The sequence below is a fragment of the Streptomyces shenzhenensis genome, assembly GCF_003688995.1.
Taxonomy (GTDB): domain Bacteria; phylum Actinomycetota; class Actinomycetes; order Streptomycetales; family Streptomycetaceae; genus Streptomyces; species Streptomyces shenzhenensis_A.
In genome coordinates, this window is record NZ_PENI01000001.1 from 571,850 (window position 1) to 628,636 (window position 56,787).

At 72.9% G+C, this 56,787-nt stretch carries 47 protein-coding genes, 1 pseudogene and 2 riboswitches (2 of these 50 only partly in view); of the genes and pseudogenes, 22 read left to right on the top strand and 26 right to left on the bottom strand.

The window, feature by feature from the left end; translation table 11 throughout:
* Both CTZ28_RS02460 and CTZ28_RS02465 read left to right on the top strand, forming a co-directional pair.
* Positions 1 to 1,274, top strand: the 3' portion of a protein-coding gene (locus CTZ28_RS02460) for a decaprenylphosphoryl-beta-D-ribose oxidase (protein ID WP_121887499.1). 82 nt of this gene lie to the left of the window's left edge; 1,274 of the gene's 1,356 nt are visible here — the last part of the coding sequence; its start codon lies beyond the left edge, outside the window; its stop codon occupies positions 1,272 to 1,274.
* A 27-nt stretch (positions 1,275 to 1,301) separates the two neighbouring features.
* Complete coding sequence (locus CTZ28_RS02465; protein ID WP_121887500.1) at positions 1,302 to 2,057, top strand: decaprenylphospho-beta-D-erythro-pentofuranosid-2-ulose 2-reductase; 756 nt, start codon at positions 1,302 to 1,304, stop codon at positions 2,055 to 2,057.
* A gap of 288 nt (positions 2,058 to 2,345) precedes the next feature.
* On the opposite strand, the gene CTZ28_RS02470 is transcribed toward CTZ28_RS02465, so the two are convergent.
* The 3 genes from CTZ28_RS02470 to CTZ28_RS02480 all read right to left on the bottom strand — a co-directional run bounded on the left by CTZ28_RS02470 (position 2,346) and on the right by CTZ28_RS02480 (position 5,756).
* On the bottom strand, positions 2,346 to 2,918 hold the full coding sequence (locus CTZ28_RS02470; RefSeq protein WP_121887501.1) for a 2'-5' RNA ligase family protein: 573 nt from the start codon (positions 2,916 to 2,918) through the stop codon (positions 2,346 to 2,348).
* Positions 2,919 to 3,066: 148 nt separating this feature from the next.
* Positions 3,067 to 4,080, bottom strand: a complete 1,014-nt coding sequence (gene trpS, locus CTZ28_RS02475; RefSeq protein WP_121887632.1) for a tryptophan--tRNA ligase — start codon at positions 4,078 to 4,080, stop codon at positions 3,067 to 3,069.
* A gap of 215 nt (positions 4,081 to 4,295) precedes the next feature.
* A complete protein-coding gene (locus CTZ28_RS02480) occupies positions 4,296 to 5,756 on the bottom strand; it encodes a glycine hydroxymethyltransferase (protein WP_121887502.1) in 1,461 nt (486 codons plus the stop codon).
* Positions 5,757 to 5,789: 33 nt separating this feature from the next.
* A riboswitch (ZMP/ZTP riboswitch) is annotated at positions 5,790 to 5,879 on the bottom strand.
* A gap of 130 nt (positions 5,880 to 6,009) precedes the next feature.
* On the opposite strand from CTZ28_RS02480, the gene rocD reads away from it, so the two are divergent.
* On the top strand, positions 6,010 to 7,239 hold the full coding sequence (rocD, locus tag CTZ28_RS02485; protein WP_121887503.1) for an ornithine--oxo-acid transaminase: 1,230 nt from the start codon (positions 6,010 to 6,012) through the stop codon (positions 7,237 to 7,239).
* A 64-nt stretch (positions 7,240 to 7,303) separates the two neighbouring features.
* Positions 7,304 to 8,131, top strand: a complete 828-nt coding sequence (locus CTZ28_RS02490) for a hypothetical protein (protein ID WP_121887504.1) — start codon at positions 7,304 to 7,306, stop codon at positions 8,129 to 8,131.
* Positions 8,132 to 8,449: 318 nt separating this feature from the next.
* Here CTZ28_RS02490 and pdxR read toward each other — a convergent pair whose 3' ends face one another.
* A complete protein-coding gene (gene pdxR / locus CTZ28_RS02500) occupies positions 8,450 to 9,856 on the bottom strand; it encodes a MocR-like pyridoxine biosynthesis transcription factor PdxR (protein ID WP_121887505.1) in 1,407 nt (468 codons plus the stop codon).
* A gap of 47 nt (positions 9,857 to 9,903) precedes the next feature.
* On the opposite strand from pdxR, the gene CTZ28_RS02505 reads away from it, so the two are divergent.
* Positions 9,904 to 10,401 carry a carboxymuconolactone decarboxylase family protein gene (locus CTZ28_RS02505; RefSeq protein ID WP_121887506.1) on the top strand — a complete coding sequence of 166 codons (498 nt, stop codon included), beginning with the start codon at positions 9,904 to 9,906 and terminating at the stop codon, positions 10,399 to 10,401.
* A gap of 93 nt (positions 10,402 to 10,494) precedes the next feature.
* The gene (locus tag CTZ28_RS02510) at positions 10,495 to 11,421 is read left to right on the top strand and encodes a MarR family winged helix-turn-helix transcriptional regulator (RefSeq protein WP_121887507.1); all 927 of its coding nucleotides are present in this window, start codon (positions 10,495 to 10,497) and stop codon (positions 11,419 to 11,421) included.
* Positions 11,422 to 11,543: 122 nt separating this feature from the next.
* On the opposite strand, the gene CTZ28_RS02515 is transcribed toward CTZ28_RS02510, so the two are convergent.
* From CTZ28_RS02515 to CTZ28_RS02530, 4 genes are all read right to left on the bottom strand, one after another.
* Positions 11,544 to 12,533: a malate dehydrogenase gene (locus CTZ28_RS02515; RefSeq protein ID WP_121887508.1), complete on the bottom strand. Its 990-nt coding sequence runs from the start codon at positions 12,531 to 12,533 to the stop codon at positions 11,544 to 11,546.
* Positions 12,534 to 12,890: 357 nt separating this feature from the next.
* Positions 12,891 to 14,156: a helix-turn-helix domain-containing protein gene (locus CTZ28_RS02520; protein WP_121887509.1), complete on the bottom strand. Its 1,266-nt coding sequence runs from the start codon at positions 14,154 to 14,156 to the stop codon at positions 12,891 to 12,893.
* Positions 14,157 to 14,702: 546 nt separating this feature from the next.
* Complete coding sequence (locus CTZ28_RS02525; RefSeq protein ID WP_121887510.1) at positions 14,703 to 15,176, bottom strand: DUF3017 domain-containing protein; 474 nt, start codon at positions 15,174 to 15,176, stop codon at positions 14,703 to 14,705.
* The gene (locus tag CTZ28_RS02530) at positions 15,166 to 16,020 is read right to left on the bottom strand and encodes a bifunctional methylenetetrahydrofolate dehydrogenase/methenyltetrahydrofolate cyclohydrolase (RefSeq protein ID WP_121887511.1); all 855 of its coding nucleotides are present in this window, start codon (positions 16,018 to 16,020) and stop codon (positions 15,166 to 15,168) included. Before CTZ28_RS02530 ends, CTZ28_RS02525 begins: the two co-directional genes overlap by 11 nt.
* 254 nt (positions 16,021 to 16,274) lie before the next feature.
* On the opposite strand from CTZ28_RS02530, the gene CTZ28_RS02535 reads away from it, so the two are divergent.
* Complete coding sequence (locus CTZ28_RS02535; RefSeq protein ID WP_121887512.1) at positions 16,275 to 16,943, top strand: RDD family protein; 669 nt, start codon at positions 16,275 to 16,277, stop codon at positions 16,941 to 16,943.
* A 194-nt stretch (positions 16,944 to 17,137) separates the two neighbouring features.
* Entirely contained in the window at positions 17,138 to 17,842 is a 705-nt protein-coding gene (locus CTZ28_RS02540) for an FHA domain-containing protein (RefSeq protein ID WP_183154219.1), read from the top strand.
* 445 nt (positions 17,843 to 18,287) lie between these two features.
* On the opposite strand, the gene purH is transcribed toward CTZ28_RS02540, so the two are convergent.
* Both purH and purN read right to left on the bottom strand, forming a co-directional pair.
* Entirely contained in the window at positions 18,288 to 19,862 is a 1,575-nt protein-coding gene (gene purH, locus CTZ28_RS02545; protein ID WP_121887513.1) for a bifunctional phosphoribosylaminoimidazolecarboxamide formyltransferase/IMP cyclohydrolase, read from the bottom strand.
* The gene (gene purN / locus CTZ28_RS02550) at positions 19,859 to 20,488 is read right to left on the bottom strand and encodes a phosphoribosylglycinamide formyltransferase (protein WP_121887634.1); all 630 of its coding nucleotides are present in this window, start codon (positions 20,486 to 20,488) and stop codon (positions 19,859 to 19,861) included. The genes purH and purN overlap by 4 nt, the downstream gene beginning before the upstream one ends.
* Before the next feature lie 283 nt (positions 20,489 to 20,771).
* Between purN and CTZ28_RS02555 the strand changes: the two genes are divergently transcribed.
* A complete protein-coding gene (locus tag CTZ28_RS02555) occupies positions 20,772 to 21,608 on the top strand; it encodes a hypothetical protein (RefSeq protein ID WP_121887514.1) in 837 nt (278 codons plus the stop codon).
* A gap of 28 nt (positions 21,609 to 21,636) precedes the next feature.
* Here CTZ28_RS02555 and CTZ28_RS02560 read toward each other — a convergent pair whose 3' ends face one another.
* Positions 21,637 to 23,250 carry a cell division protein PerM gene (locus tag CTZ28_RS02560; protein ID WP_121887515.1) on the bottom strand — a complete coding sequence of 538 codons (1,614 nt, stop codon included), beginning with the start codon at positions 23,248 to 23,250 and terminating at the stop codon, positions 21,637 to 21,639.
* A 180-nt stretch (positions 23,251 to 23,430) separates the two neighbouring features.
* Between CTZ28_RS02560 and CTZ28_RS02565 the strand changes: the two genes are divergently transcribed.
* Positions 23,431 to 24,288 carry a SigE family RNA polymerase sigma factor gene (locus CTZ28_RS02565; RefSeq protein WP_398655164.1) on the top strand — a complete coding sequence of 286 codons (858 nt, stop codon included), beginning with the start codon at positions 23,431 to 23,433 and terminating at the stop codon, positions 24,286 to 24,288.
* Positions 24,289 to 24,389: 101 nt separating this feature from the next.
* Here CTZ28_RS02565 and sucD read toward each other — a convergent pair whose 3' ends face one another.
* The 6 genes from sucD to CTZ28_RS02600 form a co-directional block, all read right to left on the bottom strand.
* Positions 24,390 to 25,274: a succinate--CoA ligase subunit alpha gene (sucD, locus tag CTZ28_RS02570; protein WP_121887517.1), complete on the bottom strand. Its 885-nt coding sequence runs from the start codon at positions 25,272 to 25,274 to the stop codon at positions 24,390 to 24,392.
* A 28-nt stretch (positions 25,275 to 25,302) separates the two neighbouring features.
* Positions 25,303 to 26,481 carry an ADP-forming succinate--CoA ligase subunit beta gene (gene sucC / locus CTZ28_RS02575; RefSeq protein ID WP_121887518.1) on the bottom strand — a complete coding sequence of 393 codons (1,179 nt, stop codon included), beginning with the start codon at positions 26,479 to 26,481 and terminating at the stop codon, positions 25,303 to 25,305.
* Positions 26,482 to 27,178: 697 nt separating this feature from the next.
* On the bottom strand, positions 27,179 to 28,081 hold the full coding sequence (locus tag CTZ28_RS02585; RefSeq protein WP_121887519.1) for a hypothetical protein: 903 nt from the start codon (positions 28,079 to 28,081) through the stop codon (positions 27,179 to 27,181).
* Between the two features lie 203 nt (positions 28,082 to 28,284).
* On the bottom strand, positions 28,285 to 29,484 hold the full coding sequence (locus CTZ28_RS02590; RefSeq protein ID WP_121887520.1) for a VWA domain-containing protein: 1,200 nt from the start codon (positions 29,482 to 29,484) through the stop codon (positions 28,285 to 28,287).
* A complete protein-coding gene (locus tag CTZ28_RS02595; RefSeq protein ID WP_121887521.1) occupies positions 29,481 to 31,835 on the bottom strand; it encodes a DUF5682 family protein in 2,355 nt (784 codons plus the stop codon). Before CTZ28_RS02595 ends, CTZ28_RS02590 begins: the two co-directional genes overlap by 4 nt.
* Positions 31,832 to 32,977 (bottom strand): ATP-binding protein, encoded by a 1,146-nt coding sequence (locus CTZ28_RS02600; RefSeq protein ID WP_121887522.1) that lies wholly within the window; start codon positions 32,975 to 32,977, stop codon positions 31,832 to 31,834. Before CTZ28_RS02600 ends, CTZ28_RS02595 begins: the two co-directional genes overlap by 4 nt.
* A gap of 131 nt (positions 32,978 to 33,108) precedes the next feature.
* Here CTZ28_RS02600 and CTZ28_RS02605 point away from each other — a divergent pair, with 131 nt between their 5' ends.
* The 3 genes and pseudogenes from CTZ28_RS02605 to CTZ28_RS02615 form a co-directional block, all read left to right on the top strand.
* Positions 33,109 to 34,464, top strand: a complete 1,356-nt coding sequence (locus CTZ28_RS02605; protein WP_121887523.1) for an SWIM zinc finger family protein — start codon at positions 33,109 to 33,111, stop codon at positions 34,462 to 34,464.
* A 41-nt stretch (positions 34,465 to 34,505) separates the two neighbouring features.
* Entirely contained in the window at positions 34,506 to 36,200 is a 1,695-nt protein-coding gene (locus tag CTZ28_RS02610) for a DUF5691 domain-containing protein (protein WP_220795302.1), read from the top strand.
* Positions 36,201 to 36,203: 3 nt separating this feature from the next.
* Positions 36,204 to 36,341: pseudogene (locus CTZ28_RS02615) on the top strand (DciA family protein); the annotation flags it as partial.
* 464 nt (positions 36,342 to 36,805) lie between these two features.
* On the opposite strand, the gene CTZ28_RS02620 reads toward CTZ28_RS02615, so the two are convergent.
* A complete protein-coding gene (locus CTZ28_RS02620; RefSeq protein ID WP_121887524.1) occupies positions 36,806 to 37,228 on the bottom strand; it encodes a coenzyme B12-dependent isobutyryl CoA mutase small subunit in 423 nt (140 codons plus the stop codon).
* Positions 37,229 to 37,531: 303 nt separating this feature from the next.
* Between CTZ28_RS02620 and CTZ28_RS02625 the strand changes: the two genes are divergently transcribed.
* Positions 37,532 to 38,392 (top strand): esterase/lipase family protein, encoded by an 861-nt coding sequence (locus CTZ28_RS02625; RefSeq protein WP_121887525.1) that lies wholly within the window; start codon positions 37,532 to 37,534, stop codon positions 38,390 to 38,392.
* A gap of 310 nt (positions 38,393 to 38,702) precedes the next feature.
* Positions 38,703 to 40,154, top strand: coding sequence for a M23 family metallopeptidase (locus CTZ28_RS02630; protein WP_121887526.1), 1,452 nt, complete (start codon positions 38,703 to 38,705; stop codon positions 40,152 to 40,154).
* A 72-nt stretch (positions 40,155 to 40,226) separates the two neighbouring features.
* On the opposite strand, the gene pcrA is transcribed toward CTZ28_RS02630, so the two are convergent.
* Positions 40,227 to 42,716, bottom strand: a complete 2,490-nt coding sequence (pcrA, locus tag CTZ28_RS02635) for a DNA helicase PcrA (protein ID WP_121887527.1) — start codon at positions 42,714 to 42,716, stop codon at positions 40,227 to 40,229.
* Between the two features lie 263 nt (positions 42,717 to 42,979).
* A riboswitch (cyclic di-AMP (ydaO/yuaA leader) is annotated at positions 42,980 to 43,152 on the top strand.
* Positions 43,153 to 43,160: 8 nt separating this feature from the next.
* On the opposite strand from pcrA, the gene CTZ28_RS02640 reads away from it, so the two are divergent.
* Complete coding sequence (locus tag CTZ28_RS02640; protein ID WP_121887528.1) at positions 43,161 to 44,345, top strand: C40 family peptidase; 1,185 nt, start codon at positions 43,161 to 43,163, stop codon at positions 44,343 to 44,345.
* Between the two features lie 170 nt (positions 44,346 to 44,515).
* The gene (locus CTZ28_RS02645; RefSeq protein ID WP_121887529.1) at positions 44,516 to 45,490 is read left to right on the top strand and encodes a tellurite resistance/C4-dicarboxylate transporter family protein; all 975 of its coding nucleotides are present in this window, start codon (positions 44,516 to 44,518) and stop codon (positions 45,488 to 45,490) included.
* Between the two features lie 12 nt (positions 45,491 to 45,502).
* On the opposite strand, the gene CTZ28_RS02650 is transcribed toward CTZ28_RS02645, so the two are convergent.
* A complete protein-coding gene (locus CTZ28_RS02650; RefSeq protein ID WP_121887530.1) occupies positions 45,503 to 45,856 on the bottom strand; it encodes a hypothetical protein in 354 nt (117 codons plus the stop codon).
* Between the two features lie 115 nt (positions 45,857 to 45,971).
* Entirely contained in the window at positions 45,972 to 46,967 is a 996-nt protein-coding gene (locus CTZ28_RS02655; protein ID WP_121887531.1) for an aldo/keto reductase, read from the bottom strand.
* 390 nt (positions 46,968 to 47,357) lie between these two features.
* Here CTZ28_RS02655 and CTZ28_RS02660 point away from each other — a divergent pair, with 390 nt between their 5' ends.
* Positions 47,358 to 48,425, top strand: coding sequence for a C40 family peptidase (locus CTZ28_RS02660; protein WP_121887636.1), 1,068 nt, complete (start codon positions 47,358 to 47,360; stop codon positions 48,423 to 48,425).
* 28 nt (positions 48,426 to 48,453) lie between these two features.
* On the opposite strand, the gene CTZ28_RS02665 is transcribed toward CTZ28_RS02660, so the two are convergent.
* Together CTZ28_RS02665 and CTZ28_RS02670 are read right to left on the bottom strand one after the other, a co-directional pair.
* On the bottom strand, positions 48,454 to 49,188 hold the full coding sequence (locus CTZ28_RS02665; RefSeq protein ID WP_121887532.1) for a LuxR C-terminal-related transcriptional regulator: 735 nt from the start codon (positions 49,186 to 49,188) through the stop codon (positions 48,454 to 48,456).
* Positions 49,185 to 50,480 (bottom strand): ATP-binding protein, encoded by a 1,296-nt coding sequence (locus CTZ28_RS02670; RefSeq protein ID WP_121887637.1) that lies wholly within the window; start codon positions 50,478 to 50,480, stop codon positions 49,185 to 49,187. Before CTZ28_RS02670 ends, CTZ28_RS02665 begins: the two co-directional genes overlap by 4 nt.
* Positions 50,481 to 50,661: 181 nt before the next feature.
* Here CTZ28_RS02670 and CTZ28_RS02675 point away from each other — a divergent pair, with 181 nt between their 5' ends.
* On the top strand, positions 50,662 to 52,017 hold the full coding sequence (locus tag CTZ28_RS02675; protein ID WP_121887533.1) for a PspC domain-containing protein: 1,356 nt from the start codon (positions 50,662 to 50,664) through the stop codon (positions 52,015 to 52,017).
* Positions 52,004 to 52,216, top strand: a complete 213-nt coding sequence (locus tag CTZ28_RS47965) for a hypothetical protein (RefSeq protein ID WP_121887534.1) — start codon at positions 52,004 to 52,006, stop codon at positions 52,214 to 52,216. Before CTZ28_RS02675 ends, CTZ28_RS47965 begins: the two co-directional genes overlap by 14 nt.
* Before the next feature lie 326 nt (positions 52,217 to 52,542).
* Here CTZ28_RS47965 and CTZ28_RS02685 read toward each other — a convergent pair whose 3' ends face one another.
* Together CTZ28_RS02685 and CTZ28_RS02690 are read right to left on the bottom strand one after the other, a co-directional pair.
* Positions 52,543 to 53,052, bottom strand: a complete 510-nt coding sequence (locus CTZ28_RS02685; protein ID WP_121887535.1) for a DoxX family protein — start codon at positions 53,050 to 53,052, stop codon at positions 52,543 to 52,545.
* A gap of 140 nt (positions 53,053 to 53,192) precedes the next feature.
* Positions 53,193 to 54,470 (bottom strand): hypothetical protein, encoded by a 1,278-nt coding sequence (locus CTZ28_RS02690; protein WP_121887536.1) that lies wholly within the window; start codon positions 54,468 to 54,470, stop codon positions 53,193 to 53,195.
* A gap of 189 nt (positions 54,471 to 54,659) precedes the next feature.
* Here CTZ28_RS02690 and CTZ28_RS02695 point away from each other — a divergent pair, with 189 nt between their 5' ends.
* Positions 54,660 to 55,544 carry a DUF4429 domain-containing protein gene (locus CTZ28_RS02695; protein ID WP_121887537.1) on the top strand — a complete coding sequence of 295 codons (885 nt, stop codon included), beginning with the start codon at positions 54,660 to 54,662 and terminating at the stop codon, positions 55,542 to 55,544.
* 37 nt (positions 55,545 to 55,581) lie between these two features.
* Here CTZ28_RS02695 and CTZ28_RS02700 read toward each other — a convergent pair whose 3' ends face one another.
* Positions 55,582 to 56,382, bottom strand: coding sequence for a class II aldolase/adducin family protein (locus CTZ28_RS02700; RefSeq protein ID WP_121887538.1), 801 nt, complete (start codon positions 56,380 to 56,382; stop codon positions 55,582 to 55,584).
* 138 nt (positions 56,383 to 56,520) lie between these two features.
* Between CTZ28_RS02700 and CTZ28_RS02705 the strand changes: the two genes are divergently transcribed.
* Positions 56,521 to 56,787: the 5' portion of a pyridoxamine 5'-phosphate oxidase family protein gene (locus CTZ28_RS02705; protein WP_121887539.1), read on the top strand. Its footprint extends 198 nt past the window's final position; 267 of the gene's 465 nt are visible here — the first part of the coding sequence; the start codon lies at positions 56,521 to 56,523; its stop codon lies off the right edge, out of view.

Sequence of the window (56,787 nt, forward strand, 5' to 3'; positions counted from 1 at the left end):
AGGAGGCCGTGACCGCCGTGCGGAACTGCGGGGCCCGCGGTGGCATCGCGCGGGGCCTGGGGCGGGCGTACGGGGACGCGGCGCAGAACGCCGGCGGGGCCGTGCTCGACATGACGGGCCTCGACCGCATCCACGCCATCGACGCCGGCAGCGGCACCGTGCTGTGCGACGCGGGGGTGTCCCTGCACCGGCTGATGGAGGTGCTGCTGCCGCTCGGCTGGTTCGTGCCGGTGACGCCCGGCACCCGCCAGGTGACGGTCGGCGGCGCGATCGGCGCCGACATCCACGGCAAGAACCACCACGTCTCCGGCTCCTTCTCGCGCCATGTGCTCGCGCTGGAACTCCTCACCGCCGACGGCGAGATCCACGCGGTCGGCCGTGGCACCCCCCTGTTCGACGCGACCACCGGCGGAATGGGCCTGACCGGGGTGATCCTGACCGCCACCGTGCGGCTGCTGCCGGTGGAGACCTCGTACATGTCGGTCGACACCGAGCGCGCCACCGACCTGGACGACCTGATGGCCCGCCTGACGGCCACCGACCACCGCTACCGCTACTCGGTCGCCTGGATCGACCTGCTGGCCCGGGGCGCGGCCACCGGCCGCGCCGTCCTCACCCGCGGCGACCACGCGCCTCTGGAGGCGCTGCGCGAGGGCACGCGCGCGCGACGGCGCCCGCTGGCCTTCCGCCCCCGGCAGTTCCCGCCCGCTCCCCCCTTCGTCCCGGAGGGCCTGCTCGGCCGCGTCGGCGTGGGGCTGTTCAACGAGATCTGGTACCGCAAGGCGCCACGCGCGCGTACCGGCGAACTCCAGCAGATCCCCGCCTTCTTCCACCCCCTGGACGGCGTGCCCCACTGGAACCGGATCTACGGCCGCGGCGGCTTCGTCCAGTACCAGTTCGTCGTCGGACACGGCCAGGAGGACGCCCTGCACCGGATCGTGCACCGCATCTCCGTGCGCCGGTGCCCGTCCTTCCTGGCCGTCCTCAAGCGCTTCGGGGAGGCGGACCCCGGCTGGCTCTCCTTCCCGATGCCCGGCTGGACGCTCGCCCTGGACATCCCGGCGAACCTGCCCCGGCTCGGCAGCTTCCTCGACGAACTGGACGAGGAGGTCGCCGCCGCCGGCGGACGCGTCTATCTCGCCAAGGACTCCCGGCTGCGCCCCGACCTGCTCGCCGCGATGTACCCCCGGCTCGCCGACTTCCGTGCCCTGCGCGCGGAACTGGACCCGCGCGGGGTGTTCGTCTCGGACCTCGCCCGCCGTCTGGACCTCTGAGAAGCCCCCGACCCCCAAGGAGCTGTCGTGAAGGACGCCTTCGGCCTCCCCCAGTCCCTGCTCGTCCTCGGCGGTACGTCGGACATCGCGCTGGCCACCGCGCGCCGGCTGATCGCCCGCCGCACCCGTACCGTGTGGCTCGCGGGGCGCCCCTCGCCCGCCCTGGAGAAGGCCGCCGAGGAGCTGCGCGGCCTGGGCGCGGACGTCCGTACCGTCGCCTTCGACGCGCTCGAACCCGAGTCGCACGAGTCGGTGCTCGGCAAGGTCTTCGCCGAGTGCGACGTCGACATGGTGCTGCTCGCCTTCGGGATCCTCGGCGACCAGGCGCACGACGAGCGGGAACCGGTGAGCGCGGTCCGGGTCGCGCAGACCAACTACACGGGCGCGGTCTCGGCGGGCCTGGTCGCGGCGGCCGCGCTCCAGACGCAGGGGCACGGCTCCCTGGTGGTCCTCTCCTCGGTCGCCGGCGAGCGGGCCCGCCGCTCCAACTTCATCTACGGCTCAAGCAAGGCCGGCCTCGACGCCTTCGCCCAGGGCCTCGGCGACGCGCTCTACGGCACCGGCGTGCACGTCATGGTCGTACGCCCCGGATTCGTCCGCTCCCGCATGACGGCCGGACTCGACGAGGCTCCCCTGGCGACCACACCGGACGCCGTGGCCACGGCCATCGAACTGGGCCTGCGACGCCGCTCGGAAACAGTCTGGGTCCCCGGCAAACTCCGCCTGATCATGACAGCCCTACGCCACACCCCCCGCCCCCTGTTCCGCCGCCTCCCCCTCTGACAACCCAGCAGCCCCCGCCCCGAAAGGGGCGCGAGGAACTGCGCGACAAGCCCCCACCGGACCCGCAGCCAAACAACACCCGCACTAACGCCCCGAAAGGGGCGCGGGGAACTGCGCGAGAACCCCCCACCGACCCGCAGCCGAAGAACACCCTCGACGAACCCTCAACATCCAACACCCACGCTGACGCCCCGGAGGGGGCGCGGGGAACTGCGCGACAAGCCCCCACCGAGCCCGCAGCCGAACAACAACCCACCCCACCCCCAGCCAGCGCAGCGCAGCGCACCGTCACCGGCTAGCGATACTCTCCGCATGCCCCACCTGCGGCGGCACCACAGCGCCGCCGAAGGTGAACTCCCGCAGCTTGCGCCACACACCGTCCACCCCCTGCTCGTAGAGCGCGAACCCGGTGCACGGCCACTCGGCCTCGAACCCGGCCAGCTCCCGGAAGGCACGGTCCATCGCCGCCTCCTCGATGCCGTGCGCCACGGTGACGTGCGGGTGGTACGGGAACTGCAGCTCGCGGGCCAGCGGACCGGACCGCTCGCGGACCCGCTTCTGCAGCCAGGAGCAGGTCTCCGCGCCCTGAACGACCTGGACGTAGACCACCGGCGACAGCGGCCGGAAGGTGCCCGTGCCGGACAGCCGCATCGGGAACGGCCGGCCGGCCGCGGCGACCTCGGTCAGATGCGCCTCGACGGCCGGCAGCGCGAAGCCGTCCACCTCCGTCGGCGGCAGCAGCGTGACGTGCGTGGGGATGCCGTGAGCCGCGGCGTCGCCGAAGCCCGCGCGCCGCTCCTGGAGCAGGCTGCCGTGAGGCTCCGGGACCGCGATCGACACGCCGATCGTTACGGTCCCCACGTCGTCTCCTGTCGTCGTCTCGGCTGGGTTGCCGGATTCGTGCTCAGCCGTCCGGCTATCGACTGTACGGCCACTGCTGTGCCGTGGGCAGGCGCAGCCGACGTGATGTGCGGCGCTCTGCCCGAAGGCCGGTGTGCGGTGGTGCGCCTCAGTGTTTCGCGGGCAGGAAGCCCACCCGGTCGTAGGCGCGGGCCAGGGTCTCCGCGGCGACGGCACGCGCCTTCTCCGCGCCCTTGGCGAGGATCGAGTCGAGCGTCTCGGGATCGTCCAGGTACTGCTGGGTGCGCTCCCTGAACGGCGTCACGAACTCCACCATGACCTCGGCGAGGTCGGTCTTGAGCGCCCCGTAGCCCTTGCCCTCGTACGTCGCCTCCAGCTCGGCCACGCCCGTGCCGGTGAGGGTCGAGTAGATCGTGAGCAGATTGCTGACACCCGGCTTGTTCTCCGGGTCGTAGCGGATGACCGTGTCGGTGTCGGTGACCGCGCTCCTGACCTTCTTGGCGGTGGCCTTCGGCTCGTCGAGGAGGTTGATGAGGCCCTTCGGCGTGGAGGCCGACTTGCTCATCTTGACGGACGGCTCCTGAAGGTCGTAGATCTTCGCCGTCTCCTTCAGGATGTACGGCTTCGGCACGGTGAAGGTCTCGCCGTACCGGCCGTTGAAACGCGTGGCGAGGTCCCGGGTCAGCTCGACGTGCTGGCGCTGGTCCTCGCCGACCGGGACCTCGTTGGCCTGGTAGAGCAGGATGTCGGCGACCTGGAGGATCGGGTAGGTGAACAGGCCGACGGAGGCGCGGTCGGCACCCTGCCTGGCGGACTTGTCCTTGAACTGGGTCATGCGGGAGGCCTCGCCGAAGCCGGTGAGGCAGTTCATGACCCAGGCGAGCTGGGCGTGCTCGGGGACATGGCTCTGGACGAAGAGCGTGCAGCGCTCCGGGTCGAGGCCGGCCGCGAGGAGCTGGGCGGCGGCGAGCCGGGTGTTCGCGCGCAGCTCCTTCGGGTCCTGCGGGACCGTGATCGCGTGCAGGTCGACAACCATGTAGAACGCGTCGTGGGACTCCTGCAGGGCCACCCACTGACGTACGGCGCCGAGGTAGTTGCCCAGGTGGAACGAGCCTGCGGTGGGCTGGATCCCGGAGAGCACGCGGGGACTGTCTGAAGCCATGTTCACCATTCTCTCAGGTGTCACCCCCCGATCCCGAACCGACCGGAAACAGCTGGGAGGGACAGCGCGGCGTTCAGGCCGTGGCCGCTGTCGATCGTCGCCGATGAGACGAGGAACACAGACACGCCGTCCGGACCGCCGCGGGAGGTGTCCCGACAGGAACTGACCGGTTCTCCGACCGCCGGGGCTCCCCGCCACCGGGCCGGGGGCGGCGGTCAGCCGAGGTCGACCTCCGGGTACAGCGGGAATCCGGTCACGAGGTCGGAGGCGCGGTGGGAGATCTCGTCCGCGATCTTCGGGTCGAGGATGTGCTGCGCCTTGGACGGGGTGCCCTTGCCGGTGGTGCCGGGTTCGGTGGTGGTCAGAACGCGGTCGATGAGGCCGGCGACCTCGTCCATCTCCGCGGTGCCCAGGCCACGCGTGGTCAGGGCCGGGGTGCCGATGCGGATGCCGGAGGTGTACCAGGCACCGTTGGGGTCGGCCGGGATCGCGTTGCGGTTGGTGACGATGCCGGACTCCAGCAGTGCGGCCTCGGCCTGGCGGCCGGTCAGGCCGTAGGAGGCGGCGACGTCGATCAGGTTGATGTGGTTGTCGCTGCCGCCGGTGACCAGAGTGGCGCCCCGGCTCATCAGGCCCTCCGCCAGCGCCCGGGAGTTGTCGACGATGCGCCGGGCGTAGTCCTGGAAGGAGGGCCGGCGGGCCTCGGCGAGCGCCACGGCCTTGGCCGCCATGACATGCGGAAGGGGGCCGCCGAGGACCATCGGGCAGCCGCGGTCGACCTGGTCCTTGAGGGAGTCGTCGCACAGGACCATGCCGCCTCGCGGGCCGCGCAGCGACTTGTGGGTCGTGGTGGTGACGATCTGGGCGTGCGGGACCGGATCGAAGTCTCCGGTGAGGACCTTGCCGGCGACGAGACCGGCGAAGTGGGCCATGTCGACCATGAGCGTGGCGCCGACCTCGTCGGCGATCTCACGCATGATCCGGAAGTTCACGAGACGGGGGTAGGCGGAGTAACCGGCGACGATGATCAGTGGCTTGAACTCGCGGGCGGAGGCGCGCAGGGCCTCGTAGTCGATGAGGCCGGTGGCCGGGTCGGTGCCGTAGGAACGCTGGTCGAACATCTTGCCGGAGATGTTCGGGCGGAAGCCGTGGGTGAGGTGGCCACCGGCGTCCAGGGACATGCCGAGCATGCGCTGGTTGCCGAAGGCCTGGCGGAGTTCGGCCCAGTCCGCCTCGGAGAGGTCGTTCACCTGGCGGACGCCTGCCTTCTCCAGGGCGGGCGCCTCGACGCGCTGCGCGAGCACGGCCCAGAAGGCGACGAGGTTGGCGTCGATGCCGGAGTGCGGCTGGACATAGGCGTGACGGGCGCCGAACAGCTCCTTGGCGTGCTCCGCGGCGATCGACTCCACGGTGTCGACATTGCGGCAGCCGGCGTAGAAGCGGCGGCCGATGGTGCCCTCGGCGTACTTGTCGCTGAACCAGTTGCCCATCGCCAGGAGGGTGGCCGGGGAGGCGTAGTTCTCGGAGGCGATCAGCTTGAGCATCTCGCGCTGGTCGGCGACCTCCTGGCCGATGGCGTCGGCCACGCGCGGCTCGACGGCACGGATCACGTCGAGGGCGGCACGGAAGGCGGTGGACTCGGCGGAGAGGGACGAGGAGAGGGACTGCTCTGGCATGAGGACCTCCGGACGGCGTATGTACAGCGTTCACGGCTCGGCCCAGGCGCACGGCACTCGGTCTCACTGGGGCCGCTCCCCGATGGTCCATCCCATCCCAGCGCGCCAGTCACGGCCCGCCGGTCAGCCTACCGGGCGAATCGGACGGGCACGCGCGGCGGTGGTCGCACGGTGCTTACGGCTCCGGGTCCGGCCCGCGAGCGAGGATGGGAGAAGGGGGCGAATCCCGACACTCTGGCCCACTGGAGTTCCCGTGAACGCTACGGAGAGGCTCATCGCCGCTGCCGACGCCCACACCGCGCACACCTACCGCCCGCTGCCGGTGGTCGTGGCCACCGCGGACGGGTCCTGGATGACGGATGTCGAGGGCCGGCGCTACCTCGATCTGCTCGCCGGCTACTCCGCGCTGAACTTCGGGCACCGCAACCCGCGGCTGGTGGCGGCGGCCACGGCGCAGCTGGAACGGGTGACGCTGACCTCGCGGGCGTTCCACCACGACCGGTTCGCCGCGTTCTGCAGCGAACTGGCCGAGCTGTGCGGCATGGAGCTGGTGCTGCCGATGAACACCGGCGTTGAGGCGGTGGAGACCGCGGTGAAGACGGCCCGGAAGTGGGGCTACCGGGTGAAGGGGGTGCCCGGGGAGATGGCGAAGATCGTGGTCGCCGGGGGCAACTTCCACGGCCGTACGACGACGGTCATCAGCTTCTCCACGGATCCGGAGGCGCGGGCGGACTTCGGGCCGTACACGCCGGGCTTCGAGATCGTCCCGTACGGGGACCTGACCGCGATGCGGGCGGCGCTCACCGAGAACACGGTGGCGGTGCTGCTGGAGCCGATCCAGGGCGAGGCGGGCGTGATCGTGCCGCCGGCCGGTTATCTGCCGACGGTGCGGGAGCTGACCCGGGAGCGGAATGTGCTGTTCGTCGCGGACGAGATCCAGTCGGGGCTGGGCCGGACCGGGCGGACCTTCGCGTGCGAGCACGAGGGGGTGGTGCCGGACGTGTATCTGCTGGGCAAGGCGCTGGGCGGCGGGATCGTGCCGGTGTCGGCTGTGGTGTCGGGCGCGGAGGTGCTCGGGGTGTTCCGGCCGGGTGAGCACGGGTCGACGTTCGGTGGCAATCCGCTGGCCTGCGCGGTGGGGCTGGAGGTGATCGCGATGCTGCGGTCGGGCGAGTACCAGGCGCGCGCGGCGGAGCTGGGCGCGCATCTGCACCGTGAGCTGGGCGCGCTGCTCGGTACCGGCGCGGTGACGGCGGTGCGCGGGCGCGGGCTGTGGGCGGGAGTCGATGTCGCGCCGGCGCTCGGGACGGGACGGCAGATCTCGGAGCGGCTCATGGACCGCGGCGTGCTGGTGAAGGACACCCACGGCTCGACGATCCGGATCGCGCCGCCGCTGGTGATCGAGAAGGAGGATCTGGACTGGGGGCTCGATCAGGTGCGGGCGGTGCTGGCCGGCCGGCGTGGCGAGGCGAGAGTCAGGTGAGAGCCGGGCTCGGACCGGGCCGCGGGTTTTCCCGCTCCCCTACAGTCGCTTCGTGCTCTTCGGAATGGTGTGCGCCCTGGGCGCGGCGGTCTGTTTCGGTACGGCGACCGTCCTGCAGGCGATCGCCGCGCGCCACGCGGCGGGCACCGGTGCGGGCGGGGATGCGGCGCTGTTGCTGCGGGCGCTGCGGCAGTGGCGGTATCTGGCGGGTCTGGGCCTAGACGGTCTGGGGTTCCTGCTGCAGATCGCGGCGCTGCGGTCGGTCCCGATCTATACGGTCGGCGCGGCGCTGGCGTCGAGTCTGGCGGTGACCGCGGTGGTCGCGGCGCGGTTGCTGCGGGTGCGGCTGAGCGGGGTGGAGTGGGGCGCGGTGGCGGTGGTGTGCGCAGGGCTGGCGATGCTGGGGCTGGCCTCCGGGGCGGAGGGCCATCGGGACGGCTCGGCGGCGTTGCGGTACGCGATGCTGGCGGCGGCCGTGGCGGTGCTGGGGCTGGGGGCGGTCGGCGGACGGTTGCGGAGGCGGGGCCGGGCGCTGTTGCTCGGGCTGGGCGCGGGGTTCGGGTTCGGGGTGGTGGAGGTGGCGGTGCGGCTGATCGACGAGCCGGCGCCGGCGGCCCTGGTCACCAACCCGGCCGCCTACGCCCTGCTGCTCGCCGGGGCGGCCGCCTTTCTGCTGCTCACCTCGGCTCTCCAGCGCGGCTCGGTGACCACGGCCACCGCCGGGATGGTGATCGGCGAGACGATCGGCCCGGCCGCGGTGGGCGTGGTGTGGCTGGGTGACCGCACCCGCGAGGGCCTGACCTGGCTCGCGGTACTGGGCTTCGCGGTGGCGGTGACAGGCGCCCTGGCCCTGGCCCGCTTCGGCGAGGCCCCGGTGACAGAGGCCCCTTGAGCCCCGGGGATCGCCGCAACACCCCGGCTCAAGGGGTGCGGTGGGTTAGGTCCTGTCGTCACATTCCCGTCGTCCGCCCGGAGGGCGGGCCCTGCGGCGTCGTGGGGGTCCCCCCTGGTCGAGCGGAGCCGAGAGCTTGGGGGAGCGTGCTCTCGGTGTGCCGGGCGCGGGCCCTCGTACTGGACGTACTCGGGCCTGTGTCCGGTGCGGCGAGTGGGGGTCCCCCCTGCTCGAAGAGCTCGGGGGAGCGTGCATGGCGTCGCGGGGCTGGGGGCACCTCCCGGCCGGAGGCCGGGGGAGGGAATGTGACGACAGGGCCTACGGCAGGGCGCGGCACAGGGCCTCAAGGGCTGCCGTCCAGGCGTGGTCCGGTGGGGTTCCGTAGCCGACGACCAGGGCGTCCAGGGGCGCGGTGACGGCGTGCTCGTGGCGGTACGTGGTCAGGCCGTGCAGGGCCAGTCCCTGCCAGGCGGCGGCCTGGAGCACCGACTGTTCGGTGCCGGGCGGAAGCCGCAGGACGGCGTGCAGGCCGGCCGCGATACCGGTGACACGGACCTCGGGGGCGCGGGCGGCCAGGGCCGCGACGAGGGTGTCGCGGCGGCGCCGGTAGCGCAGCCGGGCGGCGCGCACATGACGGTCGTAGGCGCCGGAGGTGAGGAACTCGGCCAGGGTGAGCTGGTCCAGCACCCCGCAGGTGTCGCTGTGCCCCTTGGCGGCGGCACACGCGTCGACGAGGGACGGCGGCAGCACCATCCAGCCGAGCCGCAGGCCGGGGGCGAGGGACTTGCTGGCGGTGCCGAGGTGGACGACCTGGTCGGGGGCCAGGCCCTGGAGCGCGCCGACGGGCTGGCGGTCGTAGCGGAACTCGCCGTCGTAGTCGTCCTCCAGGACCAGGCCGCCGGTGCGCCGCGCCCAGTCCACCGCGGCGGCCCGCCGGTCGGGGTGCAGGGCCGTGCCCATCGGGAACTGGTGGGCGGGCGTGAGCAGCACGGCGCCCGCGTCCGGGATGGCGCGGGTGTCGGTGGCCAGGTCGTCGTACGGCAGCGGGCGGGTGGCCAGGCGGGCGGCGGCCAGCAGGTCCCAGTGGACGAACAGGCCGTAGGACTCGACGGCGACGGTGCGGACGCCGCGGGAGCGCAGCACCGCGGCGAGGATCTTCAGGCCCTGCGCGAACCCGGCGCAGACCAGGATGTTCTCGGGGCCGGCACGGACGCCGCGGGAGCGGGCGAGGTAGCCGGCGAGGGCAGTGCGCAGTTCGGGCCGGCCGCGGGGGTCGCCGTAGCCGAGGGCTTCGGTGGGGGCGGCGGTGAGGGCGCGGCGGGCGGCCTTGAGCCATTCGGTGCGCGGGAAGGCGGAGAGGTCGGGGGTGCCGGGGACGAGGTTGTGGGTGGGCCGGTCGGCGGCGCGGCGGCGGGGTGCCCGGCCGGCCGCCGGGACGGCCGCGCCGGCCGGGGACGGCAGCCCCGTGGCCACCCGGGTGCCCGAGCCCTGCCGGGCGGTGAGCCAGCCCTCGGCGACGAGGTCGGCGTAGGCGTCGGCGACGGTGTTGCGGGCGATGCCGAGGTCGGCGGCGAGGGTGCGGGAGGAGGGCAGCCGGGTGCCGGGGGCGAGGCGGCCGGTGCGGACGGCGTCCCGCAGCGCGTCGGTGAGGCCGCGCCGCAGGCCGAGCGAGCCGGTCGGTTCCAAATGCAGGTCGATGCCCAAAGTGGCCCAGGATTCCGCCATGGAAATGGACCATACTCCTGGGCTGCCTGGCTTCTAGGGTCGAAGACATGACCGCACAGGAAAGCATCGAGTACGCACCCGAGACCGCACCCCGCCTGCGCATGGCCGAGCTCGCGCCGGACGTGTACAAGGCGATGATCCGTCTGGACACCGTGGCCAAGCGGGGTCTGGACCCCACGCTGTACGAGCTGGTGAAGATCCGGGCCTCGCAGCTCAACCACTGCGCGTTCTGCCTCGACATGCACACCAAGGACGCCCTCGCGGCCGGGGAGAGCGTCGAGCGGATCGTGCAGCTGAGCGCGTGGGAGGAGTCGCGGCACTTCTACACGGAGAAGGAGCTGGCGGCGATCGAGCTGACCGAGGCCGTCACGGTCCTCACCGACGGCTTCGTGCCGGACGCGGTGTACGAGAAGGCCGCCAAGCACTTCGAGGAGGCCGAGCTGGCGCAGCTGATCGCCGCGATCACGGTGATCAACGCCTGGAACCGGTTCGGGGTGGCCACCCGGATGACGCCGGGTCATTACCAGCCGGGGCAGTACGCGTGACCCGTACCCAGCCGGTCGGCCCGCCCTCGCCGGACCGGTGACGATCGTCGCTGCCTGGACCGGCCATAGTTCTTTGACTAAAGTCAAAGAACTATGGAGCCTGTGGCTGTGGAAGACGTGGCGGACCTCCGCCGGTTCAATCGCTACTTCACGCGCCGGATCGGCGTCCTGGACGACCACTACCTCGGCCAGGACCGGCCGCTGGGCGAGGCCCGGCTGCTGTTCGAGATCGGCGACGGGGTCTCCCTGCGCGAACTGCGCACCCGGCTGGGCCTGGACGCCGGCTATCTGAGCCGGCTGGCGCGGGCGCTGGAGGCGCAGGGCATGGTGCGGGTCGGCGTCCCGCCGCACGACAACCGGCTGCGGATCGTCGAGCCGACCCCGGCCGGGCGCGTCGAGGTCGAGGAGCAGAACCGGCGCGCCGACGCGCTCGCCGCCGGTCTGCTCCAGGCCCTCACCCCGGACCAGCGCGCCGAGTTGACCGGCGCCCTGGCCACGGCCGAGCGGCTGCTGCGGCTGGCGGGGATCACGGTCGAGGTCGTCGACGGCGCCGCACCCGACGCCCGCGCCTGCCTGGACGCGTACGCCGCCGACATCGACGCGCGCTTCCCCGAGGGCTTCGACGCGTCGGACCTGGTCGGCCCCGAGGAGGTGTCCGGGGAGGCCGGCGCGTTCCTGGTGGCGTACGAGGGCGGGGGCGACGGTGTCGAGGGGCCGGGCGCGCGGCCCGTGGGCTGCGGGGCGCTGCGGCGGCTGGAGCCGGGTGTGGGCGAGATCCGGCATGTGTGGGTGCACCGGGACGCCCGCCGCCTCGGGCTGGCCCGCCGACTGCTGGCCGGCCTGGAGGACGCGGCGCGGGCGCGCGGCCTGGACGTCGTACGGCTGGACACGCACCGCACGCTCACCGAGGCGCAGGCGATGTACCGGGCGTGCGGATACACGGAGATCCCGGCGTACGTCGACCACGTCTACGCCCACCACTGGTTCGAGAAGCGGCTGACGGACGGGCCCGCTTCCTGACCGGGTCCCCGGGCGCGGAACCGGGCGGAGGCAGACGGGGGCGGAAACGGGCGCGGGCCCCGCTCCGGGGTGACCGGAGCGGGGCCCGCGTGGCGCGTGACGGGGCGTCGACGAACGGTGGATCAGATGAGGCCGAGGGCGCGGACCGCCTCGCGCTCCTCCGCCAGCTCCTTGACGGAGGCGTCGATGCGGGCGCGGGAGAAGTCGTTGATCTCCAGGCCCTGGACGATCTCGTAACGGCCGTCCCCGGTGGTGACGGGGAAGGAGGAGATCAGGCCCTCCGGGACACCGTAGGAACCGTCCGACGGGATGCCCATGGAGGTCCAGTCGCCCTCGGCGGTGCCGTTGACCCAGGTGTGGATGTGGTCGACGGCGGCGTTGGCGGCGGAGGCCGCGGAGGAGGCGCCCCGGGCCTCGATGATCGCGGCGCCGCGCTTGGCGACGGTCGGGATGAACTCCTCGGCCAGCCACTTCTCGTCGGCCACGACCTCGGCGGCGTTCTTGCCGGCGACGGTGGCGTGGAAGATGTCCGGGTACTGGGTGGCGGAGTGGTTGCCCCAGATGGTCAGGCGCTTGATGTCGGCGACCGTCGAACCCGTCTTCTTGGCCAGCTGGGTCAGCGCGCGGTTGTGGTCCAGGCGGGTCATCGCGGTGAAGCGCTCGGCCGGTACGTCCGGGGCGGCGGCCTGCGCGATGAGCGCGTTGGTGTTGGCTGGGTTGCCGACGACGAGGACCTTGATGTCATCCGCGGCGTGGTCGTTGATGGCCTTGCCCTGCGGCTTGAAGATGCCGCCGTTGGCCTCCAGGAGGTCACCGCGCTCCATGCCCTTGGTGCGCGGCCGGGCGCCCACGAGGAGGCCGACGTTGGCGCCGTCGAAGGCGACGTTCGGGTCGTCCGTGATGTCGATGCCCTGCAGGAGCGGGAACGCGCAGTCGTCCAGCTCCATGGCCGTGCCCTCGGCCGCCTTCAGCGCCGGGGTGATCTCCAGGAGGCGCAGCTTGACCGGCACGTCCGCGCCGAGCAACTGGCCGGAGGCGATGCGGAAGAGCAGGGCGTAACCGATCTGGCCGGCCGCGCCGGTGACGGTGACGTTCACGGGAGTGCGGGTCATGGCGTTCTCCGTATGACAGCTGGCGGTGGGGCGTCCCTGCCCCGGGGGTACGGGATCCCCGCCCCGGCGTGCGGCCGGTGCCCGCCGCGACGATCGATCACGGGTTCGGATGATCGATCTCTTGGCGTCAAGAGAGATCCAGCGGTCAGGCTATCGCGCATCCGGCATCCCGGACGGCCCGCCCCGTGTGGCCCACCCCACAGGCCCCCGGAAGCGGCGGCCGCCCGTCCGGGAGAGGTGAGACAGGGGCGGCCGCCACTCGGGGACACCGGAATCCGGATCCCGTGGGGGTACGGTTCGCGTGCCCCCGATGACGCGGACCATGCGCACCCCGCGGAGGGAATGTGACGACAGGGCCTACGGCGTGCAGCCCGTCTGGCCCGTGGACAGGGTTGCGCAGGCCTTCGCCTCCGTGGCGGCCCGCACGGCCACCATCGGGGTGTACGCGCCGGTGTCACCGGTCGCGTCGACCGCGCCGGTGTGGCTGGTGGTGCCGGCGGCGATACGGACCTCGTCGCCCGGTCCGGCGCCGCTGATCCGCCCCCATGCCGTGCCGCAGGTCTTGCTGTAGCGGACCTCGACCGTGGTGGTGCCCACGGTGACGGACTTGGCGGTGGTCACCAGGTCGCCGCTGCACCCCATGGTCTCGGCGTCCTTGCCCGTGCAGCCGCTGCCCGCGCACTTGACCCCGGGGGGCAGGTCGGCCGCGGTGCTGGCGGACGGGGAGGGCGACTTGTCGGCGCCCTCGTTCTTCTTCTCGCCGCCGTTGCCGGTCAGGAAGAAGACGGCGCCGATGACAACGGCCGCTCCGGCCAGGCCGGCCAGGAACATCACCGTCCGCCGCCTGCCGCCCGGCCCCCCGGGCACGGGGGCGCCGGGCACGGGGGCGCCGGGGCCCGGCGCCTGCGGCTGCTGCCCGTACGGGCCCGGGGCTCCCGGGGTCCAGCCGGGACCGTCCGGGGACGCGGACGGAGCGGGGCCGGAAGAACCGGAAAACCCGAAAGAACCAGAGGAACCGGAGGAACCAGAAGGAGGAGTCGGCACGGACGGTGACGGCGTGCGGCCGCCCGCCCGCGAAGGGCCCTGATACCCGGCCACTCCCCAGGAGTTGCCGCCCTTCCCCGGATTCCGTCCGGCTCCCTCGCGCGCGTCGGCGTCGGGCGCCGTCGGCTGGGGCGGGATCGTCGGGGAACCGCCCATGGGGCCCGCGACCCCCGGCGTCGCCGTCGCGCTGCCGCCCTTGCGGGCCGTCCCGCCCCCGTTCCTGCCCACCGCAGGCCCACCGAACTCTCCCAGCGCGGCGCGCGCCTGGGAGATCCGTATCGCCTCCATGGTCATGTCGTGGCGCATCTCCGAACGACTCCAGGCGCGTTCGGCAAGCTCCCACATGGTCGTGAGGTGGATGGGATTGGTGCCGGTGACCTCGGCGAGCGCGACGATCGCGCCCTTCGGGGCGAGGAGCCGTCCGTTGAGGTAACGCTCCCAGGACGTCTTGCTGTAGCCCGTGCGGTCGGCCAGCGCCGCGATGCTCAGCTCGCTGCGGTCCACGAGTCGCCGCAGCTGGCTCGCGAACTCCTTGACCTGCGGATCGAGTTCATCCGGCAAGGCTTTCCAACGAGGCATGGGTTCCCCCCTCTTCCCCCCGGTCGGTGCTGTTGTGTTCCCGGCGTCCGCCCCGCGTTTCCCCCGCGTGGCATCCCGTCGCCAGTCCCCGTTCTGGCTACCCACAGGGCTGCGTCCCTCCAAAGGATCGCAGCTCTGTGGAGGGGGGCGCACGGGAGCATCGGACCCGTTGGTCATGCACCGTTGCACGCCGCCCGGCACCCGGTCCACCGGGCTGTCGCGTTGGGACACGTTAGCCCGGCTGTGCGCGCACTTCCTGACACATCCCCGAACTTGTCAAGACATCGACACAGTGCGCACGGAGTGGTGACCTCGCCCGTCCCAGGGGCCGCCGTGACACCCGCGGACCTCTCTTTGTCGCAGAGCGCGGACACCGTACCGGAACGGTCACTTCCGTGCCACAGCGCCCGGACAGCCGTTGAACAGGCCACTCGTGGCAGGGGAGGGTGGAGACGCGACGGCGGCCCGTCCCCGCTCGGGGGAGAGGACGGGCCGCCGTCCTCCGGCGAGGCCGCCGGACCGACAAGCAGTACCCGCGCCGCGGAGCTACTGGTCCAGCGTGAAGTGCAGGGTGTCCTTCAGGAACGGGATCTCCAGCCACGGCCTGGGCTGGGCCATCATCGCCAGCAGGACGATCGCGAGCCCCAGCACGCCGTAGGTGGCGATGTCCGTGAAGCGCGAGCGCACGGCGAGCATGCCGACGCCGGGCAGGAACCAGCGCAGCACCGCGCCGGCCAGCAGGGCGGCGCCGATCAGCAGCGTCCCGTACCGGACCACGTCGAGGGCGATCAGCAGCAGGCCCAGGGCGACCGCGGACAGCACGACGAGCATCGGCCACTGGCGGGCCGGCGCCGGCAGGTCACCGGATGTGGCCCGGCCGCCGCCCTCGGGGCGTGCGGTGTCCCTGGTGAACGACGGGAAGCGGCGGGTGGCCCGCTTGGGGCGCCCCGCGGGCTCGGGCGCGCTGGTCGCGTCGCGGACCGTCGGCTCCGCGTCCGGGTGGGTGTGGTCAGCCGACACTGCGCTCCGCCGCCTCGACCACGTTGACGAGCAGTTGCGCACGGGTCATCGGGCCCACGCCGCCCGGGTTCGGGGAGATCCACCCGGCGACCTCGGCGACCCCGGGGTGCACATCGCCGACGATCTTGCCGTCGGCGCTGCGCGAGACGCCCACGTCCAGGACCGCGGCCCCCGGCTTGACGTCCTCGGGCCGGATCAGATGGGCGGAACCCGCCGCCGCGACGATGATGTCCGCGCGCCGGAGGTGCGACGACAGATCACGGGTGCCGGTGTGGCACTGGGTGACTGTGGCGTTCTCACTGCGCCGGGTGAGCAGCAGCGGCATCGGACGGCCGATGGTCACGCCGCGGCCGACGACCACCACCTCGGCGCCCTTGATCTCCACGCCGTGGCGGCGCAGCAGGGTGAGCACGCCGTTGGGGGTGCAGGGCAGCGGGGCGGGCTCGTTCAGGACGAGCCGGCCCAGGTTCATCGGGTGCAGGCCGTCCGCGTCCTTGTCCGGGTCCATCAGCTCCAGGACGCGGTTCTCGTCGATGCCCTTGGGCAGCGGCAGCTGGACGATGTAGCCGGTGCAGGCCGGGTCCTCGTTCAGCTCGCGGACGACCGCCTCGATCTCCTCCTGCGTCGCCGTGCCCGGCAGCTCGCGCTGGATGGAGGCGATACCCACCTGGGCGCAGTCCCGGTGCTTGCCGGCGACGTACTTCTGGCTGCCGGGGTCGTCCCCGACCAGGATCGTGCCGAGGCCGGGCGTGACGCCCTTCTCCTTGAGCGCCGCCACGCGGGCGGTCAGATCGGACTTGATCGCGGCTGCGGTGGCCTTGCCATCGAGAATCTGGGCGGTCATACCCCCATCCTCCCGGATGACCGCCCCCTGGTTCCAATCCGGGGGCCGCCCGCGCCCCCACCTCCCGGTTCGTCCAAGATCGCCGATGTTGCACTTGCACAACACCTGGCCGATACGGCTGGACAAGGGCTGACCCAGCCATGACGATGAACGGCGCAGTATCGCGGTCCGTGTTGGGGGGCAAACCGCTCATGCTCTGACGTTCCTCCGCGCCATCCGCGTCGTCCCCGCAGTACAACGGAGGAAAACCCGCCATGAGTTTCGGCTCGCCCCAGAACCCGTACGGCCCGCCGCACAATCCCCAGCAGGGTCACGGCTACCCGCAGCAGCCGGGGCAGCCCGGCTACGGCTACGGCTATCCGCAGGCTCCGGGCATACCGCCGCAGCAGGGCTACGGCTACCCGCAGCAGCCCGGCTACCCGGGTGGCGGCCCCGGCCCGCGAGTCGCGTCGATGGGCCGCCGGTTCGGCGCCCGCGTGATCGACTTCGTGATCCTGTTCATCATCTACATCGTCTTCGCCGCCGTCGGCGTCGCCGGCTCCCTCGGCTCGGTGCAGGACTGCGACCCGAACGCGGCGGACTACAACACCTGCATCAACAACGCGAGCTCGGACTTCATGTCCGGCTTCGGCGCCGTCATCGGCGTCCTGGCCATCGCCGGTCTGCTCTACGAGTGGCTGATGACCGGCCTGGTGGGCGCGACCCTCGGCAAGCTCGCCGTCGGTCTGCGCGTGGTGAAGGCCGACACCGGCCAGAAGCCCGGCCTGGGTTCGGCGTTCATCCGCTGGATCATCCCGATGGTCGGCGGCTTCGTCTGCGGCATCGGCCAGCTGATCGTGTACCTGTCCCCGTTCTGGGACAAGTCCGGGCGCCAGCAGGGCTGGCACGACAAGGCCGCGAGCACGATGGTCGTCCAGAACTGACCCGCCGGACAGAACTGAGCCGTCGGAACCGGCCGGTCGGAGCCGACGGGGCTGAACCGGCCCGCGGCGGACGCCGATCCGCGTCCTGACGCCGGGCACAGCCAAGGGCCGTGTCTCACCCGTACAGGGGGGACACGGCCCTGGTGTGTCGTCCTAGTCTGGCTGGGTAGCCGTCAGGCACGGGGAGACGCACCTTGTACAGCATCATCGTGGTACCTCCGCCGGCCATGGGGGACGACCGGCGCCCGCAGATCCGCCTCGCCCCCGGCGAACGCCTCGCCTTCGGCCGCTCGGCGCCCGGCAACGACCTGGCCATACCGCACGAGGGAGTCGCGCGCCGAGCCGGTGCGATCACCGCGCAGGGCACGTTCTGGCTGCTCAGCAACCTCTCCGCCCACCAGACGTACGTCGTCGCGGAGCCGGAGGGCGCGGGCGAGCACATCAAGGTCGGGCCGGGACGGCTGGACGCGCCGGTGCCGTTCGAGTTCTCCAGGATCGTCCTGCCCGCCGCCGGCGATCTGCTGGCCCTGGAGGTGTGGGCGCCGCGCCACGACCAGTTGCGCGGCGGCGCCGGCACGACCGGCGACACCATCGCGCCCGTCTACTCCGTCGACCGCACCAAGCGCTACTTCGCGGTCCTGGCCGCCCTGTGCGAGCCGCGGTTACGGGGCGACCCGCACGCGCCGCTGCCCACCGTCGACCAGGTCGTCGAGCGGCTGCGCCCCGGCTGGCCGGCCGTCTCCCGCACCACGGTGCAGTGGAACATCGGCTATCTGGGCGTGAAGCTGCGTCTCGACGGCAAGAAGGAGTCCCTGGTCTCGCTGGCGCTCCGCTTCGACGTCGTACGCGAGGACGACCTGACCGTCCTCACCCGCCCGGCGCCCCGCACCACCCGATGACCGCCCCGCCCACGGTCAGCGTAGCCGCGGGGCCACCGGGTCGGCGCCCGGAAGCTGCGCGAACTCATCGACCACGAGCTGAAGTCGCGCCGCGGCCCGCCCCTCGACGGCGCCGCCGTCCTCGCCCCGGAACGGGCCGGGACCTCGCCGTGTTCCCTCGACGTACCACGACCACGCCGACCGGCCTCAAGGAACGCGCCCAGCCCGGCGAATGGCGGCCCTGCCGCCTCCCGCCGTCACCACCCGGGCCGCGTCCGCCTGTTGGCGCGCCGACTCCGTCCGATGCCGCGACGACGCGACCGGCGCCAGGCTGCACACCGGCGCCAACCCGTCCGGGTTCGTCGGCAGGTTCGAGACCGGCCCGGCGCGAGCCGCTGTCACCGCGCGGACCCAACCGCACGGCCCCGCGCGACGGTGTCACGCGGGGCCGTGCGGGAGGCTGCCGTCAGTGGAAGAAGTGGCGCGTGCCCGTGAAGTACATCGTGACGCCGGCCTTCTCCGCTGCCTCCACGACGAGTTCGTCGCGGACCGATCCGCCGGGCTGGACGACGGCCCGGACGCCGGCCGCGGTGAGGATCTCCAGGCCGTCGGGGAAGGGGAAGAACGCGTCGGAGGCGGCGTACGAGCCCTCGGCCCGCTCGGCGCCGGCCCGCTCGACGGCCAGCTTCGCCGAGTCGACCCGGTTGACCTGGCCCATGCCGACGCCCACCGAGGCACCGTCCTTGGCGAGCAGGATGGCGTTGGACTTCACCGCCCGGCAGGCCTTCCAGGCGAAGGCCAGTTCGCGCAGTTCCCCGGCGGTGAGGGCCTCACCCGTCGCCAGCGTCCAGTGGGCCGGATCGTCGCCCTCGGCCTGGAGCCGGTCGGTGGTCTGGAGCAGGACACCGCCGTCGATCTGCTGGGCCTCCACCCGGTTGCACGGGCCGTTCGGGGCCCTGAGCACCCGGATGTTCTTCTTCTTGGTGAGGGCCTCCAGGGCCCCCTCCTCGTAGTCGGGCGCGACGATGACCTCGGTGAAGATCTCGGCGACCTGCTCCGCCATCTCCTTGCTGACCGGCCGGTTCACGGCGATCACACCGCCGAAGGCGGACAGCGGGTCGCAGGCGTGCGCCTTGCGGTGCGCCTCGGCGACGTCCGCGCCGACCGCGATGCCGCACGGGTTGGCGTGCTTGATGATCGCGACGCACGGCTCGTCGTGGTCGTACGCGGCACGGCGCGCGGCGTCCGTGTCCGTGTAGTTGTTGTACGACATCTCCTTGCCGTGCAGCTGCTCGGCCCGCGCCAGACCGCCGCCGCTGCCGTCGACGTAGAGCGCGGCGGGCTGGTGCGGGTTCTCGCCGTAGCGCAGGGTGTTCGCGCGCTCCCAGGTGGCGCCGAGGAAGTCGGGGAAACGCGACTCGTCGACCGGCGCGTACTCGCTTGCGAACCAGCTCGCGACCGCCACGTCGTAGGCCGCCGTGTGCTGGAAGGCCTCCGCGGCCAGCCGCTTGCGGGTGGCGAGGTCGAAGCCCCCGTCCCGCACGGCGGCGAGGACGTCGGCGTACCGCTCGGGGCTGGTGACGACGGCCACGGACGGGTGGTTCTTGGCGGCGGCCCGCACCATGGACGGCCCGCCGATGTCGATCTGCTCGACGCACTCGTCGGGCGAGGCGCCGGAGGCGACGGTCTCACGGAACGGGTACAGGTTGACGACGACGAGACCGAACGGCTCGACGCCCAGCTCGGCCAGCTGCTGCCGGTGGCTGTCCAGCCGCAGGTCGGCGAGGACGCCCGCGTGGACCTTGGGGTGGAGGGTCTTGACCCGGCCGTCCAGGCACTCGGGGAATCCGGTGAGTTCCTCGACCTTGGTGACGGGCACGCCCGCCGCGGCGATCCGCCCGGCCGTGGAGCCGGTGGAGACGAGTTCGACGCCGGCCTCGTGCAGCCCGCGCGCGAGCTCCTCGAGCCCGGTCTTGTCGTAGACGCTGACGAGCGCGCGACGGATCGGCCGCTTGCCGCTCTCGATGGTCTCGGCGGTCACTGGATAACTACCTTTCGTCCCTCAATGCGGTGGCCGTGGCGGGCGAGCCGGCCGACGACCTCGACGAGCAGCCTTCGCTCGACTTCCTTGATGCGCTCGTGCAGCGCGCTCTCGTCGTCCTCGTCCCGGACCTCCACCACGCCCTGAGCGATGATCGGCCCGGTGTCGACGCCGTCGTCGACGAAGTGGACGGTGCAACCGGTGACCCTGACCCCGTACGCGAGCGCGTCCCGCACGCCGTGCGCCCCCGGAAAGCTGGGCAGCAGCGCGGGATGCGTGTTGACGAAGCGTCCGCCGTACCGCGCGAGGAACTCCTTGCCGACGATCTTCATGAACCCGGCGGAGACGACGAGATCGGGCCGGTGGGCGGCGACGGTCTCGGCGAGCGCGGCGTCCCACTCCTCGCGGGTGCCGTAGTCCTTGACCCGGCACACGAAGGTGGGCACCCCGGCGCGCTCGGCGCGGGCCAGCCCCTCGATGCCGGCGCGGTCGGCACCGACGGCCACGATCCGCGCGCCGTAGGCCTCGGCGCCCTCGGTCGCGATCTCGTCGAGGAGCGCCTGCAGATTGCTGCCGGATCCGGAGACCAGCACGACGAGGCGCTTGACCTCGGGCTTGGCGGCCACGATGGGGCCCTTTCTCGGGGGTGCGTCGGTACGACGGCCGGACCCGTACGGCAGTTTGTACATTCGTACGATGGCTTCGCGCCCCTGGATACGGGGAACTCTACGAAGCGGTCGGCCGTCAGCAACGATACCGGCATACGGGAAGGCCCCCACGGGACGGGGGCGTGGCCGGAAGGTAGCGTCTGGGAGGGAGCGGTTCGGGAACGCTGTCGTCGCGCGGTGCGTTGCCGAAGTGTCAGCTCACGTCGGACAGCCGTAATCACCTAGGGAAGACGCTCATTTGATGCCGGACCGCAGTCTGCGACTCCTCACGTTCCCCCCGCAGTCGGTGCAGGGAGGGGAGCGTGGTGCCGTGCTGGTGCGGGAGCGGCCGGCCTCGCCGCCCAACGCCCCCTCGGGCGGGCAGACCGGGGACGAGCGGGGCGGCGCAGCGCAGGACGACAACCCGTTCGCGCCCCCGCCGGAGGGCACGCCGGACCGTCCGTGGCAGCCGCGGCGGCCCACGGACGGGGACGACTCCTCCTCGGACGAGAACGGCAGCCCGCGGCAGCGGACCCCCTGGGGCAGCCAGTGGAGCGACCGGCAGCCGGGCCGCTCCTCCGGCGGCTTCGGCGAGCGCCCCGGCGCCGGTCCGGAGGGCCCGGGCGGCGGCCCCGGCCCCGGCATGCGCTGGGACCCGACGGACCCCGCCCAGCGCCGCGCGCGCTACGCCCTGCTGTGCGGGATGTGGGCCTTCTTCTTCGCCCTGTTCAGCTGGCCGTACGTGGCCCTGCTGCTGGGTGCGCTGGCCCTGTACTGGGGCGTCGGCGCGCTGCGCGCCAAGCCGCGCACGCGGACCCTGGAAAACCCCGCCAACCCTGCCGACCCCGCCGGCACCGCCGATCCCGCGCCCGCCCGGACCGGCCGCCCGCAGACCGGCCGCCCGCAGACCGCGGCTGCGGTCAGCGGCCTGGTCACCGCGGGGCTGGCCCTGGCCCTGGTCGCCGCGACCTTTACGGCCCAGCTGGTCTACCGCGACTACTACACCTGTGTGAACGACGCCCTGACCAACGAGGCCAGACAGTCCTGCAACCATCTGCTCCCCCAGGAACTCCGCACTCTCCTGGGCACAAACACCTGACCCGCCCCAGCGGGGCGGGCGGACCGGGTCACGGCTTGTCCGGTGGTGCCGCCTCGCGCAGGGCTGTCCAGCGGGCCTCCCGGGACGCGTCGTCGTGCCACGCCGACGTCCCGGGGTCATCGGCCGGCAGCAGGTCGTAGGCGTCGGACCCCGTCGCACCGCCGCCCCGTTCCGCGGCCGGCGCCACCCGGACGGCCACCGCCTTCGGCTCCGGCTTGCCCGCAGGCGTCCCCTCCCCCCGTGCCGACCGCCCCCGCGACAACCAGGCCCGCAACCGCCGGACCCCCAGCCGCCACGCCCGTACCAGCAGCGCCACCGGCACCCCCACCACCACGATCCACGCGCCCGCCGCCCCGCCGGCCTGCCACCACACAGGACCGAACCGGGCGAGTGCCGAGGTGCCGAGCGGCCCGCCCGCCGCCTCGGCGAGCATCGCGACCACCGCCGCGCACATCCCCGCGGCCAGCACCACCACCCCCGCGGTCCGCGCGGCGGACCACGCGGACCGCCCGGCCTCCCGCGCCACCGCACCCTCGCCCGCGCCCGGGTCCGGGCGCGCGTCCCGCCGTCCCACGGCTCCCGCGACCGTGAACCGGGCCACGGCCAGCCCCGCCGCGACCGGAACCACCCCGGCCGCCCAGTGGAACGGCCCCCCTGCCCCCGCGTCCGGCACCGCCGCCAGCAGCGGAAACGGCGGCAACAGCGGCGCGGGATCGGAGGACAGCGGGGACACCACGTGCCCCGTTCCGAGGACGAACCCGGGTCCGAGGCCGTAGGCCGCCGACCAGACCGCCGCGTTCGGCACCAGCCCCACGCACAGCAGCAGCACCGCGAACCGCCCGGACCAGCCGTCCGTCAAGTGCAGGAAGGACTCGTGGGCCGCCCCGCCGTGCACCGCCAGGGAGGCCACGAACAGCAGCGCCCCGCCCCCGACGAGCACCGCCGTCCCGGCCCCTGCGGCCCGCGCGGCCGTACCGAGGCCCGAACCGGGCCCGGAGTCCGGACCCGCCGCGGGAACCGAACGGCGCAGCCGCTCCGGCCACAGCGCCGGCCGGCCCCGGACCGGCCCCATCGGACGGCCGTACGCCGTCCACACCCCCACGCCCGCCGCCCCCGCGGCGATCAGCGGCACACACACCGCGACCCAGCTCCACTCCGGCCGCAGCTCGCCGCCGCGGGCGTACAGGGTGGCGAGGCCGGCGACGGCGAGGTAGCCGAGGACGACGCCGGACCACGCCGTGCGCGCGGCGACCGGCGGTGGCCCGTCGGAGTCCTCGGGCGCGTCCACCGCGTCCCGCGCCGCCCGGTACAGCAGCCACACCGGCAGCAGGAGGAGCAGCAGCGGGGTGATGCCCATCGGCGCGGGGGCGCCGGACAGTGTGTCGGTGCGGACCAGTTCGACCCCGTGCGCGAGCAGCCACAGCGTCGCGGCGACGTGCAGGCCGCTGCCCGGGCCGCTGTCGGGATACGGCGAACTGATCCACAGCGTCATCACGAGCACGGCGGACGAGCCCAGCCCGAGACCGGCCGCGACCGCGCCGCCCACGAGGCTCGCGCCCCACCCGGGCGAGCGGTCGCGCAGCCGGCTCAGCAGGAACGACAAGGACGGTCGGCGAACGGTCATCTGCGTCACGACCGCCATGCTCCCAACGACACGCGCCTGATGGACGTAACGAGCGAACCACCGAAGTGTCGCTCAATATACGTTTATGTTCTTTTTCGCACGAAAGGACGTACAGTGACGCAGAGCCCCGCGAACCCGCCACCGCGGCCCGAAGGGGACGAGACGACGGTCCGTCACGAAGCCGCGGCGGCGGAGGACGTGACGGCCCCCCAGCCCCATCCGGCCTCCCTCGCGGCCGAGGACAGGGCCACGACAGCCGCCCTGACGCCCGCCCAGGCCTTCGACGCCCTCTACGCGTTCTGCGCCCCCGCCCTCGTACGGCAGGCCTATCTGCTCACCGGGCGCCGCGAACTCGCCCGCGAGTCCGTGGAGCGGGCCTTCCAACTGGCCTGGCAGAACTGGCCCGAGGTGGCCCAGGACCGGGACCCCGCCGGCTGGGTACGGGCGACGGCGTACGAGTGCGCCCTCTCCCCCTGGCACCGTTTCCGCCTGAGCCACCGGCGCCCTGAGCCCGCGCCCACCGACCCCGGCGACCGCGCGCTGCTGAAGGCGCTCCTCGGTCTGCCGCCGTCGTACCGCCGCACGCTCGTGCTGTACGACGGCGTCGGGCTCGGCCTGCCGGAGACCGCGGCGGAGACGGAGGCGAGCACCCCGGCGACGGCGAACCGGGTGACGCACGCACGCGCCGAGCTGGCCGCACGCGTCCCGGAGCTGTCGGACCCCGCGGTGCTCCACCGGCGGCTGGCCGAGCTGGCCTCCACGGAGCGGCTGCGGGCGCGGAAGCCGGAGCCGGTGCGGACCGGCGGCGAGCGCCGTAACCGCTTCTGGACCCGGGCCGCCATCGCCTTCACGGTCGCGATCATCGGGTCGACGGCGCTCGCACTGCGCACCGCGCCGACGCACTACGAGCCCCCGCTCGCCCCGGGCCACAAGGTGCGGGGCATTCCGCAGAATCCCGTGCTGGGCCCGCTGTCGCCCACGGAGCAGCAACTGCGGGCCAAGCTGCACACGGAGACCGCGAACGGGCCGGAACGGCTGCTGCCGCTCAACCGCTGAACGGGCCCACTCGCCGGGCACACGGAAGGGGTCCGCATCCGGTCGGGATGCGGACCCCGTCGTCAGCTGCCGGGTCGGCGAGCGGGGCTGCGCCCGGTCGCTCAGCTGCCGAGGATGCCGCGGGCCAGCTTGGCGGTCTCGGTCGGCGTCTTGCCGACCTTGACGCCGGCGGCCTCCAGGGCCTCCTTCTTCGCCTGGGCGGTGCCGGACGAACCGGAGACGATGGCGCCGGCGTGGCCCATGGTCTTGCCCTCGGGCGCGGTGAAGCCCGCGACGTAGCCGACGACCGGCTTGGTCACGTTCTCCTTGATGAAGGCCGCGGCCCGCTCCTCGGCGTCGCCGCCGATCTCACCGATCATGACGATCAGGTCGGTGTCGGGGTCGTCCTGGAAGGCGGCCAGGGCGTCGATGTGCGTGGTGCCGATGATCGGGTCGCCACCGATGCCGACGGCCGTCGAGAAGCCGATGTCCCGCAGCTCGTACATCATCTGGTAGGTCAGCGTGCCGGACTTGGAGACCAGGCCGATGCGGCCCGGCTTGGTGATGTCACCCGGGATGATGCCGACGTTCGACTGGCCCGGGGTGATGATGCCGGGGCAGTTCGGGCCGATGATGCGGGTCTTGTTGCCCTTCTTGCCGGCGTACGCCCAGAAGGCGGCCGTGTCGTGCACGGCGATGCCCTCGGTGATCACGACGGCCAGCGGGATCTCGGCGTCGATGGCCTCGACGACCGCGTCCTTGGTGAACTTCTCCGGCACGAAGATGACGGAGACGTCGGCGCCGGTCTTGTCGATGGCTTCCTTGACGGTGCCGAAGACCGGTACCTCGGTGCCGTCGAAGTCGACGGTCTGCCCCGCCTTGCGCGGGTTCACGCCGCCCACGACGTTGGTGCCGTCGCCCAGCATGAGCTTGGTGTGCTTCATGCCCGTGGCGCCGGTCATGCCCTGGACGATGACCTTGCTGTCCTTGTTGAGCCAGATAGCCATGGTGTCTTGATGTCCTCGTCCTCGGTGCTTACTTGGCGGCGGCCAGCTCGGCGGCCTTGTCGGCCGCGCCGTCCATGGTGTCGACGCGCTGCACCAGCGGGTGGGCGGCGTCGGAGAGGATCTTGCGGCCCAGCTCGGCGTTGTTGCCGTCGAGACGGACGACGAGCGGCTTGGTGACCTCCTCGCCCTTGTCCTCAAGCAGCTTCAGGGCCTGCACGATGCCGTTGGCGACCTCGTCACAGGCGGTGATGCCGCCGAAGACGTTGACGAACACGGAACGCACGTCCGGGTCGCCGAGGATGATCTCCAGGCCGTTGGCCATGACCTGGGCGGAGGCGCCGCCGCCGATGTCGAGGAAGTTGGCGGGCTTGACGCCACCGTGCTTCTCACCGGCGTACGCGACGACGTCCAGGGTCGACATGACCAGGCCGGCGCCGTTGCCGATGATGCCGACCTCGCCGTCGAGCTTGACGTAGTTGAGGTTCTTCTCCTTGGCGGCGGCCTCCAGCGGGTTGGCCGCGGCCTTGTCGTGGAGCTCCTCGAACTCGGGGTGGCGGAACTCGGCGTTGTCGTCCAGCGACACCTTGCCGTCGAGGGCGATGACCTCGCCGGAGGCGACCTTGGCCAGCGGGTTCACCTCGACCAGGAGGGCGTCCTCCTTGATGAAGGTGTCCCACAGCGTGACGAGCACGTCGGCGATCTTGTCCGCGACCTCGGCCGGGAACTTGGCGGCCGCGACGATCTCGCGGGCCTTCTCCGGCGTCACACCGTCGATGGCGTCGATCGGGGTCTGGGCGACGGCCTCCGGACGGGTGGCCGCCACCTCCTCGATCTCCATGCCGCCCTCGACGGAGGCGATGGAGAGGAAGGTGCGGTTGGCACGGTCGAGGAGGAAGGAGACGTAGTACTCCTCGACGATCTCCGGGGCGGTCTCAGCGATCATGACCTTGTGGACCGTGTGGCCCTTGATGTCCATGCCGAGGATGTCCGTCGCGCGGGCGACGGCCTCGTCCGCGGAGGCGGCCAGCTTGACGCCACCGGCCTTGCCGCGACCACCGACCTTCACCTGCGCCTTGACGACGGACTTGCCGCCCAGCCGCTCGGTGATCTCGCGCGCCGCCTCAGGCGTGTCGATGACTTCACCGGCCAGCACCGGTACATCGTGCTTGGCGAAGAGGTCCCTCGCCTGGTACTCGAACAGGTCCACGCGCTTCCGTCCCTATCAGTGATCTCGCGGTTCGTTGGATGCGTGGGCGTGCCGCGAAGGGCAGCGTGACGTCCGCATGTGTCACAAGGGATGCGCACACGGTGTCCGAGCGCGCGGCATGTCCGTCTCGCAGATTATCGCTGCTTCAGGGGGGCCTCTAAATCGCGGGTCACACCTGAGCGGTGATACCTGTCACATGATGCCGGTTTTTCCGGCACGGCGTGCCGTCGAGGCGAGGCCTCACCGGGCTGGGGTTGACCCGGTGAGGCCTCTGGAAGGGCCCGTGAGGGCCCGGGACGGCTGATCCCCACCCCAATGGGGACCAGTCCGCCCCGCCCGTGGGGTACGGGCCGCACGCGCCGACGGCATTCGGCCGTCCGGCCCGGCTGTCCCACGGAGTCGGTGGGGGCGGGCGGCTCACCGGTCCACGCCGTCACACCGGTCACGCTCGTCATGCCCGTCATTCCCGTCACCTGGGCCGCGCCGGTCACATCGGGGCGCGAGGGGCGGTCGGCGGCCGTACGGGGCCGTCGACCGCGCGTGCGCGGATGCGGGCGGGCGTGAACGGGGGTGGGCGGCGGTCCGCGTGAATCCGGGGAATCCGGGGGAATCCGGGGGAGGCGGAGCCCGGACCTGGCAGGCGGGCGGACAGGGTCAGCCCGCGCGGGTCCGGGCCGGGGAGCCGGCCGGTCCTGTGCTAGCCGGGGAAGACCGGGATGTCCCGGTGCCTGTCCCGGGCCCCGGGCGTCGCCGCGCGCGCGGCGGTACCGGGTACGAGCCCCAGCGGCGCCCGGTGGTGCAGGGTGACGGCATTCATGTCGGCATGGCGCGAACTGCCGCCGTCGAGGGCCGACTTGCCGGCCGTGCCGTCCGGGTCACCGGCGGGGGCGGGGTGGGGCGGGCTGTCCACGGCGGGCCCGGCGCCCCGGCCGCCGCTGGGCGCCGCGGACCCCTGCGCGGGGGCGACGACCGTTCCGAGCGGGCCGTGCACGGAGCCGGCCGGTGTCCGGTGCGCGGCGGTCCGCTTGCCCGTTCGCTCCGTCGGTTCGGGGGACGCCTGCGGCTCGCCCGGCTCCCCCGGCGCCGGTTGTGAGGTGACCGGTGCGGGCAGCAGCCGCCCCGGCAGCTCGGCGAGCCCGGGCAGCGACGGCAACGGCAGCGGGGTCGCCGCGTCACCGGGCAGTGCGGGCAGTGACGGCAGCTCGGGCAGGGCGGGCGAAGCGGGTGCTTCGGGCAGCACCGGCACCGCCGTCCGCGCCTCGTCCAGGGTCCGGGTTACCGCCCCGACCACGTCACCCACGGCCCCCACGACCCCACCGGCGACGGACCGCACCACGTCATGAACCACAGGCACGGCCACGGGGGCCGGTTCGGCTGCGGGAGCGGGCGCGGGCTTGCCGCGGGCGCCGGCCGGCCGGTCCGGGGTGTGCGGAGCGTCGCCGCCCGTGAGGGTCCGCACCGCGTCCTTCACCGGAGCCGCCACGGACGGAGCCGGCACGGCCGAGGTCAGGGACGGAGCGCCGTCGGCCGCGTGCGCCCGCTGGCCGCAGAGGAGTCCGAGCGCGAACAGGGCGCCCACCAGCACCGCCAGTGGCAGCACACGCCGTCCCCCCGCCGTGCGCCATACGCGCACAGCGGCACCGGACAGAGCTGCTGCTGAGGCCAAGAGCGGGTGGGTCCTCCCGTGCGGCGCAACGTGTGACGGGTCGGCACGCTGCGGACACCGATCCTTGCACGGGACGCCCGAGGTCGCGCAAGTCCCCCATCACCGATGGGCAGTCATGTCCCCTTCCGCCCCGGACCTCACGCGCCGTCCGGTATCGGCAGCGGGCGCTTCTCGATCGCCGCCGCCATGACCTCGGGGAACAGATCGGGGGTGCAGGCGAAGGCGGGCGCGCCCAACGCGGCGAGCGCGGCGGCGTGTTCACGGTCGTACGCGGGCGCCCCTTCGTCCGACAGCGCGAGCAGCGCCACGAACTGCACCCCCGACGCCTTCATCGCCGAGACCCGCTTGAGCATCTCGTTGCGTATGCCGCCCTCGTACAGGTCGCTGATGAGCACCACCACCGTCTCGGTCGGCCGGGTGATCTGCGACTGGCAGTAGGCGAGCGCCCGGTTGATGTCGGTGCCGCCGCCGAGCTGGGTGCCGAACAGCACGTCGACGGGGTCGTCCAGCTGGTCGGTGAGGTCGACGACAGCCGTGTCGAAGACGACGAGCCGGGTGTCGATGGACCGCATGGACGCCAGCACCGCCCCGAACACGGAGGCATAGACGACGGACGCCGCCATCGAACCCGACTGGTCGATGCAGAGGACGACCTCCTTCTTCATGGACTGGGCGGCGCGGCCGTAACCGATGAGCCGCTCCGGCACGATCGTGCGGTACTCGGGCAGATAGTGCTTGAGGTTGGCCGCGATCGTGCGGTTCCAGTCGATGTCGTGGTGGCGCGGCCGGTTGACGCGGGCGCTGCGGTCGAGAGCGCCGGTGAGCGTGGCCCGGGTCCGGGTCGCGAGCCGCTTCTCCAGATCCTCGACGACCTTGCGCACGACCGCCCTTGCCGTCTCCTTCGTGGTCTCCGGCATCGCCTTGTTGAGCGAGAGCAGCGTGCCGACGAGGTGCACGTCGGCCTCCACCGCCGCCAGCATCTCCGGCTCCAGCAACAGGGAGTCCAGCCCGAGCCGGTCGATGGCGTCCCGTTGCATGACCTGGACCACGGAAGAGGGGAAGTACGTCCGGATGTCGCCGAGCCAGCGGGCCACGGACGGGGCCGACGCCCCGAGCCCCGCCGCGCGGTCCCGCCCCGACTGCGGTCTGTCCCCCTTCCCGTAGAGCGCGGCGAGCGCGCCGTCCATCGCCGCGTCCTGTCCGTGCAGCGTGCATCCGGTCCCGTCGGCGGACTCGCCGCCGAGCACCAGCCGCCAGCGCCGCAGCCGTTCCCCGGCGGCGTCCGCTGCGGCCGGGCCGCCGGCAGCGGTCTCCGTCGTGGTCTTCGTGGTCGTCATGTGCCCACCCCCGCCAGGTCCTTGTCGTCGGTGTCCAGGCCGAGCAGCAGCCGCACCAGAGGCAGTACGGCCTCCGCGCGCTCGGTGTCGGGCTCGGGTGCGAACCCGGGTATGCCGGCCGTCCGGCCGGCCGACGCGCCGCCGCGCACCCCGGGGCCGCGCCGCACCAGCTCGCCCAGGGTCCGCCGCACGCCCGGTTCGTACGCCGCGAACGTCCGCCGCAGCAGCGGCAGGACATCCGTGAACGCGTCCGCCGGCACCCCGGTCAGCCATGCGTCGACCAGCCCCAGCAGCCGCTCGTCGTGCACGAGCAGCATGCCTCCCCCGCCGCCCACGAAGCCCTCGATCCAGGCGGCGGCGTCCTGCGGCGGTGTGCCCGGCGAGAGCACGAGCCCCATCAGCCGGGCCGCCTCGTCCTGCCCCACCTCACCCTCGTCCAGCAGGAGCCGCACGGCCCGGCCGCGGATGACCCCGGGCACGGTGTCCCGGCCGGACAGCGACCGGAGCACGGAGCGCCAGCGGGCCCGCAGGTCGCCGTGGCTCGCGGCCGAGCTCTCGGCGAGGAGCCCCACCGCGCCGTGCACCGCGTCCACGTGGCCGCGCATCTGCTCGGCCGCGTCCGCGTCGAGGGCGGTGCAGGCCGGTGGCAGCCCGACGAAGACCCGCTCCGCGAGGCCCGCGGCGACCTCGGCGAGCGCCGTGGTGTCCGTGCCCCGCACGTCGCCGTAGCGCAGCGAGCGGACCAGGGCGGGGAGGGCCTGGGCGAGATGGCCGACGTCGGCGTCGAGCGCCGCCCGGTCGGCGAGCACCCGCATCACCACCGGGAGCGCGTCGCGCAGTCCGGCCAGCAGGCAGTGCTCGGCCAGCGCGGTCACGTCGGCGAGCGCCCGCGCGGCCCGGGCGTCCGCCTCGGCCCTGGCGGTCGCGGCGGCGGCCACCGTCGTCCCCCACACCCCGGCCTCGGCGACCCGCACGGACAGCTCCGGCTCCCAGCGCAGCCGCCAGGTCTCCCGGAACGTGCCCGTGCTGCCCCGCGACCGGGCCGGCTCGCCCCAGCCGATGCCCAGCAGCCGCAGCCGGTGCAGCAGCCGGCTGCGCTCGGCGTCGTTCTCCTTGCGCAGGTCCAGCTCCAGCTCGCGCTCCAGCGCCTCGGGCTTGAGCCGCAGCCGCCGTTGCAGCAGGGTCAGGTCCCGCTGCAGGGGCACGGCTGGCGCCGTGTCCGGCACCTCCCCCAGCACGTCGCCGACGACCAGCCGGTCGTGCACCAGCGCCAGCGGCACGTCCGAGCCGTCGCACATCACCGCGCGCACCGCGTCGGTGGTCTCGGTCAGCCCCGGCAGCGGGCGTCCGCGCATCGCGGCGAGCGTCCCGGCCAGCCGGACCGCCTCGATGACGTGCGCGGACGAGACGATCCGGTCCTCCTCGCGCAGCAGCCCCGCCACCTTGGTCAGCCACCGCTCGACCGGCCGGTCCGGTGCCCCGAACAGATGCCCGTACCAGCCCGGCGAGTCGATGCCCGCCCCGTAGCCGCTGGCCCGGGACAGTCTGCGGTGCGTCCACGGCACCCATGTCATGTCCGCCTTGACCTTGGGCAGCCCCTTCAGCAGCGCCCGGTCGGCGGTGACGGCGCTCTTCCGGCGCAGCGCGGGCACATGCCACGCCCCGCACACCACGGCCACGCTGTCGCCGAACTCCCGCTGCGCGGACCGCAGTTGGAGCCGCATATGCGCCTCTCGCACGAGGTCCCGGTCGTGCCCACCGGCGCCGTACGTCTCCCGCAGCGCCCCCATCGCCTCCTCCAGTGCGGCGAACGGCGCGAGAGCGGCCTCCCGGTCGCGCGTCCCGTCCCCCGGAGCCCCGGCGCCCCGGTGCTCCACGACGTCCTCCCACCAGCGCTCGGGATCGTCGTATCCGGCGGTCTCGGCGAGCACGGCCAGCGGGTCGAGACGGAGCGTGTGCTCGGCGGACGGCCCTGACGGGTTCTCTTCCTCTACCTCAGCCTCTGCCTCTTCTTCCGCCTTCCGCCACGCCAGGGTGTGCGTGGCGGGCAGGTCGATGAAGCGGGCCGGTACGTCGTGTTCCAGGGCCCAGCGGATGGCCACCCACTCCGGGGAGAACTCGGCCAGCGGCCAGAACGCCGAGCGGCCCGGCTCGTCCACGGCGTGGGCGAGGAGCGCGACCGGGGGCCGCATGCCCTGGTCGGCGGCGAGCGGAACAAGGGCGTCGGCCTCGGGCGGCCCCTCGATCAGCACCGCTTCCGGCACGGCGGCGTCCAGCGCGGCCCGCACGGCCCGCGCCGACCCCGGCCCGTGGTGCCGCACGCCGAGCAGCAGGGGTTGTGAGCCGCTCATGCGCTCACCTCCCGGCAGGCCCGGTAGAAGTCCTTCCAGCCGTCGCGCTCGCGGACCACCGTCTCCAGATACTCCTGCCAGATGACGCGGTCCGCCGCGGGGTCGCGGACGACGGCGCCCAGGATGCCCGCGGCGATATCGCCCGGCCGCAGCACGCCGTCGCCGAAGTGGGCGGCCAGGGCGAGCCCGTTGGTGACGACGGAGATCGCCTCGGCGGTGGACAGCGTGCCGCTGGGCGACTTCAGCTTCGTGCGGCCGTCCGCGGTGATGCCGTCGCGCAGTTCACGGAAGACGGTCACGACGCGGCGGATCTCGTCGATGCCGTCGGGCGCCGTGGGCAGGTCGAGGGAGCGGCCGATCTGGTCGACGCGCCGGGAGACGATGTCGACCTCGGTGTCGGCGTCGGCCGGCAGGGGCAGCACGACCGTGTTGAAGCGGCGGCGCAGCGCGCTGGACAGGTCGTTGACCCCGCGGTCGCGGTCGTTGGCCGTGGCGATCAGGTTGAAGCCGCGGACCGCCTGTACCTCCTGGCCCAGCTCCGGTATCGGCAGGGTCTTCTCCGACAGGATCGTGATCAGCGTGTCCTGCACGTCCGCCGGGATGCGGGTCAGCTCCTCCACCCGGGCCGTCAGGCCTTCCGCCATGGCGCGCATCACCGGGCTGGGCACGAGGGCGTCCCGGCTCGGGCCGTGGGCGAGCAGCCGCGCGTAGTTCCAGCCGTAGCGGATGGCCTCCTCGGGGGTGCCCGCCGTGCCCTGCACCAGCAGCGTCGAATCACCGCTGACCGCGGCGGCCAGATGCTCGGACACCCAGGTCTTCGCCGTGCCGGGCACGCCGAGCAGGAGCAGGGCGCGGTCAGTGGCGAGCGTGGTGACGGCGACCTCGACGATACGGCGCGGGCCCACGTATTTCGGTGTGATCACCGTGCCGTCCGGGAGGGTGCCGCCGAGCAGGTAGGTGGCGACCGCCCACGGCGACAGCTTCCAGCGGGCCGGGCGCGGACGGTCGTCCTGCGCGGCCAGCGCGGCGAGTTCGGCGGCGAAGGCGTCCTCGGCGTGCGGGCGCAGCGCCTGCGCCGCGTTCGCGGGCGCGGAGTTGTTCTGGCTCGGTTCGACGGACGTAGGTTCCACGGACACAGACATGGCTGAGGCCCCCTCCAGCTCGGCCGGTTCGGATCTGTGTCCACCGTGCACCACCCCACTGACAATCGCTCTGACCTGCACAAATGCCCCGGCTGGACCGATTGTCAGTGGGGGGATCTACCTTCGATGGCATGACTCAGCAGGGGGTGCGCTGGACCGCGGACCAGGTGCTGGCACTGGCGCCTGACGCCGCGTCGCGCAAAGCGGGAAGCAAGCTCGGCGCGGCCGGGCCGTGGTCCGAGGCGGGAAGTTCCGACGAGGGGACGGTGTGGGGACTGTGCAAGGGCAGTGGCAGCAAGCCGTATCAGACGGTGGTGGACATCGCGGACGCGTCCGGCCCCGCGTACAAGTGCAGTTGTCCGAGCCGCAAGTTCCCGTGCAAGCACGCGCTCGGCCTGCTGCTGCTCTGGGCGGGCGGGGACGCCGCGGTGCCGACGGGGCAGGCCCCGGACTGGGCGGAGCAGTGGACAGCGGGACGGAAGAAGCGTGCGCAGGACAAGCGGCCGCCGGCCGAGGGTGGTTCGGCCGCCGGATCCGGTGATCCCGAAGCGGCGCGGCGCCGGGCGGAGCGCCGGGCCGAGCGGATCACCGCGGGCGCGACGGAGCTGGAGCAGCGCCTGGCCGACCTGCTGCGCGGCGGACTGGCCTCGGCGGAACAGGCGGGTTACGGCCTGTGGGACGAGACGGCGGCCCGCATGGTCGACGCGCAGGCGCCCGGACTGGCCGCGCGGGTGCGGGAGTTGGGCGCCATTCCGGCGTCCGGTCCGGGCTGGCCGGTACGGCTGCTGGAGGAGTGCGCGCTGCTGCACCTCCTCGACCAGGGCTGGCTGCGCCGGGACCGGCTGCCGGACGGCATCGCGGCGACGGTCCGTTCCCGTGTCGGCCTGCCCGCGGCGCCGGACGGCCCGTCGACGCGCGACCGCTGGCTGGTCCTCGCCCAGTACGACACGGCGGACGCCAAGCTGACGACGCGCCGCATCTGGCTGTACGGCGAGGAGTCGGGCCGCACCTGCCTGCTCCTCTCCTACGGCGCGGCGGGCCGCGCCCCCGAGCAGGCCCTGCCGGTCGGGCTGGCCCTGGAGGCGAAGGTGTCCGTCCACCCCGGCGCCGGGCAGCTGCGGGCCACGCTCGGGGAGCGGTTCGCTCCGCCCGCGCCGGCGGCGATACGGCCGCCGGGCGGGACGACGGCGCGGGCGGTCGCCCGGTACGGCGAGGCGCTGCGGGACGACCCCTGGCTGGACGCGGTGCCGGTGACGCTGGACCGGGTCGTGCCCACGCCGGACGGCGGGTCCTGGCAGCTGGCGGACGCCGACGGTGACGGGGCGCTGCCGTTGGCCCCGGCCGCCCGCTCCCGACCCGGGCTGTGGCGGCTGGTCGCCCTGTCCGGCGGCGCCCCGGTCACGGTGTTCGGCGAGTGCGGCCACCGGGGCTTCACTCCGCTGACGGCCTGGCCGGAGGGCGCCGGAGAGGCGGTGGCGCTGTGTTGAACCGACCGGAGACCACGGGAGATCCGACCAGAAGGAGTCGTATGAACGGGAGCAGCGCTGCGGTGCGGGATGCGGCCGCTCCGCCGGACACCACGGACGCCGCGGACACCACGCTCGCCGCGGGCACCGTGGACGCCAGGGGCACCGCCGACGTCTGGGAGGACCTCGTCACCACGGCGCTGCTCGGCACCGACCGGCGCCCGCCCGCCGGGGGCGCGCCGGGCCGGGCGGCACCGGTGGCGCTGCTGGACGCGGCGGCCGTGGAGACCGTACGGCGGCGGGCCGGGCTGCGTCCGGCCACGGCGGCCCGGCGCCCGGAGCCGGCCGCCGAGGATCCGCGTCCCGCCCTGCCCGCCGCCGCGGCCCGCCGGCTCACCCTGCTGCTGGCCGACCGTCCCGGCACGGGCGGCGGTCGCCGGGGCGCCTCGCCCGACCTGATGGAGCTGCTGCCCCAGTGGCTGGCGGCGGCGAACGCGCAGGGCTACGCCGCGCCGCCGGAGACACTGCCCGCGCTGCTGGACGCGGCGCGGGGGCGCACGGACCTGCGCCCCGCGGCGCTCGCGTTCGCGGGGCCGCGGGGGCTGTGGCTGGCCCGGCTGAACCCGGACTGGAGATTCGCCCTGCGCGCGGCACCGGGCGGCGGCGCGGCCCTGCCGGACCTCGACGACACCGACGGGGTGCGACGGCTGTGGGAGGAGGGCCTGTTCGCCGAGCGGGTCGCCCTGCTCGCCGCGATCCGCGCGGCCCGGCCCACGGCGGCACGCGAGTTGCTGGCGACCACATGGGCGACGGAGCGCGCCGAGGACCGGCTGATGTTCCTCGACTCGCTGCGTCCGGGACTGTCCGCCGCCGACGAGCCCTTCCTGGAGCGGGCGTTGGCCGACCGGAGCCGCAATGTGCGGGCGCTGGCCGCCGAGTTGCTGTCCGCGCTGCCCGGTTCGGCGCTGGCGGCGCGGATGGCGGTCCGGGCCGGGGCCTGTGTGGCGGTCGACCACACGGACGGCGCGCCGGCCATCGTGGTGGAGGCGCCGCTGGAGTGCGACGCGGCGATGGAGCGGGACGGGATCGTGGCCAAACCTCCCGCGGGGCGCGGGAAACGGGCCTGGTGGCTCGGCCAGTCGGTGGAGGCGGCGCCGCTCGGGACATGGCCGCGGCGGCTCGGCGGGCGTACGCCCCGGGAGATCGTGGCGCTGCCGGTGACGGACGACTGGCAGGGCGAGTTGCACGCGGCCTGGTGCCGGGCGGCGGTGCGGCAGCGGGACCCGGAGTGGTCACGGGCGCTGCTCGGGACGCCCGGCGCGCCGGAGGCGAGCGGGCCGGGAGCGGTGTCCCTCGCCGAGCGGGCGAAGCTGCTGGGCACGCTCGATGCCGCGGAACGGGCGGACTGGGTCGCCGGGTTCATCGCGGCGCACGGTCTGTCCGAGGCGTTCCAGTTGCTCGGGGTGTGCGCCGTGCCCTGGGCGGCGCCGCTCGGGCGGGCGGTGGTGGACGCGCTCGACATCGCCCGGGACGCGGGAAGTTACCCCTGGAGCTTCAGCGGGGTGATGGGGCTCGCCGAGCGCTGTCTGGATCCCGCGGAGGCGTCGCGGCTGGACGGGTTGCTGGCGGTGCCGGACGAGCGGGAGGACGCGTCACCGGGCGCCGGCGGCTACTGGGCGGAGGCGTTCCAGCGGCTCATGACCACCTTGCGGCTGCGCGCCGACATGGCCCGTGAACTGACGCCGGCCGGCACCTGAGCCTCCGGTGCGCGCACCGGAGGCCGTGCCCCGATGACGCTGGGCGCCGCCATCGACCGGCTGATCACCGAGCGCGGCTGGAAGGTGCCCGCCGCGGTGGGCGGGGCGATGGGCCGCCGGCCGCGCATCGTCGACGACGACCCCGTGGGGGCCGCTCCCGCCCGAGGCCGCGGCGGAAGCCCGACGCCACCGCGGTACGGCCGAACACCGGCCGACCCCTGGGGACGCGACGAGGCGGGCCGGACAGCGACCTGACTCGGCACCGCAGCGGTACGGGCCGGACAGCGGCCTGACTCGGGGGGCGCGGCGGTGCGGGCCGAACGGGGCCCGCCTCAGGGGGCGCGGCGCCTCCGAGACGGCCCGGTTCGATGCCGGGCCACCGCGACGGCCCCGGGCCCCTCGGCCTGCGGCACCCGGTGTCGGAAACTCCCGCGACGCGACACCGGGTGCCAGGTCTTCTCGCGTCGCGGCACGGGGTGTTGGGGCCGGACCCCTCCTGCCACGGCACCGGCCCAAGCACCCGTTCGGCCCAAGGAGCCGAGCGCCGGAAGAGCCGAAACGGGTGAACCTGTGAACGTGGCCGAGACGACGGAATCGACCCGGTGTCAGCCGCCGGAGGCGGCCGGCTGCCGTACGTTCTCCCGCACCCACGCCACGATCGACGCCGTGGTGGCACCCGGGGTGAAGATCTCCGCGACACCCTTCTCCTTGAGCGGCGCGATGTCCGCCTCGGGAATGATGCCGCCGCCGAAGACCAGGATGTCCTCGGCGTCGCGCTCCTTGAGAAGGCCGAGGACGGCCGCGAACAGGGTGTTGTGCGCACCGGAGAGGATGGACAGGCCGATCGCGTCGGCGTCCTCCTGGATCGCCGTGTCGACGATCTGCTCGGGCGTCTGATGGAGCCCGGTGTAGATGACCTCCATGCCGGCGTCGCGCAGCGCCCGCGCGATGACCTTGGCCCCACGGTCATGACCGTCGAGCCCCGGCTTGGCCACCACCACGCGGATCGGACCGGCTGTCACACCCATCACTGCCTCCATGAAGCGATTGGATCCATCCGTACCGACAAGTACCGCACAGTCCGCGCGGTCCGCCACCGGCCGCGAAGTGAACGGTCGTTATCCATAGCATCCCTCAACCGGCAGTTTTACGGCGGCGACCGAGGGGGAAATCACATAATGGGACATGTTCGGGAGCCGCAGCGTGGTCCGCAGGGAAAGGAAAGGCACGCGGCGTGTACGGGACACACGCTCGATCACCCTGCGCACGGCTTCCCATAAGGGCACACGGGGGACAGAGACGTCCTCCTGTGTGCCGACAGGAGGTCGGCCATGATGGTCACCAGGGCAGTGCAGCCCCTTCGTCCGCTCTACCAGCTCCTCCTGCCGGCCAGACTGGCGGGACTTTCTGTGACCCTCCTCAAGGCGACCGCCCTTGAGGTCACGATCCTCGCGGGACACCTCCTCCTCTATCCGACCGGCATCATCCAGGAACGCCGCTCCCGGCCCCCGTCCCCGCCGGACGGCGCCGCGCAGCTACCGGTCCGACCCGACCTCCCGGTCGTGCTGCTGCACGGCTTCATCGACAACCGATCGGTCTTCGTCCTGTTGCGCCGCAATCTCGCCCAGCACGGCAGGAACCAGGTGCAGTCCCTCAACTACTCTCCGCTGACCTGTGACATACGCACCGCGGCCGAACTGCTCGGCAAGCACATCGAGGAGATCTGCGAGCGCACGGGCAGCCCGCAGGTGGACATCGTGGGGCACAGCCTCGGCGGGCTGATCGCGCGCTACTACGTGCAGTGTCTGGGCGGTGACAGCCGGATCCGCACCCTGGTGACGCTGGGCACCCCGCACTCCGGCACCCGGGCGGTGCCGCTCGCGAACGCCCACCCGATCGTGCGCCAGATGCGCCCCGGTTCGGACGTGATCGAGGAACTGGCCCTGCCCGCGCCCGGCTGCCGTACGCGGTTCGTCAGCTTCTGGAGCGACCTCGACTCGGTGATGGACCCGCTGGCGGCCGCCTGCCTCGACCATCCCGACCTGCTGGCCGAGAACGTGCCGGTGACCGGGATCGGGCATCTCGCCCTGCCGGTGCATCCGGCGGTCGCGGGCCGCATCCGGCAGGTGCTCGACACCGAACAGGTGGACACGGGCGTCGTCGCGGACCCCTCGGGGCTGACCGTGGCCTGAGCGCCGAGGGCGGGCGGAGGGCGGTCCGGAACACCCGAACGGCCGCCCCCGCGCGACCGGCTCGCGGGACCGCCCCGCACAGCGGGACCGCACGGCCTCTCGCGGGCGCGTTCACGGGACCGGACGCCGCCCACAGTCGAACATTCTTCGAACACAAGGCCAAACCCGCGTCCACGGTCCCCCGAAACACGGCCGAATGCCCGTTTCCTTCGGACGCGAAACCAGCAGAAGATTGTCGCGCCCGCGTACCGCCGGGTACAGTCGCCGCACTGCTCTGCCAGCCCCTGTTGTCGAGGCGAAAGAGAAGTTGGTGAACGACCGTCACCCGTCGGGGACCTTGACCACCCCGGCTCCGGCTTCCGAAGCCACCTCGGCGCACTACGCGTACGGCGGACAGGAAGCCCAGTACGGCGACTTCACCACGTACGGCGGCTACGACGCCGGCGGTTTTCCGCAGGGCGCGCAGGCCACCGCGGCCTTCGAGGCCGACCCCCTCTTCGGCAACCTCCCGGGAGAGGCCGGGAGCACCGGCGCGTACGACTCCACACACTGGTCGACGGGCGCCCATCAGACCCTGAACTACGACCCGTACGCGGCGCAGCACCAGGCCGTCTACGACAGCGGCGCCTACGACGCCACGGCGTGGACGTTGCCGCAGCAGGGCTCGTCGCCCGAGACCAGCGGTCAGTGGGACGCCGGTACCTGGCTCCAGGCCGACCAGCCCGGCGGTGCCGACCCGACCCAGCAGTGGGAGTGGGGCACCCAGACCTTCGACACCGGCGCGTACGACGCCACGCAGTGGAACTCCGACGGCGCCGGTACCGAGCAGCGGGCCGAGCCCTTCGACCAGCAGGCGACCAGCACGTTCGAGCAGCCCTCGTACGAGACGCACTCCTACGAGGAACCCGCCCCGGACGAGGGCGAGTTGTCCGCCACCGGTGAACTGCCCGCGGCGATGCCGCTGCTCGACGACCAGGAAGAGGTCACCCCGGCGCCCGCCCCCCGCGCGGGCTCGCGCGCCGCGGCCCGCTCCCGGCGCCGTCCGCCCGCCAAGCGCTCCGCGCTGCTGACCATCGCGGTGCCCTCGGCCTGTGTGATGGGGGTCGCCGGGATCGCCGCCGCCTCCGTGGGCGGCCTGACGGACGACGGCACGGACACGACCGCCTCCGCCGCGGACGCGACGCCGGTGAAACCATCCACCGCCAACAACAAGCTGGACACCCAGCTCGAAAGCCTCTCCGCCGGCGCCGACGACTTCGCCGACCGGGCCAGCCGTACGCAGGAGCGCATCGACCTCAAGGCCCAGCAGGAGGCCGAGAAGAAGAAGGCGCAGGCCGAGGCGGCGCTCAAGGAGCGGCTGCGCCCCAAGTTCGCGCTCCCGGTCGCCCAGCACGGGCTCAGCGCCTACTTCGGGCAGGCCGGTGTGAACTGGATGTCCGTGCACACCGGTATCGACTTTCCCGTGTCGTACGGCACGACGGTGATGGCCGCGACGGACGGCACCGTCCGCACGGAGTGGAACAGCGCCTACGGCAATATGATGATCGTGACGGCGAAGGACGGCACGGAGACCTGGTACTGCCACCTCTCCAGCTACCGGGTCATCTCCGGTACACCGGTCAAGGCCGGGCAGCCGATCGCGTACTCCGGGAACTCGGGCAACTCCACCGGTCCGCACCTGCACTTCGAGGTGCGCCCGGCCGGCGGTTCGGCGATCGACCCGCTGCCGTGGCTGCGCAGCCACGGAATCAACCCCACGTAGGCCCCGCGGGTCCGCCGGCCCGGCGCCCCGTCCGCGGGCCCCCGCCGGCCGGCAGGGGCCCGGCTCAGCGGGCTACAGCTTCTCCACCGGCGCGTACCGCAGCAGCAGCCGCTTGGGCTTCGAGTCTCCGAAGTCGATCGTCGCCTGGGCCTTGTCCCCCGTGCCCGCCACCGCGACGACCGTGCCGAGTCCGAACTGGTCGTGCGTGACCCGGTCGCCGACGGCCAGGGAGACCACCGGCTTCTCCGACGTCCTGCGCGTGGCGAACCCGGACGCGCCCGCCGCGGAGGAGCGGGAGCGGGACGAGGACAGCGAGGCCGCGATGCCGGACGCCGGTCCGGACGGCGCGGGCGCCGTGGCTCCCGTCCGCTTCCACTCCATGTGGACGGCCGGGATCTCCTCCAGGAACCGCGAGGGCGGGTTGTACGAGGGCTGGCCCCAGGCGCTGCGCAGCACCGACCGCGTGAGGTACAGCCGCTCCCGCGCGCGCGTGATGCCGACGTACGCCAGGCGCCGCTCCTCCTCCAGCTCCTTGGTCTGGCCGAGGGCGCGCATGTGCGGGAAGACGCCGTCCTCCATGCCGGTCAGGAAGACCACCGGGAACTCCAGGCCCTTGGCGGTGTGCAGGGTCATCAGCGTGATGACGCCGGCGCCCTCCTCGTCGTCCGGGATCTGGTCGGAGTCGGCGACCAGCGCGACCTGCTCCAGGAAGTCGGCGAGCGTGCCGCCCGCGGCCGGCTCTCCCTCGCCGCGCTCCTGCTCGAACTCCAGGGCCACGGAGGCGAGTTCCTGGAGGTTCTCGATCCGGGTCTCGTCCTGCGGGTCGGTCGAGGCCTGCAACTCGGCCAGGTAGCCGGTGCGTTCGAGCACCGCCTCCAGGACGGTGGCCGGGCCCGCGCCGGACTCGACGATCGTGCGCAGCTCCTCCATCAGCACATTGAACCGCTTGACGGCGTTGGTGGACCGCGCGGCCATGCCGTACGCCTCGTCCACGCGGCGCAGCGCCTGCGGGAAGCTGATCTTCTCGCGCTGCGCGAGCGCGTCGATCATCGCCTCGGCGCGCTCGCCGATGCCGCGCTTGGGCACGTTCAGGATGCGGCGCAGCGGGACCGAGTCCTCCGGGTTGGCCAGCACCCGCAGGTAGGCGAGGACGTCCCGGACCTCCTTGCGCTCGTAGAAGCGGACGCCGCCGACGACCTTGTAGGGCAGGCCGACGCGGATGAAGACCTCTTCGAAGACACGGGACTGGGCGTTGGTGCGGTAGAACACGGCGACATCGCCGGCCTTCGCCTCGCCCGCGTCGGTCAGCCGGTCTATCTCGTCGGCGACGAACTGCGCCTCGTCGTGCTCGGTGTCCGCGACGTACCCGGTGATGGTGGCGCCCGTGCCCGCGTTGGTCCACAGGTTCTTCGGACGGCGGGACTCGTTGCGCTCGATGACGGCGTTGGCGGCGGACAGGATCGTCTGCGTGGAGCGGTAGTTCTGCTCCAGGAGGATCGTCGTCGCGTCCGGGTAGTCCTCCTCGAACTGGAGGATGTTGCGGATGGTCGCGCCGCGGAAGGCGTAGATCGACTGGTCGGCGTCGCCCACGACGCACAGTTCCGCGGGCGGCAGGTCGTGCTCGCCCGGCGGCACGTCCACCGGGTGCTCGGCGGTCCCGACGAGCGCGCGCACGAGCGCGTACTGCGCGTGGTTGGTGTCCTGGTACTCGTCGACGAGCACATGGCGGAAGCGGCGGCGGTAGTGCTCCGCGACGTCCGGGAACGCGCGCAACAGGTTGACCGTCGTCATGATCAGGTCGTCGAAGTCGAGGGCGTTCGCCTCGCGCAGCCGCGACTGGTAGAGGGCGTAGGCCTGGGCGAGGGTCTTCTCGAAGCTGTCGCTCGCCTGGGCGGCGAAGTCCTCCTCGTCGATCAGCTCGTTCTTCAGGTTGCTGATCTTGGCGCTGAAGGACTTGGGCGGGAAGCGCTTGGGGTCGAGGTCCAGGTCGCGGCAGACCAGGGCCATCAGGCGCTTGGAGTCGGCGGCGTCGTAGATCGAGAAGGACGAGGTGAAGCCGAGGCGCTTGCTCTCGCGGCGCAGGATGCGCACGCACGCGCTGTGGAAGGTCATCACCCACATCGCGTGGGCGCGCGGGCCGACGAGCTGCTCGACGCGCTCCTTCATCTCGCCCGCGGCCTTGTTGGTGAAGGTGATCGCGAGGATCTGCCCCGGGTGCACCTTGCGCTCCGCCAGCAGGTGGGCGATGCGGTGCGTGAGCACGCGGGTCTTGCCGGAGCCGGCGCCGGCCACGATGAGCAGCGGGGAGCCGGAGTGCACGACGGCGGCGCGCTGGTTGTCGTTCAGCCCGTGCAGGAGCGCGGCCGGGTCGATGACCGGCCGCGGGGCGCCGTCCCCGTAGTGGGTGTCCCGGTCCGGGGGCACGTCGAACTTCCCGCCGAACAGATCGTCCGGAACCGGCTCCGGAGCGTGTTCGTCCTCGGGCGGCGGCGGGGGTTCACCCTCCTGCCCGTGGGGGGTCGGGAGGTCCGCCAGGAAGCTGTCGTCAAAGAGGCTGCTCATCGCTCTCCGAGTCTAGGCCGCACCACCGACAGCCCGCCGCCGCCCCGAGCACATCGCCCGGGTCCGCCGGCGGATCCCGCTCCGGTCCACAGGCCGGGCAAACCGCTCACCGTGCGGAATCACCTTGTCACCCAGACGGAAACCCACCATCAGGTCACGAAAATGTATCGGACATATCACCCATCAACCTTCACAGGAGCCACACGAGTTGGCTAGCGTGCCGGGCAGGCCGTACGACCCCCACCGGCGAACATCGCCGGGCCGTACGGCCTCCGCCGAGTCCGGCGCGCCTTCCGTGGCGCACGGAGCCGGGGACCCACACCGACTTTGGGGTGAATCGGCCCAACTCCCTTGCGGGGAACGGCCGTAGGGCAAACCTTCCGAACCATCCGCCCGAACCCGTCAGCTAACTCGGTAGGCGGAACACGGAAGGAGTCGCCTCTCTTGGCGTCGCACCGCAAGTCGCGCTCCGCGGGCACCCGCGTTTCCGGCATACGTACCCCCGCCCTGGCCACCGCCGCCCTCACCTCCGTGGCCCTGCTCTCCCAGACGGCGAACGCCGCCCCCACTCCCGACGGCGACCGGCCGAGCGTGGAGGAGGTGCAGAAGAAGGTCGACGACCTGTACCGGCAGGCCGAGTCGGCGACCGAGAAGTACAACGCGGCCAAGGAGAAGTCCGGCAAGCAGCGCAAGCGCGTCGACACCCTCCTGGACGATGTCGCCCAGCGCACGGACAAGCTCAACAAGGCCCGTGAGGAACTGGGCACGTTCGCCGCCGCGCAGTACCGGACCGGGGCCGCCGCCCCCGACACCGCCACCTTCCTGCTCGCGGACACCCCGCAGGACTACTTCGACCAGACCCAGCTGATGGGCCGGCTGACGTCGCGTCAGAAGACCGCGGTCGACGACTACGCCACCGAGCAGTCGGCGACGATGAAGAAGCGCCAGGAGGCCACGAAGAGCCTGGAGACGCTCAACGAGTCCCAGGACGAGCTGAAGACCGCCAAGGCCACCGTCCAGAAGAAGCTCTCCACCGCGCGCCAGTTGCTGTCCGAGCTGACCGCGGAGGAGAAGGCGCGGCTCGCGGCGATCGAGAAGCGCAAGCAGGAGGAGGCCGCGCGGAAGGCGGCCGAGCTGGCCAAGAAGCAGGCGGAGGAGCAGGCCGCGCGGGAGGCGGCGCAGCAGAAGAGCGACTCGTCGAACTCCACGGACTCGTCGTCTTCGTCGTCGTCTTCATCCTCGTCATCCTCTTCGTCCGGCTCCGCCTACGCCACCAAGGCAGAGAAGGCGATCGCGTTCGCCCGGGCGCAGATCGGCAAGCCGTACGTCTGGGGTGCCACCGGACCCGGCTCCTACGACTGCTCGGGGCTCACCCAGGCCGCCTGGAAGGCCGCGGGCGTCACCCTGCCGCGTACCACCTGGAGCCAGGTCGAGGCTGGCACCACGGTCTCCCTCGCCAACGCCCAGCCCGGTGACCTGGTCTTCTTCTACGACGACGTCAGCCACGTGGGCCTCTACATCGGCAACGGCATGATGATCCACGCTCCGAAGCCGGGCGCCTACGTCCGCGAGGAGTCGATCTACTACGCCGGGGACTCGATCATCCACAGCGTGGTACGCCCGGCCTGACCCGTCCCGGCGGTTTTCCGGCGCCACGCGTGCGTGGGCGTGAACCCGACCGGGACCCACGCGCGCGTGGGCGCGTTCAGGTTCCGCCATGTCCCGCGCCCGCGCGTTTTTGAGACGTACGCACGCGTGCCACGCCGCCGGCGCGTCCGGGGCTCCCTACCATCGGGCGCATGCCCGGCATCTCCCCCGTCCGCGCCTGGTGGGCGCAGCGTCCGCCGGCGGCCGGGGCCGCCGTGATGGCGACCGGCATCGTCTCGCTGGGCCTGCACCTGACCGGGTACGAGGTCCTGTCCCTGATCGCCCTGGCGCTGGGCTGTGTCGCCTGGCTCGCGCTCGCCGTGGATTTCGTCACGGGCATGCTGCGCGACCCGGCACGGTGGCGGGCCGGGGCGAGGACGCCCGGCACGCTCGCCGCCGTGGCCGCGACGACGGTGCTCGGCACCCGTGTCTCCGTGCTCGGCCGGCACACCCTCGCCGCCGCGCTGCCCGCGCTGGCCGCGGTGCTCTGGCCGGTGCTGCTGTTCCTCGTCGGACGGAACCTGCGGCCCCGCATGTCCGGGGCGGTGTTCCTGATCTGCGTGGCCACCGAGGGGCTCGCCGTGCTCGGCGCCACCCTGGCCGCCGCGGGGACGACGGCATGGCTCGCGCACACGGCGCTGGTGCTGTTCTGGCTGGGGCTGGCGCTCTACCTGCTCGCGCTGACCCGGTTCGACGCCCGGCAGGTGCTCAGGGGGGCCGGGGACCACTGGGTCCTGGCCGGCGCGCTCGCCATCGCGGCGCTGGCCGGAGCGAAGCTGATCACCGCCGAGAGCCCGGCCCTGTATCTGTGGAACGAGGACGACCGGGATGTCCTGCACACCGCGACCGTGTGTCTGCTCGTCCTCGATCTGGCCTGCTACGTCGTCCTGGTGATCGCGGAGGTGGTCCGGCCCCGCCCGCGCTACGACGTGCGCCGCTGGTCGACGGTGTTCCCGATGGGGATGACGGCGGCGGCCTCGCTGTCCGCGTCGGCGGCCGTCGGCACCCCGTGGCTGCGGGGTCTCGGGCAGGCGCTGCTGTGGGTCGCCGTCGCGGCCTGGCTGGCCGTGGCCGCGGGCGCGGTCGTGGCGGCGCGCGCCGGGATCAGGGCCGCGGGCCGCGCCTGACGTCTGCGTACGTCATGTCCACAGCACAGCAATGAAGATGTTCGCCGTGGTCAGCAGGCCCACCACGCCGAACAGGCTCTTGTCGACCCGCTCCTCGTCCCGCTTCACGTAGACGAGCCCGAGGATCACGATCAGCAGGGCCAGCTTCACGCCGATCTTGATGTTGTTGACATGGTGGTACTCGGCCTGATCGAGGCCGACCAGGATCGCTCCGGTGACCAGCATGGTCAGCGCACCGTGCAGCATGGCGGGGACGAAGCGGGCGGTGCCCCCGCCCATCGCCTTCATCTGGGTGAGGAAGCCGCCGAGGAGGGCGGCGATGCCGACGATGTGCAGGCCGACGAAGAGATGGATGAGTACGTCCATGGCCCCGGAGCCTAATCAGGGGCCCCTGAGCGGACGCGCACCGCCCCCCAGGTCGGTCGTCAGGACCGGCGCCGCGGACGCTCACCCGTGGCAGCCGGTCGCCGGAGGGCCGGGTTCAGTTCCCCACGCCGAGACCGGACATGAACGCGGACGGGTAGCGGTCGCCGCGTGCCGCGCCCGGGGGCACCGCCTTCTCGATCGCGGCGAGGTCGTCCGCGGTGAGGTTCAGCTCCGCCGCGGGCAGCGCCTCGGCCAGCCGCTCGCGGGTGCGAGCGCCGACCAGTGGCACGATGTCGTCGCCCTGTGCGGCCACCCAGGCGATGGCCAGCTGGGCGACGGTGCACCGCTTCGCCTCGGCGACCTGGCGCAGAGCCTTCACGAGGGCGAGGTTGTGTTCCACGTTCCCGTTCGTGAACCGCGGGCTGAAGGCACGGCTGTCGCCGGGGCCGCCGGTGCGGCCGGCGGACCAGTGCCCGGAGATGAGGCCGCGACCGAGGACGCCGTACGCGGTCAGTCCGATGCCGAGCTCCCGCAGCGTGGGCAGGATGTCCGCCTCCACCGCGCGGGAGATCAGCGAGTACTCGATCTGCAGGTCGGCGACCGGGTGCACGGCGTGCGCCCGGCGGATCGTCGCCGCGTCGACCTCGGAGAGGCCGAGGTGCCGCACATAGCCGGCGTCGATCATCTCCTTGATCGCGCCCACCGTCTCCTCGATGGGGACCGCCGGGTCAAGCCGGGCGGGACGGTAGATGTCGATGTGGTCGGTGCCCAGCCGGGTCAGCGAGTGGGCCAGGAAGTTCTTCACCGCCTCGGGACGGCCGTCATGCCCGCCGAACTGCGTGCCCGGCCCCCGCAGCATGCCGAACTTGACGCTGAGCCGGTAACTGTCCCGCTCCCGGCCGCGCAACGCCTCGGCGAGCAGCAGCTCGTTGTGGCCCATGGCGTAGAAGTCGGCGGTGTCGATCAGTGTGACGCCGGCCTCCAGCGCGGCGTGCACGGTGGCGATGCTCTCCGTGCGGTCGGCCACGCCGTAGGCGCCCGACATGCTCATCGCTCCCAGGCCCAGCGCGGAGACGGCCGGGCCGGTGCTGCCCAGGGTTCGCATCTGCATGGGTTCTCCTCCATCGTCGAACTGCCACCCACCTTGCCCCCGGGCCCCGGCGTCCGGGAGCGGAGCGTTCGTCCCGGGAGAGCCGCTCCCTGGCTGATGCGCGCACCGCGAGGAACACGCCCAGCCCGCCGACTTCCCGCGCCGGCGGAGCCCCATAGCACCCCCGGGGCCATGCACGCTCCGGAAACGCCGCTTCGGTCAGCGCGTCATGTGAAGTCGGCGGCTCCGCACCGAAATCACGGTCACATACGGTCACCAGCCGCTCCACGCCTGCCAGTTCCGTACATCCCGTTACCGACTCGTCACCATCGGCCCTAGCGTCCTCCACCAGCGGCCGGCTCCCCGTGCCGGACGCGGCAACCGCACTCAGGAAAGGACGTGACGGTCGAGGTGGCAGCGCATCGCAAGCCCCGGCACAGCCCGCTCGGCGGCAACACGGCCCGGACGGCCGCCACCCTGGCCCTGGCGGGCGCGGCGACCGCGACGGCCTTCGACGGGACCGGGCACGCCGAGCCGCAACTGGCACCGTCCGAGGTCAAGGCCAAGGTCGACAAGCTGTACGAGGAGGCAGAGGTCGCCACCGAGAAGTACAACGGGGCGAAGGAGAAGGCGGACACGGCCCAGCGCCGACTGGCATCGCTCCAGGACGAGGCGGCCCGCCGGGAGGACCGGCTCGACTCGGCGCGGGACTCGCTCGGTTCGATCGCGGCGGCGCAGTACCGCAGCGGCGGCCTCACCCCCGCCCTCCAACTGGCGCTCTCCGACGACCCGGACCAGTTCCTGGCGGGGACCGCGTTCGCCGAACGGGCCGGTGACCGCCAGTCGGTGGCAGTGGCGCGCGTGCGCAAGCAGCTGCGGGAGATCGAGCAGCTGCGCGGTGCCGCCCGCGTCGAACTGGCGTCGCTGCGGTCCCGGCAGGCCGAGCTGAAGCGGAACAAGGAGACGATCACGGAGAAGCTGGGCGCGGCCCGGCAGCTCCTGGACCACCTGCCGCCGGCGGAGCGGGCCCGGGTCACGGCCGACGGCGGCGCGAGCGGCCATGCCTCGCGCGCCGACCTGGGGGACGGACGCACCGCCCTGCCGGGCGCGGATCCGGCCGCGGCGCCCGGCTCCCGCGCGGCGGCCGCCGTGGCGTACGCCTACCAGAAGCTGGGCAGCCCCTATGTGTGGGGCGCGACGGGCCCGCACGCCTTCGACTGCTCGGGCCTCATCCAGGCCGCCTACCGCTCGGCAGGCGTCTCCCTGCCCCGCACGACCTACGCCCAGATCGGCGCGGGGCAGCGCGTCTCCCGCTCCCAACTCCTCCCCGGCGACCTGGTGTTCTTCTACTCCGGCATCAGCCACGTCGGCATCTACGTGGGCAGCGGGCAGATGATCCACGCCCCGAACTCGTCCGCGCCGGTACGGCTGGCCCCGATCGACCAGATGCCGTTCGCGGGGGCGACCCGGGTGGCGTGAGGGCCCCGGCGTCCGGCCCCGCCCCGGCTCACACCAGCCGGCGTGCCGTCGCCCAGCGGGTCAGTTCATGGCGGTTGGACAGCTGGAGCTTGCGCAGCACCGCCGAGACATGGGACTCGACCGTCTTCACCGAGATGAAGAGCTGCTTGGCGATCTCCTTGTACGCGTAGCCCCGGGCGATGAGACGCAGCACCTCCCGCTCGCGCTGGGTGAGCCGGTCGAGGTCCTCGTCGACCGGCGGGGCGTCGGTGGAGGCGAAGGCGTCGAGGACGAAGCCGGCCAGCCGCGGGGAGAAGACGGCGTCGCCCTCCTGGACGCGGAAGACGGAGTCGACGAGGTCCGTGCCGGTGATCGTCTTGGTGACATAGCCGCGGGCGCCGCCGCGGATCACCCCGATCACGTCCTCCGCCGCGTCCGAGACGGACAGCGCGAGGAACCGCACGGGCCGCTCGGTGTCGGCCATCAACGCGGCACAGCGGCGCAGCACTTCGACCCCGCCGCCGCCCGGCAGATGGACGTCGAGCAGCACCACCTCGGGCCGGGTCGCGGTGATCACCGTGACCGCCTGGTCCACGTCCGCCGCCTCGCCGACGACCTCGACGCCGGTCTGCTCGGTCCGGCCGATCTCGGCCTGGACGCCGGTGCGGAACATGCGGTGGTCGTCGACGAGGACCACGCGGACGCGGCGCTCGCCCGCGGGGCCCTCCTGCCCGGCCGGCTCCGCCGCCCCCGCCGTACCGTTCGCCTCGGTCGGATCGCTCATGACGTCTTCTCCGCCCTCTCCATCTCCAGCTCGACCTCCGTGCCGCCGTCCGGCACCGCGCGCAGCCGCGCCGTGCCGCCGTTGCGTTCCATGCGGCCGATGATCGATTCTCTGACGCCCATGCGGTCGGCGGGTATCGAGTCGAGGTCGAAGCCCGGACCGCGGTCACGGACGGACACGAAGACCGTCCTGCCCTCCACTTCGGCGTAGACCTGAACGGCGCCGCCGTCGCCACCGTACTTGGCCGCGTTGACCATCGCCTCGCGCGCGGCCTGCATCTGGGCCGCCGTCTTCTCGTCGAGCGGGCAGTCGCCGACCACGACGACCTCGATGGGCACGCCGTGCTTGTCCTCCACCTCGGCGGCGTTGCGCCGGACCGCGTCGGCGAGGGTGGCCGGTTCGTCCTCCTCGTCCTTGCCGGTGCCCTCCGGCTTGTACAGCCAGGTGCGCAGGTCGCGCTCCTGGGCGCGGGCCAGACGGCGCACCTCGCCGGCGTTCTCCGCGTTGCGCTGGATCAGGGTGAGGGTGTGCAGCACCGAGTCGTGGACGTGCGCGGCGACCTCGGCGCGCTCCTGGGCGCGGATGCGCATCAGGCGTTCCTCGGACAGGTCCTGGGTCATGCGGACCAGATAGGGACCGGCCAGCAGCGTGATACCGACGAGGACGGCGAGCGCTGCTTGCAGGACCGAACCGAGGTGGGCGGCGGAGCCCTGAAGGACGAAGATCCCGGAGACACCGGCGGTGACGAGCAGCACACCCGCGCCCCCGCGCAGCAGCCTGAGCGTGCGGCGGCGGCTGCCGACCTCGACCCACCGGGCCCGGCGGGCGTTGTCCGCCTGGCGCCAGACGAGGGCGACGCCCGCGCCGACGAGGACGGCCGGCACCAGATACGCCTTGGCCCCGCCGCCGAGGTTGACGTTGCTCACGAAGACCATGGCCACGCCGACCATGAGGAGCAGGGCGACGATCTGGCCCTTGTCCGGTCTGCGGGCCACGAGCCTGCGGCGGCCGTCCGGCGCGGTCTCGGTGCCGACCAGGGACGGCGGCTTCTGGTCCCCGACGCCGCCGACGCCGAGCGGGACGAAGAACCAGAACGCGGCGTACAGCAGCGCGCCGAGGCCGTCGGCCATGAGCAGGCCGACGAAGACGAGCCGCACCCAGACCACGGGCAGCCCGAGGTGCCCGGCGAGCCCCCGCGCGACGCCACCGAGCCAGCGGCCGTCGCTGCTGCGGTAGAGCTTGCGCGGCGGCCGCGGTTCGACGGGGGGCGCTGCTGTTGCGGCTTCCGGCATGCCATCGATGGTCACACGGCCACCGGGGCGGGGCATCAGGGTCCGTCCCCGAGACTCCCCTGATCTTCATGGATCCGGCCACCGGACCGCCGTACCCCGGGCTCGGCTCAGGGCCGATATCAGGGTTCGGCCAGGGTCGATCCGACTGCCGCCGCGGCGGCCGGGCCGTCACCATGGACACATGACGGATCACGACCACGCCGCGCCGGGGCCGGGACCCGGCGCGGACCGCACGACGGGCGAGGGCGCCGGGCCCCTCGTCGGGGACCCCGTGCAGCCCCTGCGCGCGTTCCGGCGCGACCGGCGGCACAAGGTGATGGCGGGGGTCTGCTCCGGGCTCGGCCGGCACACCGACATGGATCCCGTGATCTTCCGGATCACCCTGGCGGTGCTGGCCGCGAGCGGGGGCATCGGGCTCATCTTCTACGGGTTCGCCTGGCTCTTCGTGCCGTACGAGGACGAGGAGGAGAACGAGGTCCGCAAGCTGCTGACCGGCCGGGTCGACGGGCAGGCCCTGGCCGCCGTGCTGTTCGCGCTGGTCGGCTGCGGTGTGTTCCTGACGATGCTGGGGAACGGCGACGTGCTCACGTTCGGCGTCGTCCTCTCCCTGCTGCTGGCAGGCGCCGGCTACTGGTCGCAGCGGCGCGGCACCCTCGACCCGGATCCGCTGGCCGCCCAGGCGGTCGCCGACGCCCCGCCGGAGCCCCAGGCGCCGCCCGCGCCCACCGCGTATCCGTCCTGGTGGCGCGACCCCATCGTCAAGGACGGCACGCACGTGGGCGGCACCGGCTATCTGTGGGGCCCCGAATCCGCCGTCGAGCGCGACCCGGCCGGGGCCCGCCGCTTCGGCCCCGGCATGCCCCGGTTCGACGCGCGCGGTTCGCGTACGGCGCCGCACCGGCCGCGCGGCCCGCGCTGGATCGGCGGCTGGGTCTTCCTGCTCGCGCTGCTGGCCGGCGGCCTGGGCACCGGTCTGTCGTGGGACCGGCAGCCGCTGGGTGTCAGCCTCCAGATCGGGCTGTCCTGCGCGCTCGCCGTCTTCGGGCTCGGTGTCGCGGTGAGCGCCTTCCTGGGGCGCACGGGGGCCGGTTCGGTGTTCCTGGCGCTCGTCACGGCGGCGCTGCTCGCCGGTTCGACGCAGCTGCCCAAGGACATCACCGCCCACTGGCAGCAGGCGTCGTGGCGGCCCGCCGCGGTGGCGGAGGTACGGCCCAAGTACGACCTCGGGACCGGCGTCGGCACCCTGGATCTGACCGGGGTCCGGCTCGCCGACGGCCAGACCCTGGCGACCCGGGCGCGGGTGGGTGTGGGCCGGCTGCGGCTCGTCGTGCCGCCCGACGCGACCGTACGGCTCAGGATCGAGGTGGGGGTGGGCGACATCCAGCTGCCCGGCGACAACAAGAAGGACGTGGACGTGGCACCCGGCAAGCACAGGACGGTGACACTGCCGCCGGCGACGACAGGCAAGGGCGGCACCATCGACGTCGGCCTCCAGGTCGGCATGGGACAGGCGGAGGTGAGCCGTGCTGCGTCATGAGTTCCAGCCGGGCCGACTGGTGGCGGGCATCTTCCTCACCGCCACGGCCGTGGCCTACGCCGGCGACGCGGGCGGCCTGTGGGAAACCCCCTGGTTCGCCGTGATCCCCCTGGTCATAGGCGGCCTGTCCCTGGCAGCAGCCACAGCCGTACTAACCCGAACCCACCGCACCAGACCCCCCAAAAACCCCCAAACCTAAACCAACGCGGCACCCCGAAGGAAAGGGGCCGCCCCCATAGGGGCGCGGGGAACGGCGCGATCAGCCACAACGCCCCCGCACACAACCACAAACCGCAACCACCCCCAAAAGGGGCGCAAGGAACTGCGCAACCAGCCACAACACCGCCGCACAGGCCCACAAACAGGAACCACCCCCGTAGGGGCGCGGGGAACTGCGCGATCAGCCACGACGCCCCCGCACACAACCACAAACCGCAACCACACCAAAGGGGCGCGGGGAACTGCGCGACAAGCCACGACGCCGCCGCACAACACCACGACCAGAACCCGCCCCCCAGCGGAGCGCTACCGTCGACGCCGCCCCAGCACCGCATCCACCGAGAGATACGGCGCCCCAGCCAGCACAAGAGGCAGCCAGGCCATCAGATAGACGAGATCGTTGCCGTAGTAGTAGGGGGTCGCAGCCCAGCTGACGGTCAACCAGAGACTGAGCGAGATCACCGCTCCGCCGAGCGCGGCCAGCCGGGTGAGCAGCCCGACCAGGACCCCGATCCCGACGACGAGTTCACCGAAGGCGATGGCGTAGCCGAAACCCACGGGGTTCTTCAGAGCCATATCGACCAGGGACGGGATCGCCGCGGAGTCCCGCACCGCGCGCATCGTGTCGCCGATGGAGCCGGAACCGCCGGACTTCATGAAGGCACTGTCCGTCAGCTTGTCCAGACCGGCGTAGACAAAGGTGATGCCGAGGAACAGGCGCAGGGGCAGCAGGGCGTACTGAGTTGCGGTCTCCCGCCAGTCACGGCGGCTGTCGAGGTAGGACATACGCACATCCGAACGAACGCCATGAGTCATCGCAGAACGCCGCCTCTCACCCGCGTACCGATCCCCCTCCAGACCATACGTACGACAAACGGGACCTGCTCAATCCTCTCCCGGACGATTTTCCGAATTCGGATGACCGGAATGTACGCCAGTCGCTCCGCCGACTCCGGTCACTCCGTCACCTCGACCACGCAGCGGTTGGTCGCCACCCCCGCCGCGGTGACCACCTGCACCTCCACCGCCCCCGGCTCCACCTCCGCCGGCACCGGCACCCGCAGCACCCCGTCCGCCGGATTGCTGAATCCGCCGGCGACGGGAACCAGCGGCACGTGCACATTGACCGCGCCGATGCGCACCACCATGCGGGAGAGCCGGTCGGCGGTCTGGGCGCCGGGCGGGACGAAGCCGGCACCGCGGATCTCGATGTCGTCGCCCGTACGGATCGGCCCGTCCAGGTCGCCGGCCTCGCGGGCGCGGACCACGGACAGGATCACCGGCCGCCCGCCCTCCGCGTACTTGCCGGCCACATAGGTGGCGGCGGACACCAGGACCAGCACGGCCAGCCCCCAGGGCAGGTCGGGCAGTTGGTCGGGGCGGCGGGCGAGCCGTACCGCGGCGAACGCCAGGGCCACCGCGCCGATCACGACGTACTGGATGTCGGCGAACGTGCCCCGGCCCGCGTCGTCGGTCAGCAGATCGGCCGCACGCGGCCGGTGCGCCGGTACCTTCTGCAGCCGCTGGCCGAGGATGCGCAGGCCGACCACCCGCCGGACGAGCACCGCGATCCCGCAGACCACGGCGAGGACGGTCACCACACCCGCCCCGCGGGCCAGTTCGAGACCGGAGATCAGCGCGTCGCGCTCGGCGGGGTCGGAGGCGGCGGCAAGCCGGCCCGCCAGGACCAGGACCGCGTACGCCACGAACAGCACCCAGGCCGCCGCGACGGTACGGGAGGTGGACAGCCGGTTGTCCTCGCCGATGACGGGGGCCAGCGCCCCGCCCCGGGCCCGGTGGAACCAGGAGGCGGCGGTCAGCGCGCAGGCCACCACCAGCGCGCCGAGCAGCCCGGCGGTGCGCGCGCTGGTCCAGCCCGTGCCGATCGCCGTCAGCGCCTGCACGAGGAGCAGCAGGACGACGGCCGCCCACAGGACGTACAGCGTGCGCTGCCACAGCCGGGCCAGCCAGGCCGCACCCTCGGCCCGGCCGCGCTCGGCGACGGCCTCGGCCGACTGCGTCAACGCCTCGGAGATCCACTGGCGGGAGGCGGAGGCCGAGTGCGCCACCGCCACCGGCAGGCCCCGCCCGGCCGCGAACTCGTCGCGCCGGAGGAGGAATTCGGCGACCGCCCGGCGGTGCCCCTCGCGCGCCCCGTGCGGACAGTCCCCGCAGGTGCAGCCGCCCCCGTGGGCGGCCGTACCCGCGCTCTGCCCCGCCTCCTGCACCGCCACGCCCGATGCCCGCCTTCCCCACGACCCGCGGCACGGCCGGCGACCCCCTTGCGGACTCGGCCATGACCGCGCAACTCCCTTGTGCTGACTGCGAATTGTGCCCTACGCGGGGCGGGCAGCCGACAGCAGGTGCGGTCACCGCGGGTGAGGTACGGCCCGCCGTGTTGACCCGGCTGCGAGAATTTCCGTATGGCCGAGATCATCCAGCGTGACGGGGCCTGGACCTTCGACGGCAGCACGGTCCGGATCACGCCGGGGCGGCACCGCTCCGTGCCGCTCTTCCGGCAGACGTACGGGGAGATCGCCGTGCCCCTGGAGGCCGTGTCGGGGGTGGTCTACGAGCCCGAACGCCGGCGCGGGCTGCTGCGGTTACGGCTGCGCGAGGGTGCCGATCCGCTGGTACAGGCCACCGGCGGCCGGCTGCCGGACACGGCCGACCCGTACCGGCTGGCCGTGGACACGGACCGCTCCGGGATCGCCGAGTACCTGGCCGACGAGATCCGGCACGCACTGCTGCTCGACCAGATCCCCCAGGAGCCCGCCGGGACCTATCTGTTACCCGGGCCGCCGGTGCCGGTCTCGGTGCGCTGCTCCGACGGGACGGTCTCCTTCGACGGCGGCCAGGTGCGCATCGACTGGGCCGACACCGCCGACCGGATCAAGCGGGCCACCGGGCCGCGGATGATCGGCATCGGCGACCTGCTCCAGGTGGAGTGGCTGCCCAACTCCGGCTACGAGGACGGCTTCCTGCGCTTCGTGACCCGCGAGACGGTGTTCACCAAGCTGCCGCCGGAGCGCGACCCGTACACCCTCGATCTGTGGGGCAGCGCCCGCCGCGATCTGCTCACCGCGCTGGTGGCGGCCGCGGTGACCGCCCGGCTGCCGCATCCCTCCGCCCGGGCCGGCATCGAGTACACCGAGCGGCCGCGGCCGGTTTCCGCGGTGCCCCCGCCGGCCGACCACCACGACGTACTGCTGCGCCGGCTGCGCGAGTTGGGCGAACTGCACCGGGACGGCGTGCTCACGGACGAGGAGTTCACCCGGACGAAGGCGGCGGTGCTGCGCGGGTTCTAGGTCCTGTCGTCCTGACGCTTCGGGTCGATGCCGCGGGCTAACTGAGCAGATCCGGCTCACTGCGGCTGATGTCCTGCCACAGCGGTTGGTAGTTGATCCAGGCCACCAGGTCGCCGCCGAGCTGCTCACGGGTCGCCGTCGCCAGTCGGTGGTCGATCAGGACCGGCCGGCCGGCCGCCTTCGCCGTCAGCTGCACCTGGCAGGACCGCTCCATCGACAGGAACCACCAGGCCGCCGCGTCCACCGAGTCGCCGACCGTGAGCAGCCCGTGGTTGCGCAGCACGAGCGCCTTGCGGCTGCCGAGCGCGGACGCGATCCGGCGGCCCTCCTCGGCGTCCACGGCGACGCCCGTGTAGGCGTCGTAGAGGGCGTGGTCCTCGTAGAAGGCGCAGCTCTCCTGGGTGATCGGGTCGAGCAGGTCGCCGAGCGCGGCCAGGGCACGGCCGTGCACGGAGTGGCAGTGGGCGACCGCGACGACGTCGGGGCGGGCGGCGTGCACCTGGACGTGCACGGTGAACGCGGCCTGGTTGACGTGGTAGCGGCCCTCGATGACCTGCCCGTCCTGGTTGGCCAGGACGAGATCGCTGACGGTGACGTGCTTGAACGGCATCCCGAACGGGTTGACCCAGAAGCAGTCGGAGAACTCCGGGTCGCGCGCGGTGATGTGCCCCGACACCCCGTCCTCGAACCCGGACCGCCCGAAGATCCGCAGCGCGCCGGCGAGCCGTTCCTTTCGGTGCCGTCGTTCGGCGTCGAGCGAGTCGTGCATCGGCGGCATCGCGAACTGCAACTGATCGGTGGGCAGCGGCGACGGCGGGGTGGGGGTCGGCCCGTGCACAGGTCCTCCAGCACTGGGTTGCATCACGGGGCGGAAGTTACCCTCGGTCAGCGCAGGAGAACAGAGATGTTGCGCAATGATGACGTCCGCAAGCGAAACCCGACAGGAGATGTCGGGTATCGCCGTGAGAGTGGGCCCATGAACTGGGCAGCCCTCACCACCACCGCACCCGAACTCGCGAAGATCGCCGAGCGGCGCTTCGGCGCGTTCCGCCATCACGTCCTCGCCACCCTGCGCAAGGACGGCTCCCCGCGCACCAGCGGCCTTGAGGTCCGCTTCCTCGACGGCGAGCTGTGGCTCGGCATGATGCCGCACTCGCTCAAGGTCCTCGACCTGCGGCGCGACCCGCGCTTCGCGCTCCAGTCGAACCCCGGCTCCGGCACGGACCCGGGCGACGGCGACCTC

Coding starts and splice junctions, on each gene's coding strand:
- trpS (WP_121887632.1), bottom strand. CDS start 4,080: ATGGCTTCAGACAGTCCCCGCGTGCTCTCCGGGATCCAGCCCACCGCA.
- CTZ28_RS02480 (WP_121887502.1), bottom strand. CDS start 5,756: ATGCCAGAGCAGTCCCTCTCCTCGTCCCTCTCCGCCGAGTCCACCGCC.
- CTZ28_RS02490 (WP_121887504.1), top strand. CDS start 7,304: ATGGTGTGCGCCCTGGGCGCGGCGGTCTGTTTCGGTACGGCGACCGTC.
- pdxR (WP_121887505.1), bottom strand. CDS start 9,856: ATGGCGGAATCCTGGGCCACTTTGGGCATCGACCTGCATTTGGAACCG.
- CTZ28_RS02505 (WP_121887506.1), top strand. CDS start 9,904: ATGACCGCACAGGAAAGCATCGAGTACGCACCCGAGACCGCACCCCGC.
- CTZ28_RS02510 (WP_121887507.1), top strand. CDS start 10,495: ATGGAGCCTGTGGCTGTGGAAGACGTGGCGGACCTCCGCCGGTTCAAT.
- CTZ28_RS02515 (WP_121887508.1), bottom strand. CDS start 12,533: ATGACCCGCACTCCCGTGAACGTCACCGTCACCGGCGCGGCCGGCCAG.
- CTZ28_RS02520 (WP_121887509.1), bottom strand. CDS start 14,156: ATGCCTCGTTGGAAAGCCTTGCCGGATGAACTCGATCCGCAGGTCAAG.
- CTZ28_RS02530 (WP_121887511.1), bottom strand. CDS start 16,020: ATGACCGCCCAGATTCTCGATGGCAAGGCCACCGCAGCCGCGATCAAG.
- CTZ28_RS02535 (WP_121887512.1), top strand. CDS start 16,275: ATGAGTTTCGGCTCGCCCCAGAACCCGTACGGCCCGCCGCACAATCCC.
- CTZ28_RS02555 (WP_121887514.1), top strand. CDS start 20,772: ATGCCGGACCGCAGTCTGCGACTCCTCACGTTCCCCCCGCAGTCGGTG.
- CTZ28_RS02560 (WP_121887515.1), bottom strand. CDS start 23,250: ATGGCGGTCGTGACGCAGATGACCGTTCGCCGACCGTCCTTGTCGTTC.
- sucD (WP_121887517.1), bottom strand. CDS start 25,274: ATGGCTATCTGGCTCAACAAGGACAGCAAGGTCATCGTCCAGGGCATG.
- CTZ28_RS02590 (WP_121887520.1), bottom strand. CDS start 29,484: ATGACGACCACGAAGACCACGACGGAGACCGCTGCCGGCGGCCCGGCC.
- CTZ28_RS02595 (WP_121887521.1), bottom strand. CDS start 31,835: ATGAGCGGCTCACAACCCCTGCTGCTCGGCGTGCGGCACCACGGGCCG.
- CTZ28_RS02600 (WP_121887522.1), bottom strand. CDS start 32,977: ATGTCTGTGTCCGTGGAACCTACGTCCGTCGAACCGAGCCAGAACAAC.
- CTZ28_RS02605 (WP_121887523.1), top strand. CDS start 33,109: ATGACTCAGCAGGGGGTGCGCTGGACCGCGGACCAGGTGCTGGCACTG.
- CTZ28_RS02610 (WP_220795302.1), top strand. CDS start 34,506: ATGAACGGGAGCAGCGCTGCGGTGCGGGATGCGGCCGCTCCGCCGGAC.
- CTZ28_RS02620 (WP_121887524.1), bottom strand. CDS start 37,228: ATGGGTGTGACAGCCGGTCCGATCCGCGTGGTGGTGGCCAAGCCGGGG.
- CTZ28_RS02625 (WP_121887525.1), top strand. CDS start 37,532: ATGATGGTCACCAGGGCAGTGCAGCCCCTTCGTCCGCTCTACCAGCTC.
- pcrA (WP_121887527.1), bottom strand. CDS start 42,716: ATGAGCAGCCTCTTTGACGACAGCTTCCTGGCGGACCTCCCGACCCCC.
- CTZ28_RS02645 (WP_121887529.1), top strand. CDS start 44,516: ATGCCCGGCATCTCCCCCGTCCGCGCCTGGTGGGCGCAGCGTCCGCCG.
- CTZ28_RS02650 (WP_121887530.1), bottom strand. CDS start 45,856: ATGGACGTACTCATCCATCTCTTCGTCGGCCTGCACATCGTCGGCATC.
- CTZ28_RS02655 (WP_121887531.1), bottom strand. CDS start 46,967: ATGCAGATGCGAACCCTGGGCAGCACCGGCCCGGCCGTCTCCGCGCTG.
- CTZ28_RS02665 (WP_121887532.1), bottom strand. CDS start 49,188: ATGAGCGATCCGACCGAGGCGAACGGTACGGCGGGGGCGGCGGAGCCG.
- CTZ28_RS02670 (WP_121887637.1), bottom strand. CDS start 50,480: ATGCCGGAAGCCGCAACAGCAGCGCCCCCCGTCGAACCGCGGCCGCCG.
- CTZ28_RS02675 (WP_121887533.1), top strand. CDS start 50,662: ATGACGGATCACGACCACGCCGCGCCGGGGCCGGGACCCGGCGCGGAC.
- CTZ28_RS02685 (WP_121887535.1), bottom strand. CDS start 53,052: ATGACTCATGGCGTTCGTTCGGATGTGCGTATGTCCTACCTCGACAGC.
- CTZ28_RS02695 (WP_121887537.1), top strand. CDS start 54,660: ATGGCCGAGATCATCCAGCGTGACGGGGCCTGGACCTTCGACGGCAGC.